We start from the raw sequence: 40805 nt of genomic DNA on the forward strand, positions 1-40805 counted from the left end.
TGCTTTCATTTCCTTAACTGCTTGTTCAACCGCTTCCATAGCAGTTTTCATTGCTTTTTCTTTTGTATCTTTATCAGCTGCACTAGCTTTTTTTCATTCTTCTTCAGCTTTTGTTGCATCTGCAATAGCTTTTGTTACGGCATCAGCTTTTGCTTTTGCTTCTTGAGCAGCTGTTTCTGCAGCAGTTATTAATTTAACAGCGGCAGCGGCATCTGCAACCGCTTTATCTACAGCAGCTTTAACTGTTGCATCTGTAACATCTGCATTTTGAGCAATTTCACCAACTTTAGTTTGTAACTCTTTTGCTTTTGTTGTTTCTGATTTTGCATCAGTAAGGGCTGTTTCGATTGCTTTGATATCAGCAGCAACAATTTCTTCATCCTTTTTACCAGTTACAACTGCTGAAAGTTTCATTGTTCTTGTTCCACCCTTTGCAGTGAATGTTTCAACTTCAATTGTTAAACTACCTGTTGGACCTGCAATTAGTTTATATTTTTTAAATTGAGTTGGATCAGTAATTTTATCGAAGTCAACACCGAATAGTGTTTTTAATTCAGTTTTTTGTTTAGTTAAATCAGTAAGTTTATTGAATGCATCAGCTATTTCAGAAAGTCTTTTACCATTTTGATTAATTAATTTTGCTTTATCTAATTCTACTTGAGCTCCAACATATTCTGTTTGCTCTTTGTCATCAACATTGATAAGTATATTCCTACCATGAGGTTTAGCCATTTCAAGACCTGGTTTGTCTACTTCGTTATCTCCAGGTTTGGCTTTAGTAAGAGAAGTTAATGCTTTTTTAAATTCTCATTTACCATATTGTGGAGTTATTGTTTTCTTATCAGCATTAACAGCATGTATACCATTTGCATCTTTACCTAGCAATGATTTATCAGCACCATCTCATGCTAAGAATGAATTAAAGAATGAGTGTTGAACTTTGACGGGAGTTTTATCTGTTGAAGAAGTATCTTTAAATAAGTCTGCTTTGAAACCTGAGAATATTACTAAATCATCTCTACCACGTTCTTCACCTACATGGAAAGTTAGTTGTAGCTTACCTTTATCATTCACTTTAGCTTGCTTATCTAATTTAGCACTAACGTGTACATCTTCTTTTTCTTGTGTTCAACTAGCTTTATTTCCAGCTGGATCTTTAAGTTCAAACCCAATAAGCTTAGCGATTTCAACGTAGTTTTCATATTTGAATTTATCTTTATTAAGGACGAATTCATATTCTAAATATTTTCCATTATCAGTCATTTTTGATTTATCAACTTCAAGATTAAGTACAGGCATTAGTTTTTGAATTTTCATTCATTTCTCTCCACCTTCAAGCATTGCTGCTGCAAGAGAACTATAGAATGTGTCTGTAGAACCAGAGAATTTGTAAATTGAACCCGCGTTTTTAACGTGGAATGGGAACGCTCTTGTTTGGATTTTAATTTTTGTGATTTCTTCATTAGTTGTTGCATAAGCATTTACACTGTTAGCAACCTTGTTAGAAACATGACCTGCATTCTCTTTAGCGATATCTCTTTGAATCTTTTGCACTTCTTCTTGTGTTGTTGCACCAGTATTCTTGATTCTTTCTTGTGTTTTTTCTTGAATCATTTGTTCATAACTCACAACATTTTGTTGACTTTGTAGATATTTAATTGACTTTGTTTCATTATCTTCTACTGCTTTTGTATTTATAACTGTCATTGCCACTGCTGCAGTTAATGCCGCTGTTGCTGTTGTAGCTATAACAACTTTCTTATTCATTTTTTTCATTTTTCTCCCTAAGCGCCTAAAAGCCCTTTTGGTATTACCTTGAAACAATTTCTATAAAAACATACAGTATATTTTAAGTTTTGTATTTTGTATTTGGCGATACTTTGGCTTTGGCGTTTTAATTTTTTTTATTTGGAATAGTGGTTTTTTGTCCCATTCCTATATATTTCAATAATATCAATACACCTCTATTTTAAAAACTTATTCAATGTTATTTAAAACTTGCATAAATAAAAAGTTTAAAAATGCATAAAAAAAGGAGTGAAAAATAACTTTTTAAAAAATACCGACTTTTGCGATATTTTTGTGTTTTGTAAATTTTTGGTGCTATTAGACGTTATATTTTAAAGATTAAGTGTATATCATCTTTTACTCGTTTATCAATTTCAAATCCACATTTTTTCAATAATCCTTGTGATGCTTCATTTTCTTTATCTACAATGACAATTATACTTTTACCCTTATGTCACCTATAAGTGAAGTTAAGTACTCTAGTTAAAGCCATGGTTCCAATGTCCATTCCTCAATATTCTTTATTAAGTACATAACCCACTTCAACAGTTGTCTCAGTAATATTCATAAATGTTATAGTTCCGATCATTTCGCCATAAGAAACTACAGTAAAGAGTGTATTTATTTAAAAAAAGAGGAAGTTTTAGTTTGTATTCAAAAAATAAAAAAATAACCTATTAAAGTTATTTTTTAATTAAAGCGGTCGTTGTAACTGCACCTAAAGTGATGGCTGATAGTATTGTTACAATTAATAAAAGACTTATATTTTGTTTTTTATTTGTATCTTGATCAACCGCTACATTTTTATTTTCCTTAGGGTTATTCACTCTCTTTGTAGGTTTAGGTTTTTTATTTGCATCTTGATCAACCGCCACATTTTTATTTTCTTTAGGGTTATTCATTTTCTTTGCAGCTTTAGTTTTTTTAGATTCTTTTTCTTCATTGGTGTTTGTGATTTTTCCATTAATAATTGTGCTATTTTTCACATGTGGTGTTTTGACTTCTATACTTAAATCAATACATCCAGTAGTGGAATTTGCTGTTGCTGAAATTGCACCGATAGTTGAGTAATTCATTTCAGGCAACTTGATACCTGTGTATTTCTCTAATGATGCAAGATCTTTAATTTCATTTGCAATATCACTTATAGATTTTGAACCTTGATTTTTGATTTTTACATTTTTAAATGTATTTTGAACAAATTCTTGATTAGCTTTTGCAACATTAGTGAAATCTAGTTTTGTAATTTTACTCCCCACTCCTCGTTGGAATACACTTACATATACTTCTCCATCAACTTCTTTCATTAATAATGCATGGATGTTTGGGAATGCGTTAACAAGTTGTCCATTTTCTAATTTCATTAGTCCATTTTTGAATGTACCTGCATATACGACATCACCAACTTTAGTAATGAATCCAACTTTAATATTAGCTTTACTTACACTTACAAATTTTCCATTTTCTAATTTCATTAGTCCATTACGATTTGTACCCATATATACGACATTGTCAATTTTCTTAATGAACCCGTTGAAAACATTTGTTTTGTCTACACTTACAAATTTTCCATTTTCTAATTTTATTAATCCATTTTTGTATGTACCTACATATATAACACCATCAATTTTCTTAATAAATCCATGTGAAACTTGCAGTGGTTCCATTTTAATTAAACGCCTTACCAAAGGTCAATTTGCTAACTTTACAAGTTTTCCATTTTCTAATTTCATTAATCCTTTATCGAATGTTCCAACATATATAACGTTGTCAATTTTCTCAATAAATCCATATATGACATTTGTTTTGTCTACACTTACAAGTTGTCCATTTTCTAATTTCATTAGTCCATTTGTATGTGTACCCACGTATACAACACCGTCAATTTCCTTCATAAAACCATCACCAACATCCACCGTTTCATGTGCTTGATCTGTAGTTCCGTCAAGATTAATAAGTTGTCCATTCACAAGTTTTTTAAGACCATTCTTCTCTGTCCCTACATATATAACTCCATTTATTTTTTCAATAAATCCAGAGTTAATATTAGCTTTCTCTGAACCTTTTATACTTGTAATTTCTGGTTCAACTTTTGGAGCTATTAAACCACTTGTATAAACATTAAATGCTTGCTCTGAAATAACTTTATTCGAAAATACAGTTTTAGAATTTGAATCAATTCCTTTATTAATATTTGTGTTTGTATTAATCAACATCACACTTACAGGAATTGCTACGGAAGCAACCGCTCCCATTGATAACATAATTTTTTTATTTTTTCTCATTTTAACTCCTTTTTTTAACTTTCAAAAAGAGCTTATACATAAACTAATCAATATTCCATTAAGTAAAATGCGTGCTCTTTTTAATGTAATATTGACCTATTGCTTTTAACAACATGTTTATTAACGGATTAATTCTAACATATTTTATTTTCATTACAAAAAAATCGTGTATCTTAAAAAAATGAATCTTACCCCAATAATTATTTGCTTTTTTGCTTTTTCATATAAATGTATTTATATTATTACTTCATATATTTCGAAGATATATTGAAAGAAATAGAAAAATTGCACTTAATTAAACAAACTTACTAAAAGATTACATTTAGCATGTGTTAAATATATATTTTAAGGGGGATTTTGCCATTTTCCAATGAAAGTCTAATTATTAATAAAATAACCTTTAAAAACTATAAAAATAAACAAAGTGGCAATAACCCCAAAAGAGTCTACACTTGTGCAAACTATATATTCCTATAAATATTTAGTATCCTATTTTACATTCTTAAATGAAGTTTTATTTAAACATAAAAAAACAACCCATTATATTAGAGTTGTTTTTAGTGATTAATTGTTTTTCTTTTTTTCTTATCTTTTAAAAATTCGTATCAACATTAGCTTTATTGGAGTTGCATATGTATCAAATATGTTTCTCGTTTATTTTAGACCAATAGCCACTAATTTTTAATGATGTAATGTAATTCTTTTTTAGTCTGTTTTTCTAATTCGAATCCACATTTTTTAAGCAATCCTTGTGAGGCTTCATTTTCTTTATCTACAATGGCAATTATACTTTTACCCTTATGTCATCTATATGCAAAGTTAAGCGCCCTAGTTAAAGCCATGGTTCCAATACCCATTCCTCAATACTCTTTATTAAGTACATAACCCACTTCAACAGTTGTTTCAGTAATATTCATAAATGTTACAGTTCCGATCATTTTGCCATAAGAAACTACAGCAAACACCTGATCCGAACCCCTTCTTAAAAATTTATTTGAATCTTTAGCTTCCTGCTCAGTTTTATAAGGACCTCACCTTAAGAATTGTGTTGTTTCTGCATCAGATCCATATTCGAACATATCTCTTCAGTCTTTTCTTTTAAGACGTCTCATTTTAAAATGTTGTGCCATTATTACACCTCTTTACTTTTTAATAATTAATTTAACTCTCTTATGGAAAGATGGACGTTCCATAATTATGTAAGTGTTTTCAACTGTTGTTGACTTTAATTTAATATCCAACCCTAATCTTACAACCTCTCATTCAATAGTCTTTGAAGGGTGGGGTTTCTTTAAGGTTATTATTGTCCCTAGTTGGTAATCTTGTGGACTAATCATTTTTCTTTACCTCAAATGCCATAGTGTATTCACCTTTAACATTATTCTTTACTTGGTTGTAAACTTGTTGTACAGTTCCTGCATAAGTTTTTTCATGCATTTTAGTTAGTTCTTTTGCTAAGAAAACCCTTGTTTCAGACCCGTGCACTTCTTCAATATCTAAAAGTGTTGATTCTAATTTATAAGGTGATACATATGTTACGTATGTACCTTCTTGTAAAGCTTTTAATTCATTTTTTCTTTTACCTGTTTTAGGGTTTAAGAAACCAATGAATGAATATTTAGGAGAAAGACCTGAGATTGCAGCAACAGTTGTTTGTGCTGATGGACCGGGAATAACTTCAATTTTAATTTCTGCTACTCTTGCTTGTCTAATTACTTCGAAACCAGGATCAGCAATAACTGGCATACCAGCATCTGAAACAACGGCAATGTTATTACCTTGTTGAACTAATTCAATAATTCCTTTTGCTGAGTTTTTTTCATTTTTATCATGGTAAGCAATTAATTTCTTACCTAAGATTTCATAATGAGAAAGCAATTTCCTTGTTTGTCTTGTATCTTCACAAGCAATGATATCAACCATTTTTAAAGTGTTAATCGCTCTGATTGTAATATCTTCAAGGTTACCTATTGGTGTACCTACAATATAAATTTTTGATTCTTCCATAATTACGCCTCCATTATTCTAAGTATTAATTTTTCTTTTGCTAAATCGAAATTACCATTAAATCCTACAGTTCTTTTGAACTCTTGTAATGACTCAATTACTTCAGCATAATTGAAATTTGATTCCGCATATTTATTAATTATTTTATCTCTTGAGATACAGTATATTTCTTGACCTAATTTAGCCCTTCAAATATCATTTAAAAATACATTCATAATATCAAACATCAATTTATAGTTTGAACGTTTTTTGATTATTTTTTCAAACATAATAGGTGCTTCATTTTTATTTAAAAGCAACTCTTCCATGAATAAAGTAATTTCTTTGAAGTTAGTTATAAACTCTCCTTCAAATGCTTCATATGCATCCTCAGCATTAATGTATATATTTGCTAATACTTTTGCGTATTTTGCAATTACACCTTTTTCAATTATTTGCTCTGCTAGAATATCTATGTTTTTTGGTCTTAGTTTTAGAACTTGCGCTCTTGATTTAATTGTTGTTAAAACATCATTTAATTTATTAGTTGTCATTATAATGAATGTATTTGGTTGAGGTTCTTCAATAAACTTCAATAATGAGTTTAAAGATTGCTTATTAGCATTCTCAATATTCTTTATATAAAGGATCTTTTTACCAGCTGATTCAATAGCTGTTTGAGTTAAGTGCTCTGTCGCCTTTATGATAAATTCTTTTTTGATCATTCCTTTTGTTCCATCAACAATTTCGATATCTGCATATTTGTTATCAACTATTCTTTTACACGGTGAACATTCTCCACATGCCACAACACCTCTTTGTACACAAACAATTGCTCTTAATAAAAGATTCGCTACGGGTGAAGTATCAACTCTTTGTTCTGCGGAAATTAAGTATGCGTGTGCCAATTTATTAAATCTTTTCGCATTTCTAATAGTAGAATATGTGATTGGATTTGTTTTTCTTACTTGGTTTTTCATAAACATATTTAAATTATATGGAAAAAAGAATAGTTTAGATTTTCTTTATAAATATTTTTATAGGGTTTTAGTAAATATTTCACAACTTAAACATATTAATATTGCATATAAAAAAATCGCTCTTGCGATTTTTATATTAGTTTTGCAATTATAGATAAAACATCTTCGAATACTTTTTCAATTGATTGAGTAGCGTCAATTACTCTGAATCTTTCAGGATTATTAGCTATAACCTTTTTATAACCCTTGTATACTTTTTGGTGAAACTCATCACCTGCAAGTTCTAATCTATCCTTAGGAGCTCTGTTTGATGCTCTCTCCATCGCTGCTTCAGGTGTGATATCAAAGAATATAGTTACGTCTGGTCAAGTGTTATCTGTTGCTAGATTATTTAGTTCAGTAACGAATTCAATTCCTAGACCTCTTCCTTCACCTTGGTAAGCTAAAGAAGAATCTATATATCTATCACAAAGAACCATTTTGTTTTCTTTTAATGCTGGTCAAATTGTTTGCTCTAAGTGCAATCTTCTTGCAGCAGCATATAATAATGCTTCAGATTTATCTCCGATAATATTTTCTTTATCAAGGATAATGTTTCTAACTTTTTCAGCAGAAGCATTTTTTGAACCACCAGGTTCTCTTGTGAAAATAAAATCTAAATCATTTCTATTTTTTTGTAGGTATGCAACCAAACTTCTTAAAGCTGTTGTTTTACCTGATCCATCAGGACCTTCGAATGTAATGAATAAAGGTTTATCCATTAGAATGGCATCCCCATACCTGCTTGTTGAGGGGCAATAGCAGCTTGCTCTTCATCAATTTTAGCGTTAGCTGCATTCATAGCTATAATCACCATGTCTTCTAGTGTTTCTACATCGTCTTCATCAACAAGTGCTTCATTGATTTTTACTGACTTGATAGTTCTATCACCTTTAATAACAACAGAAATACCTTGTCTTTCAATAAGAAATTCTTTCTCATTTAATTCAGCTTGTTTTGCTTCCATTTCTGCTTGCATTTTTTTTGCTTGTTGCATCATTGCGTTTATGTTCATAATTTCTCCTTATTTTAAGCTGAGAATAGTTCTCCGAAAAGATCTTCCCCTAACTTGTGTGCTTTTGTTTTTTCTTGTTCCCCTAATGAAGGAACCATAATTTTTTGTGGTTGTGGAAGTGAATTTGATTTCGCTAACACTGTATATCTTTCTTTAACATCTATAAATTGATCTCTCGTAATAGCGAATACATTTTTTGTTTCACCAAATACATGTTTAACTAATTCAACAAATCTTCTCTTGAATTTAACTTCATTAATTCTAGTACATATACTTGCATCCTTTGAAGATACAAGAATGAAATCTTTACCTGATGATATTAATCTTGCAGAATCAAGAAGTGATGCATATTCACTATATCTTGAGTTAGCCGCATAAGAAATAATTGAAGTTCATGATTTCTTAATGTGTGCTTGAACTGCTTTATCAGATTGAACTAATAAGTTAATAATATCTGAAACTGTATTTGTTGGAGGTATTGGCTCTTGAATTTGTGTTGTAGCATCTGATGTAAATAATGATAATAAATCAGCTGGTTCACTCGCTTCATTTGCCATTGGAGTATCTATTGTTTTTGTAATATCTCTACTTGGGTTAATTTGAATTTCTTGAGTTGTAGTAATATCCTCTTCAATTTCTTCAGCATGACTATTTTGTTCTAGCGATGCAGAGATAACTTGTGTTGAAGATTCGATTTCTTCCATATCAATTATAGAATCTTCAGTCGGTACTTTTTCTTTTAACTCTTGTGTGCTAAATAAATCCATAAGTGAATCAGATGATTCTTCAGGAACACTTGGGATTTCATTTGGAATTTCATCAGTTTTCTCGAATTGTATATTCTCACTTGGAGCTGAAGCCATCTCTACTTTTGGAGTTGGAGTTGGTTTAGGTTTGTTTACAACCGGTCTTTCATTAATAAATGGAACATATTTAGGTTGTGTTGGGTCGTTTGTGATTTCTTTCTTTAAGACTGCTTCTAATGTTGGTTCTTCTTCAACAATTGATTCTTCCTCAACAATTGGTTCGGGTTCAATGATTGGTTCTTCTTCAACAATTGATTCTGATTTCATTTGAAGTTCTGAGAATAACTCTTTTTGTGGTTCTTCTTCAACGCTAATCTCAGCAGTGTCACCATTAATTATAGGCGCTTGTAATTCAGGCGTAGGTTCTGGCATAACTATCTCTTCTACCTTTTCTTCCATAACTGGTTGACTAGTTTCGTGAACAGTAGTGAATGCTGGCTCCTTATTTTCTAATACAGGAGAAGAAGTTGGTTTAACGATTACATTCTCTGCTGTTTTAGTTAATTTCAGCATCGCTAATTCAAATACTTGTCTTGGGTATTCTGAACGAGATAATTGTGTAATTAGTTCAACAAGGATATCTAACATGTTGTAAGCAGAATCGACAGTAATTGTTAATTCTTGTGTTTGTTCTTCTGTAAGTACTTCAAGTAATTTTGTTTGTCCTGTTTTATTGAAGATTATGAAGTCTTTAATAATATCAATTAAAGAAGTTGATAATCTAACAAGGTCAACTCCACTATCCACAAATTTATTAATTAATGATAATAAACCATCAACGTTTTTACTTGCGGCGAAGTTAATGATGTTAACTTGTGATTCAAGAGAAACAATTCCGAATACTTGTGAAATTGCTTCAAATGAAATTCCACCATTTGTATATGATGATGCTTGATCAGCGATTGAAAGTGCATCACGTAATCCACCATTAGCAAGTTTTGCAATTAATTTAATAGCGGAGTTGTCATATTTTAAACCTTCTTTATCTAAAACTTCTTTTAAGTGTTCAACCAATACAGAATCCTCAACACGCCTGAAATTAAATCTTTGTGTTCTAGAAAGAATGGTTACAGGAATTTTATGTGGTTCTGTTGTAGCTAAGATAAAAATAGCATGCTTAGGTGGTTCTTCAAGTGTTTTTAACAATGCATTGAAAGCTCCTTTTGAAAGCATGTGAACCTCATCAATAATATATATTTTATATTTTGCATTTGAAGGTGCATATCTTACATTATCTCTAAGCTCTCTAATCTCTGCAACACCATTGTTTGAAGCGGCATCAATTTCAATAATATCCATTGAAGAACCCTTTTTAGCTTCTAAACATAATCCGCATTTTAAGCATGGTTTTAAATCTTCTGAAAGATTCTTACAATTTAAAACATTAGCGAATACTTTAGCCGCTGATGTCTTACCTGTACCTCTTGGTCCTGAAAATAAATATGCATGTGATACTTTTTCAGATTTAATGATGTTTTTTAACGTTGTTGTAATATGGTCTTGACCCTTAATTTCATCAAAATTAACTGGTCTATGTGTTCTGTATAGTGCTTTATAACTCATATAAAAATCATATCATGGAGAACAAAAAATCTCATGGGAAAAATAAAAAAACTTAAGCATCTTTTAGATAAGTTATTTTTTCCTTATATTTTGGGCTAAAAAGTTATTTTATGCCTAATTCATATATAATATAGGCACACAAATAAAGGAGAGAGAAATGGGAAAATTTTCACCAAGAAGAATAATTACAATGATTATTTTAATAATTGCTGCACTTGCAGGAATTATATTAGGAGCAGTTACTTTAACACATAAAGTAGCTAACGGTACTACTGGACAAAGCGAAATACTTGCCAAAGCGTTTGACCCAGAATTTTTAAAGGGATTACCACACAATAACTACTGAGGTAGATGAAACATTGCTTATTACGGTGGTCTAGGAGCTATCGCAGCAGGAGCATTCGCTGCATTACTATTTATCATAGGATTAGTATTAACTCTAATTAAAGGTAAATCATTTGGTTGAATTATGTTATTCATTGGTTTCGGACTAATGGTAATGGCACTTTCAATGGGATTCCTTGCACACGTTGCAGTTAAAGATCTTTCAAGTGTTGAATGATTAATAAATCCTAAAAACCTTCCACATGCACCAATCAAGAAGTAATTAAATAAATAAAAAAACAAGTCACCTTGTTTTTTTATTTACCCTTTCTTCCATTGCTTATAGATTTAATTGGCTTTTTATCTTTCTTTTTGGAAGATACACCACAACATATGGAGGTATATAAATTATTATGTTCCCTATAAATAACCGAATAAAAAAACACCATTCAATAACGGTGTTTTTGTTTTAAAGTTCTGAAATGAATTCTTGAACTTCTTTAATTTCACTCTCTTCTAAATAAGAAGAGTTTTTAGCTTCAATTAATAATTCTTCTAGAGTTACTAGTGACGCATGTTTTACATTCTTGAAATTTGTTTTTAGTTTACTTAATTCATAAGAGAATATTGATACTACTCCAAGAACTTCATATCCTTGATCTTCTAATGATTTAATAGCAGAAAGTGAAGAACCACCAGTAGAGAATAAGTCTTCAATAACTACGATTTTATCGCCAGTTCTAACTAAACCTTCAATTTGATTTTGTTTTCCATGAGCTTTTGCACTTCCCCTTACATAACCCATTGGCATTTCCATTATTTCTGATAAGAATGCAGCATGAGGGATACCCGCTGTTGCTGTACCCATTAGTAAAGTTACTTCAGGGAAAGTTTTTTTGATTAACTTAGCGAATTCTGCTTCAATTTCTTTTCTTGCTTCAGGATAAGACATGATAAGTCTGTTATCTGTATAAATTGGTGATTTAATACCACTTGCTCATGTAAATCTTTCCTTTGTGTTCAATTGAACAGCTTTAATATCTAATAAATGTTTTGCTATTTTATTCATTTTCTTCCTCCGCTTTCTTGATTTGTTTTTCAATTATTTCATATGTTTCGAATGGATTTTTAGATTGTGTAATTGTTCTACCCACCACGATGAAGTCTGAACCATTTTTTATAGCTTCATAAGGTGTTAAAATCCTTTTTTGATCTTGAGTTGCATCCGATTTCAATCTAATTCCTGGTGTTATTGAAAACATACCATGTTTCTTAACCATTGGCGATTCTTGAGCACTTGAAACTGCTCCTCAAATTCCTGCTTCACTTGCTAATCCAAGTAATGTATCAACTTCTTCTTTAACTGGAACATTGATATTAATTGCTTCAATATCTTTTTGACCCATTGAAGTCAGTATTGTTACAGCTAATAATTTTGAATTCGTTCCTTCAACTGAACTTTGCATAGCTTTCATTGCTTCGAAACCATTCAATGCGTGGATTGTAATGAAATCCGGTTTATAAGTCACAATTGACTTTACAGCATTCATTGCAGTATTGGGGATATCATGAACTTTTAAATCGATGAATATATTGTGACCTTGTTCTTTAAGTTCTTTTATGAAATTGAAACCTTCTTTATAAAGTAATTGCATCCCTAGTTTTAGGAAAAGCTTTTTACCTTCTAGTTTTTTAATTAATGAATATAACTCTTCTTTTGAGTTGAAATCACAAGCAATTATAATCCTTGAATTATATTGCATATTAATGTGAGTTTTCTCCTTGAGGTAATACTTGTGTTGGTTTAAATTGGTGTGATCTACCAATGATTTCATTAATGTCTTTTACTCCAAGTTCTTTTAAGATTTCTTCTACTTCTTTATTTATTTTTGTAAAGAATTCAACATCATTATGAGCCCCCGTTACAACTTGACATACTGAAGCTCCAGCAGATAACATGTCGATTACATCTTGACCTTTCATAATTCCACCAACTCCAACAATAGGAATATTTACAACTTTGAAAATTTGGTGTACTGCTCTTGCAGCAACTGGGAAAATACCAGGACCTGAGTAACCACCGTATCCACGTGCCACAACTGGTTTACCAGTCTTAGGATCAACCATGAATCCTAGTAATGTGTTGATTGCAATAATAGCATCCGCTCCACCTTTTTCAGCCGCAATGGCAATTTCAGCGATGTTTGTAACGTTTGGTGTTAATTTTACATAAATAGGTTTTTTAGAAACTGCTTTACATCTTCTAACTACTTCTTCTACAACTTCTACATCTGTACCAAATGTAATTCCACCTTTGTCAACATTTGGACATGATAAGTTAATTTCAACAGCAACAACATCTTGTTCTGAAAGAATTCTTACGTTTTCTGCAAATTCATCAATTGTATCACCTGATGCTGATGCGATTAATGGTTGTTCGATAATTTCATTATATTCTGCAATTCTTTTAACTACACCTTCAATTGGAGGGTTTTGTAGCCCGATTGAGTTCATAATTTGTGAACCTTTTGAGTACATAAGGTTTGATCTTTTCTCTGGTGTTATTTTTGATTTAATTGTTGACGTTTTCAACGTAACAGCTGGTAATCCTTGGAAATCCATTGCTTTCGCGAAAGCAGTTCATTGGTATTCTCCGTATTCAAATGAACCTGACCCATTGTATACTGGTTTGTCAAATTCTAATCCTGGCATTTTAATTTTCATATTCATAATATTCTCCTTTTTAATATGCTTCGTTTACAAGGAATCTCATAAACTCAGTCATTCTTGCTATTGCTCTTCCCAATCTAATTGAGGTAATTACTGGCACACCTGATTTAAGTGCTACCATTCTTATATTTCTTGCATCGTTTATTGACTTATTACCTGATGTTGGTATGTTAACGATGTAAGATATTTTTTCATTTTTAATTAAGTCAATAATGTTATTGCTTCCATCTAATTTTTTAACTTCATTAACTTCAATACCGTTTTCTCTTAAGTATTTTGCAGTTCCTGGTGTTGCGTAAATTTTAATTTTTACTCTTCTTAAGTTTTTAGCTATTTTTAATGCTTGTTCTTTCGCATCATCCGCTACACTCAATATTACTTTTGAGTGTTTTAGAGGATCGAAGTTAGCACCTAGTAATGATTTGTATAAGGCTTTATCTAAGTTGTAATCAATACCGATTGATTCACCTGTTGATTTCATCTCTGGACCTAATATTGTATCTGTTACTTTGTATAACTTGTGGAATGAGAATACTGGTGATTTAACATAGTATTTCTCATTGTCCATTTTGTATTCTCCAACTTGATCTGTGATTTCAGTTATCTTTTTACCATCTAATACTTGAACAGCCATTTCCACAACATTCTTTCTTGTTGATTTTGAGATAAATGGAATTGTTCTTGAAGAACGTAAGTTAACTTCTAGGACATATAATGTATCTTCATATACGATGTATTGAATATTCATTAATCCCTTAACTTTTAATGCTTTCGCAAGTTTTCTCGTTGTTTCTACGATTTCAGCTTTCAATTCATCTTTCAGAGAAACTGTTGGGTATACAGTTGTTGAATCACCAGAGTGAATACCTGATTTTTCAATGTGTTCCATAATTCCTGGTATAAATATTTCTTCACCATCAGAAACACAATCAACTTCAATTTCTTTACCAGCTAAATATTTATCTATTAAGACCATGTTATCAACATAATCAAGTGCATTAAGTTTTAGATAATCTTTTAATTCTTTTTCGTTGTAAACAACTTGCATTCCTTTTCCACCAATAACATATGATGGTCTTATAAGAACTGGATAACCAATTTCTAATGCTAATTTAGGAAGGTCTTCAAGCACTTTTGTTGCTTTTGAATTTGGTTGTGTAATTCCTTCTTTTTTAAGTAACGCTTCGAATTTTTTTCTATCTTCTGAGATATCCATTGATTCTATTTGTGTTCCTAGGATTTCCACACCTGCTTCTCTAAGTTTTTCAGCAACGTTGATTGCTGTTTGTCCACCAAATTGAAGAACTACTCCATCTGGTTTTTCCATATCAATAATTTCTTTAACTTCTTCAAAGTTTATTGGTTCAAAATATAATTTATCAGCGATTGAGAAGTCTGTTGAAACTGTCTCGGGGTTATTATTAATAACAATTGTTTCATAACCTAGTTTTTTAAATGATCATATTGAGTGAACTGTTGAATAATCGAATTCAACTCCTTGACCAATTCTTATTGGACCCGAACCGATGATGATTACTTTTTTCTTCTTAGTAATTCTTGATTCGTTATCAAATCCATTATATGTTGAGTATAAGTAATTTGTTTTTGATTCAAATTCTCCACCACATGTATCAATCATTTTATATACTGGCTTAATGTTTTCTTGTTCTCTTAGCTTATAAACTTCTAATTCGCTTTTATCTCATAATTTGGCCACACCATAATCCGAGAATCCAAATTTCTTAGAGTATTCCAAGGTTTTTATATCACCTTTATTTTCTTTAAGTTCAAATTCAATTTTTATTATGTGTTCGAATTTTCTTAAGAAGAATTTATTTATTTTTGTAGCTTCATAAATTTCTTCTACCGTTGCTCCGACTCTAAATGCATTGAATATTTGTCAAATTCTATATGCAGTAGGATTTTTCATTTCTTCTATTAAAGATTCTTTTGTGAAGTCTTCTTTATCGTCTCATGTGAATTGGAATTCAGCGTCCAATGATCTAATTGATTTTAAGAATGACTCCTCAAATGATTGACCAATTGCCATTGTTTCACCAGTTGCTTGCATATATGTTGATATGTCAGATTTGTTTGATCTGAATTTATCAAATGGGAACCTTGCTAATTTAGTTACAACGTAATCAATTGAAGGTTCAAATGATGCATATGTTGTTTTTGTTATTGGGTTTAGGATTTCATCCAGTCTCATTCCTACAGCAATCATTGCTGAAATTCTAGCGATTGGATATCCAGTTGCTTTAGAAGCTAATGCTGAAGATCTTGAAACCCTTGGATTAATTTCAATAATGTAGAATTGATCCGAATGCTCATCAAGAGCTATTTGAACATTACATCCACCTTGAATTTTGAAACGTTTAATTATTCTTAAAGATACATCTCTTAACATTTGGTATTGTTTGTTTGTAAGTGTTAGCGATGGGGCTACAACCATTGAATCACCAGTATGGATTCCAACCGGGTCAATATTTTCCATATTACATACAACAATTGCTGTATCGTTTGCATCTCTCATTACCTCGTATTCAACTTCTTTAAATCCTGCTATTGATTTTTCAACCATACATTCATTAATTGGAGATAGTCTTATACCTCTTGATAATATTGTTTTTAATTCTTCAATGTTTGTTGCAATTCCTCCACCAGAACCACCCATTGTGTATGATGGTCTAATGATAACTGGGTAACCAATTTTCTCAGCGAATTCCAATCCTTCTTCTAAATTATTTGTAATGATAGATGGAGCCATAGGTATGTCCATTTCTTCCATTACTTCCTTGAATGTGTTCCTATCTTCTGCCCCAATAATTGATTCGATTGGTGGGCCTAGAATTTCAATATTGTATCTATCAAGAATTCCAGCTTCGTGTAGTTCAACACAAAGATTCAATGCAGTTTGTCCTCCAAGGTTAGGAATGATAGCATCCGGTTTTTCGATTGAAGCTATTCATTTAACAAAATCAACTGTTAGTGGTTCCATGTAAACTTTATCAGCGATTTCCTTATCAGTCATGATTGTTGCTGGGTTTGGATTTACAAGTATAACTTCATATCCTAATTCTTTAAGCGCTAAACAAGCTTGTGTTCCTGAATAATCAAATTCCGCTGCAGAACCAATAACAATTGGACCTGAACCTAAAACTAATATTCTTTTTATATCTTTTCTTGCTGGCATTATTTACCTCCCTTTACAAACTCGATAAATAAATCGAAGAATTCACGTGCTTCTGTTGGACCTGGCGCTGCTTCTGGATGGAATTGTGTAGAAATTACTCCATACTTTTCTGATTTAAGCCCTTCTATTGATTCATCATTTAAAGAAGTTAAGAATACTTCAACTCCCTCTGGTAAAGTACCTTTTGTAACTGCATAATTATGGTTTTGTGAAGTGATGTACACTTTTCCAGTTTCAATATTTTTTACTGGGTGATTTGATGCATGGTGTCCGAATTTTAATCTTTCGGTTTTAGCTCCTAATGCTAATGATATTAATTGGTGTCCCAAACAAATACCTGCGATTTTTACTTTGTTATCCATTAAAGTTTTTACTTCTTTAACGATCGGTGTTAATTCAGCTGGATCTCCTGGACCATTTGATAAGAATACAAAATCAGGTTTTAATTCCATTGCTTTTTTAGCTGGTGTATCATGTGGAACTCTTGTTAATTTATAACCTCTACCAACAAGTTCTCTCATAATGTTATTTTTTGCTCCAAAGTCATAAAATACAATATGTTTTTTACCTTCAGGATTAAGTACTTCAATTTCTTTTGGTGATACTGATTGAACATGTTCTTCGAAAGTCATCTTTTCAATTTTCTTAAGAACTTCTTCTTTTGGTTCATTAATATCTACGATTGCTCCAAGCATCGATCCTTTTTCTCTGATTTGTTTAATTAAGAATCTAGTATCGACATTTGTTACACCTTGAACTTTATGTTTATTTAAGAAGTCTTCAATTGAAGTTGTTGCATGGTTGTTAGAAAAGTTTTTTTCAAAACTATTAACTACGAAAGCTGATAAATGAATTTTGTCTGATTCAGAATCCATTTCATTAATTCCGTATATCCCTTGTATTGGGAATGACATTACTAGTATTTCTTTTTTGTATGAAGGGTCAGTTAGTGCTTCTTGGTACCCAACTATTGATGTATTGAATATGAATGGCGCATATACATCTTTTCTGTATCCGAATGATTTACAAGGTATTTCTACCCCATTTGCTAAGACTATTTTGATATCGTGCATTATTTCTCTCCTTCTAATACGATGTGTTCTCCGTTTAAAATAACCGAGTCCACTTTACCTATTAGTTCCATATTTATAAATGGTGTATTTTTTGATTTTGACTTAATATTTTCTTCTTTAAATGTTCATTTTTTATCAACATCAAGAATTGTTAGGTTGGCTACTTTCCCTGCTTCAAGTTTTGTATTTATCCCCATTAACTTACCTGGGTTGATTGACATTGCTTTAATTATTGTTTCCAATGTTATTTCATATTTTCTTGCTAATGTATTTACCACTGCAAAAGATGTTTCTAATCCAATGATTCCATTGACAGCTTTTTCAAAACCTCCAGATTTCTCTTCTTCCGAGTGTGGAGCATGATCTGTGGCAATAATTGTTATAACTTCATCCTTAAGAGCTTTTATTAATATTTGTCTTGTTTCTGGATTTGATAGTGGTGGGTTCATTTTGAATTTACCATCATTAATAATCATTTCATTATCAAGAGCCATATGGTGTGGCGTTAATTCCGCAGTTATATTCATTCCTTGGCTTTGTGCTTCTTTAATTAATTTGATAGAGTCTTTTGATGATATGTGTTGAATATGAATGTTTGCATTTGTTTCTTTGTTTAATTCAATATCTCTTTTAACCATGTTTGATTCATACTCTTCATTAAATGCGGGTATGTTTTCTTGTTCGGATAAAGAACAGTGATACATCTTCCCTTTAATACTTGCATCTTCTTCATGGAGTATTAATGTTGATTCCGTTGCTTTTGCTAATTGAATTGCTTTAAACATTTCTTTTTCATCTTGAACAGGATAACCATCATCCGTAAATAATCTTGTGTGTTTTGACATTTCTTCAATATCCACAACTTTATCTTCTTTAGTTATTCTTCCAGCTTGAATTATGTTGACACGTTTCTCATCTAACATTCCTTGTATTTCTTTTAATGTTTTTACATTATCAGGTTTTGGGTTTGTATTTGATTGAGCTACAGCGTGTGTAAACCCTCCATACAGCATTGCTTTTTCAATATGCTCTAAATCTTCTTTATATTCAAATCCTGGGACTCTAGTGTGTACATGAACATCTACAAATCCAGGTGATACTATCTTGCCCTCTAGATTCACTTCTTCATTAATCTCTTCCAATCCCTCGAATACAATTCTTTTATTTATAATCGCGAAATCTTTTTTGATTAATTCATCTTTATAATAAATAACACCATTTATATATTTCATTTAAACTCCTTAAATTTGCAAAAAAATATAAGGGACGATAGCCCTTATAAATTAAATATAAACAGAAATCAAAAATAGTACATGGTTCTTAGCCATTGATCTATTTTTGGTTTTGTTTCTTTGTAGTTTTTGCATTAATATAATGTTACATAAAAATTAGATTTTGTTTTGATAATAAATTATAACATTGGACAATTAACCCATAAAAAGCTTTATTAACCATATTTTTTTGAATAAAAAAACTCTTTTTTAAGAGTTTTAAATTAATATTTTATGTACTTTTCGATTTCTCATTGGTGTACTGCTTGGTGATATTCATTTCATTCTTTTGACTTATGAGCATAATAATGATCAAATTGACATTCACCCATAACCTCTTTTAAGAATTCTGATTCCCTAAACAATTCTAAAGCTTCACCAAATGATGTTGGAAGGTGTGAAACATTCAATTCTTCAAGTTCTTCTTTAGTTAGTTTGTAAAGGTTTTTATAAACTGGTTTTAAAGGTGTTTCCTTGTTTTCAATACCTTCAATACCCGCTGAGAATAATGCAGCTAACATGATGTATGGGTTAGCTGTTGCATCAACACATCTAACTTCAACACGTGTTCCTGCTCCACGAGAAGCTGGAACTCTAATCATCGCTGATCTATTTGAATCTGATCAAGCGATACAGTTAGGAGCTTCAAATCCAGGTATTAATCTTTTATATGAGTTAACTGACGCATTTGTAATAGCTGTCATTTCTTTTGTTCTTTTAACAATACCAGCAATAAAGTGCATCATTTCATCAGATAATTCATTATCTTTATTACAGAATAGATTTTTACCGTCTTTAAAGATTGAGATGTTTGAATGTAATCCAGAACCACTTTTACCCTCAAAAGGTTTAGGCATAAATGTAGCAATTAATCCGTATTGATCCGCAATTGTTTTAACGATTCATTTGAATGTAATCATTCTGTCAGCTGTTTTAAGTGCTGTATCATATTTGAAGTTAATTTCATGTTGTCCTGGTGCAACCTCTTTGTGTGCTGCTTCAATATCAAATCCATGATTCATTAATTGAACAACCATTTCTCTTTTTAAATCTGAAACAGTGTCACCTGGTGTTGTTCCAAAGTAATCAGCTTTATCAACTGGAACTAATTCACCTTTTTCATTCTTTTCTAATAAGAAGAATTCAGCTTCTAAACCTGCAAATAGTTTGTAATTTGATTTTGCCACTCTTTTTTCTAGTCTTCTTAGTGTTTGTCTTGAACCACCCTCAAACATTGTTCCATCTTTATTCAATACATCACAGATGATTCTAGCAACTGTATATGGTGTATTCATAAACTCAAGAACTAAAAATGTTTCTAAATCTGGTTTAAGGAATAAATCCGAATTATCTATCTTTGTATATCCTTTTATTGATGAACCATCAATCATTGTTTCTGAATTCAACATTATCTCAATATGTGTTGAAGGTATTTCAACACTATGTAATTCCCCGTGTATGTTTATAAATTGCAATTGTATAAATTGAATTTCTTTTGCCTTAATTTGTTCTAATATTTGTTTTTTAGTCATGTTTCTCCTCCGTAATGGTAATTATCATTTTTCTAACTTCAACACCGTTTCTAACTTGGTCTCATATTTTACATCTTTCATCGTTAAGCACATCATCAGTAAGTTCAACGCCTCTATTGAATGGTCCTGGATGCATTATCAATGCATCTTTTTTCATCTTCTTCAATCTATCGGCATTCAACCCAAATTTCTTATTATAATTCTCATCATTATATTCAGTTTCTAATCTTTCCTTTTGAATCCTCAATAGCATCACAACATCATATTGGTCTAATTTTGAATCAAATTCATCAATTCAATTTGGATCATCAATTTTAAATTCCTTAGGTCCTGTAATATCTACATGAGAACCAACTTTTCTTCACACGTCTATATTAGTCTTAGCTACTCTAGAATGTTTTATATCTCCAATAATTAAAATCTTTTGATTTTCTATTTGACCCTTCTCTTTATACACTGTGTACATATCGAGCAATGCTTGTGAAGGGTGTGAACCCGATCCATCACCAGCATTTATAATTGGAACCCTAATGTCTTTAAGTTCATTCCAATATTCTTTAATAGAGCTTCTTATAACAATCCCATCAACACCAAAAGCTTCAAATGTTTTAACAGTATCATAAAAGGACTCGCCTTTGTTTAAGGAAGAAGAACTAGAATTGAAATCTAGAACTTCTCCGCCCAAGTCCTGAACGGCCTTGTTAAACGAATAATGAGTCCTTGTTGAATTCTCGAAGAATAACATTGCATAAGTTTTTTTACGTAGGGAACAAAAGTCACGCTCACTGGTTTTTTTAAAAAAAGTTGTGAGGTTATCCCTTGTTCATGTTTTTGACGTTAAAAACTTCATTAGAATTATTTTATTCCTTTTTTTATTTTTTTAAACAAGAAAAAAGTGAAAAAACACTCACATACAAAAAAATGGCGTAAAAAAACCACCACACACACGCACTTCTCGATGCGGCTGCTCCATTCCTGGCCTGACCGGGTTACAAGGTTACCGTTGTGATGGCATATAAATTATATAATAATTGTTTACTTTTTAGTATTAAATTTACTTTTTAGTAATTTGTAATACTCATCATACATTGGACTTGAAAATGCGTAATTATATGTAGCGATTGTTTCAGAACTTCAATTAGCCTCTTTTTTATTTGATGAACGTTTATCGTAATAATCTTTCATAACCTCATCATATCTATCAGCTTCTTTTTTCATTTCTTGATCATCATATTTTTCATCAAACACAACATTCATTTTAGGTTTTACTTCTTCTTGTTTGTCAATGTGTCCGATTGTTAATCCAACAACTGGAAATACATTACTAGGAAGGTTTAAGTCTTTAATTAATTTATCAGAAGCAGCTCTCATTCCTCCGATGTAACAACTACCCATGTTTAATGCTAAAGCAGCATCAACTACAGCTTGTGCTTTAATAGTTGCATCAATTGTTCCAACTGCATAAAGTTCACTGAAGTTAGCATCATTTAACTCTCAGTCTTTTTTACCTTGTCTTTCGTAAGCATACTTAAGTCTATTCATATCCCCAACGAAAAGAACAAAAAGAGAAGCCTTTCTAATGTGCTCTTGGTTTCAATTGTATTTTGCAACCTTATCAATCATTTCTTTATCTTGAATAAATATTGCAGATGCTCCTTGACCATTAATAGATGTTGCACCTGAGTTGATGGCATCTTTTAATTTTTGAATATCTTCAGCTGAAATTGGTTTATTAATATCCATACCTCTTTCTGCTCTTCTGTTTAATTGTTTCTCTAAAAAATCCATTTTTACCTCTTTCTTTTCCAACTTTTTTTATAATGATATTTAAATATAGCCCATCATTTTTTTTAGCTTGAAAACTTTATAATTTAATTATACAAATATTAGAGGAGATAACATGAAACAATATTTAACATTAATAGAAGAGATATTAGAAACTGGTTCTAAAAAAGATGATAGAACAGGTACTGGTACTATTTCAAAATTCGCCACACAAAGAAGATATGATTTAACAAAAGGTTTCCCGCTTTTGACAACAAAGAAAGTCTTTTGAAAAGCCGTTGTTCACGAATTATTATGATTCATTAATGGGGACACAAATATCAAGTACTTAGTTGATAATGGTGTGAGAATTTGAAATGAATGACCCTATGAAAGTTTCAAAAATAGCGATGAATACAATAATGAGACACAAGCTGAATTTGTTGAAAAGATAAAAACTGATGAAGAATTCGCAAAAAAATATGGAGAGCTAGGTCCAGTTTATGGAAAACAATGAAGAGACTTCGAAGGTGTTGATCAACTTGCAAATGTAATTGAGCAAATTAAGGTTAACCCAGATAGTAGAAGATTAATCGTTTCTTCATGAAACCCACCACACATAGAGAGTATGGCATTGCCACCGTGTCATGCATTCTTCCAATTCTTTGTCAATAATGGCGAGTTATCATTACAACTGTACCAAAGATCAGCCGACGTATTCTTAGGAGTTCCCTTTAATATAGCATCGTATTCATTATTGTTAATGATGGTTGCGCAAGTAACTGGATTAAAAGCAAAAGAATTCATCCACACTACAGGTGATACACATATTTACTCAAATCACATCGAACAGGTGAATGAACAACTTTCTAGAAAACCAAAGGAATTACCTAGAGTTGAACTTAACAAAAACATTAAATCATTATTTGATTTTACGTTTGATGATATCGAGCTTCATGATTACGATCCTCATCCTCTAATTAGAGGTAAGGTAGCGGTTTAATTTAAAAAAACACGAAATCGTGTTTTTTTGTATATTATTTTTTAATTCTTAACCTTCAAGTTCCATCTGCTTTTGTTTTTGTTCAAGAAGATAAATATCACTCTAAATCTTGTAATTTGCCATCTTTTTTTGAACGTTGTTTAAAACTTATTTTTATTTCTTCAGTTTGGTCTTTTAAAGTATTATACTTCCATGTTTTGCGTTTGCTATTTTCTCAATTATAATTCTCGGATATCACAATTATACTTGATGCATCATTAATCATCGGAAGTTCCCCTCTCCCTCAAGTCTTTGTTCAACCTTTTTCAATATCCTCTCCGAGTGTAGCTCCATGAGGGAAGAAGGACTCAATTTCTTTGCTTTCAGAAATATCTAAGTATTTTAAATTAACGCCACTGAAACCGTGTTCTCATAGCACTTTTAATTTTGGAACAATTAATGTATCGAGTTTAGGAAGGTCTTTCTCTTTTTCGTTAGATTTGAAAAGAGGCATCCAAACATCTTCCAAGGATTTCATTTCAACGCTTTCTAGCGTATTTTTATAAATTCTTATAAAATTATGTCAAATCCCATTCCTTGAATTTATTCCATCCCCATTATCAAATCATCTAACTTTATTTGCAATTAAGTGTTTGACTGGATACTTCTCTTTATTTTTCAGTAAAGTGTCCATGTGACTTGATTCTCCTCAAAGACTGTTTCTCTCAAAATCATTTCATTGATAATCAACGATTTGTTTCTCTTTGTTGTATCAAACTTTATCCTCAATCTCCTCAAATCCTTTTGCATTCATCATTTTTTTGTGTTCTTCTTTTTCTCTTTTGATTCTCTCTTCTTCCGCTTTTTCGGCAGCTCATTTTTTTTCTAATTTTTCCATTTCTACATCATTTTTAACATGATTATAAACCTCTAAAGGTGCGGAGTCGGGGTTAGTAGCATCTTTTGTGTGCATAATTACGGTCACAGTTATTCAACCATTTTCATCTCCAACGGCAGTAACTTCAAAGTCTGACTTATAGGGGAAAGGTAACTCACGTTGCCCGACCCTTAATGCAAAGACATGAGCAAGACTTTCGAGGTCTTTTATTTTTTTCGCTAAATCTGATGCCCTATGGAATGGATTTATATTATAATATGGGTCTTCTTTTAACATTTTCTTAATAGCTTCGTAATTTTGAGTTTGTATATTATCTATTTCTTCTTGTGCTTTTCGTCTTTTTTCATCAACTTTTTGCTTTCTTCTTGCTAGTTCTTTTCTTTCCAATTCTTTTGCTTCAGCTTCTCTTCTTTTATTTTCTAATTCTTTGTTTTTGTCGCCACATGAAACGGCGATCATTGGCGTTGCAACTATAACAGCAGCCAGTACTCCCATTGTTATTCTTCTTTTAGTCTTCATCTTTACTCCTCATTGAATATATTTATAATTAAATTATAAATTAAAAAAATGATGAGCTATTAATCGAAATAAAAAAACTTACCTTAGTAAGTTTTAGAATAGTGATAATTGGTTTGTTTCTTCCATACCTTTAAACACACCAAGTTTATTAAGTTTTTCTTTTGATGTCTTATTTAGAGAAGAACGTTTCATAACATCTTCAACAGATGTAAATTCTCTTTCTTGTCTTGCTTTTACAATACTTACTGCAACAGCATCTCCAAGTCCATCAATTGTTGAGAATGGAGGAATTAATGTTCTTCCATTTTCATGTATTTTTCATTCATTAGCTAGTGAGTTATTGATATCAATATTTGAAACGTTAAATCCACGTGCATATAATTCTTCAGAAAGTTCTAATATAGGAATTAGATTTTCTTCTTTATTACTTAGCGCTTCTTCACCACGTTTATACCTTCTAGCTTTGAAGTCAACAAGAACCTCTTTTATTTTTTCTTTACCTTCCATCAATGTTTCAACATCAGAAACATCCGCTCTGGTAGTAAAGTAAGTTGCATAGTAAGCTAGTGGATGGTAAAGTTTAAATCATGCAATTCTTCATGCCATTTTAACATACGCTGTAATCATTCTTCAACACCTGCAGCTTTCATTTTTTCTTCTTGTTCAGCGGTAACTGATTTACCTTTACGAACTTGTTCCATGATAACGAATGACTCTTTTGAATCCATACCTTTATTAATAAGGTATGTCATGATGTCATCACGACAGTGTTGTAGTCACGGATTAAGTCAGCACCATTGTTTGTTCAAACATCTGTACCATGAGATAGACCTGAAATAGATACTAAGTCAGCAAATGTATCAACCTTAACTGATTTAAGCATCCCACGTACGAATTTTGTACCAAATTCAGGAATACCCATGGCTCCAGTTGTTTCTCCAGAAATATCTTGTGGTTCAATACCTAATGCTTTTGGTGAAGAGAATAAAGAAATAATATTTTCATCACAGTTAGGAATTTCTGTAGCAATCACACCTGTTAATCTCTCCAGCATTTTAATAGCGGTGGGATCATCGTGTCCAAGTAAGTCTAATTTAAGAACGTTATCGTGGATGGCGTGGAAGTCGAAGTGGGTTGTTTTTCAAGCGGCGTCAGTATCATTTGCTGGGAAGTTAATTGCCGAGAAGTCTTCAACATCAAATTCTCCAGGAATGATAATGATACCACCAGGGTGTTGACCCGTTGTACGTTTTGTACCTTTAACATTTTTAGCCATAAATTCTGTGAAGGCTCTAGAAATTGTTTTCCCATTTTCCTCTGCTCAAGCACGAACATAACCAAACGCAGTTTTTTCAGCAACGGTAGAAATTGTTCCGGCACGGAAAGCGTGTTTGTCACCAAATATTCTTTTAACTTCTTGGTGAATGATTGGTTGGTAATCACCTGAGAAGTTAAGGTCGATATCAGGAACTTTATCAGCTTCAAAACCAAGGAAAGTTTCGAATGGAATATCATGCCCTTCTTTGTAAAGCATTGTTTCACATTTTGGACAATACTTATCTGGTAAGTCGTATCCACATTTAAATTCTCCTCCACCATGGAATTCAGAGTATTTACAATTCTTACATACATAGTGAGCTGGTAATGGGTTTACTTCTGTAATACCAGAGAAAGTAGCAACAATAGATGAACCAACAGATCCACGAGAACCAACTAAGTACCCATCTTCAAGAGACTTAGCAACACCAAAACCATATTTGATGATATTACCAAGTTCTCTTTCAATTCTATCTGAAACAATTTCCGGCAATTCTTCACCGTATTGTTCTTTTGCAGTTTTTCAAACAAGTTCAGTTAGTAATTCATCTGATTGATCAATCTTAGGAGTGTATAGATCGTCTTTAATAACTTGTATATTGTCATCAATTTGATCTGCAATCATATTTGTATTAGTTACAACGATTTCTTCAATTAAATCTTCTATACCTAATCATGCAAATTCTTCCTTCATCTCATTAGTTGTTAAAAGTGATTGGATTGGGTATTCAGGATTTCTTTCATTATATTTGAATAGATAGTGTCTAACACCACCAAGACCTTTAGCATTGATGTAAACTGAGTGGTAAATTGAATCCATATCATCTACATAACGAGCGTCACCTGTCGCAACAACCGGTTTACCAGCTTTCTTAGCTTCTTCAATTACAAATTTAATTGTATCTTTAACATTTTGTTTAGATATATTTTTTCTTGATATCAAGTGTGAGAAGTTTCTGATTGGTTGCACTTCTATGTAATCATATTTCTTCATGTCCTCAATAATTTGTTTAGTTGTACCAGTAAGTAATAAATCAACAAATTTTGATTTAAGTCCACCTGATCCGATTAATATATTTTCAGATCTTGGAATATCTTCTCAGAATAATCTTGGTGATCTGTAGTATTGTTCTGTCAGTGATTTTGAAACTAACTTAAACACCTCTTTTAAACCTTGGTTATTCTTAGCAATTACTGAAACTTCTTTCGCAAATGATGTTTTGTAAACAGTGTCATTGATTTCTGATGCTAATCCATTTAATGTTGTAATACCTTTACGTTTAAATCTCGCGATCATTGTTAATCAAGTGTTAGCAAGAACTTCGGCGTCGTAATCAGCACGGTGAGCAACTGTTGAATCATAGGTATGACCATTCTTAAGAGCAACATTTTCAAGTCTAAATCTTTTTTGATCTGGATCAAGAACCTTCGCAGCTGGCAATGTATCCACAACTACAGCATTTAATGGTTCTAAATTATATTTCTCTAATTTTTCATCGATGAATCCCATATCGAAAGCAGCATTATGAGCTACCAATACATAACCATCAATGTATTCACGGATATCTTTCATACCTTGTTCTTCATTTACAGCATCTTCACACATCTCTTGTGTAATTCCTGTTAATTCTTGGATGAAATCAGGAATTGGTTTAGAAGGTTTAATGAAGAATTGTTTACGGTCAACCATTTGTCCGCCAACAACTTTTGTAGCACCGAATTCAATGATGTCTTCGAAACGAGGAGAAAGCCCAGTTGTTTCAAGGTCGAATACGATATATTTAGCATCTGATAAGCCTTGATCAGTTGGATTAATAACTGAGTTGGCTTCTCTATTAATCATATTAAAGGAACACCCATAAATGGCTTTTATACCTTTTGAAGAGTTATAAAATTCCGGGAATGATTGAACTGATTCAGAATCAAGAATAGCAATAGCACTATGTCCTCATTCTTTAGCTCTTGATACATAATCACTAGCAGAAGCAATACCATCCATTGTAGACATAATTGTTTTTGTATTTAGTTCTACACGTTTTTTAGTTGCGTTATCTTGTCTATTAGATTTTTTAGGTTTGATTGGAGCAATCTTATTAACTTTAATCTCGTGTTGGCTACCTTTATAAGTATTTAATGTCATTTGACCAGAAACACTTACTCAACCACCAACTTTATATTGGCTATACTTTGCAGCTTCTTCTTCACCTTTACCTGCAAAGATAGAAAGATAAACAGCATCTTTATAATCCGTAATAGCAAGTTCAATTATGTTTCATCCAGTTTTGGTAACTTTTGCTTCTCTAGCAAAGATTTCACCTTCAACAGTTACACGTTCATTTTGCAATTCTTTTGCTTCAGGAATTGAAAGTTGAATAGCTTTTGAATTGTATTTTTTAACTTTTTGGTGTTCAACTGGTGCAGCTGATTGTTGAGAATCAATTTTTGGTAATTCCCTTTTTAATATCTCTTCTTTTTCCTTAGCTGCCATTTCTAAAAGATTTCACTCAGGTTCTTTGAAAACAAGATCCAATTCTAAGTTACCAAATCCGAGCATTTTCATTCCTCTAATAATATCTTTGGTTAACTCTTCGATCTTTTCTAATTGTTTTCTTGTTTTGAATTCAATCTTCATTTTACCGCCTTCAAAAGAAAATTGTTCTTTTGATAATTGCATTGCAACATGAGGCATATTTATGAATGATTTAATAACATACTGGATATATCCAGCAACAACCTCTTCTTCTTGACTAACTTCTTCTATTTTGAAATTTAATTTTGCTCTAAATTCAAAATTTTCATTAATAGCTGCTATGAACTCTGCCATAGTATCAACTGAAGGAGTAGATTCGAACCTAAAGTATAGTTCAAACACATCCTTTTCTAGTAATTTAGCACCGTAAATCTGTGCTTCTGATAGTTCTGGGTTGATTTCATATTTAATTTTTTCTGCGAATTTTATAAACTTTTGTTTCATAGTTATTAAATTATATAGTAAGGTTGATACTTGCACTGAAAAAACACATTAAAAATAACACTTGTGTGGAGAATTGATTTTTAAAGAAAAAAATCTTCCATAACTTTACTTCAATACCTCTATTTTTTATTGGGTTTTTGTATGTTTTCCTTAATTATTTAGTTTGAAAAAATGGCGAAATAAAAAAACCTAATTATTAAGGTTTTTTATTATCATACTAACATTTCAAAAATCATTGAAAATGTTATTACTATAAATATTCAAGAATCTATTCTATCTAGTAGTCCACCATGACCTGGCATAATTTTTCCATAATCTTTAATTCCCATTTCTCTTTTGAATGAAGAGAATACAAGATCACCGACGGGAGATACAATAGGTAAGGCTAACGCTAACATAACAAATAGAGTTACATAACGACCTTTTAAAATTAATGAATTGTCAACTATATAATTACCATTATCGAATTTAAATATACCTGTAAAGTGGATATAAAGAACAATGTACAGAACTGCAAATAAATATCCAGTTATAAATCCAACTCAAGTCTTTTTAGGTGAAATTTTAGGTGCTAACTTCTTAGGGAATTTTTTACCCAATAATGAACCACCAATATATGCAAAAGTATCAGAGATGATTGCCACAGGAACTAATAGCATTACAATTTTTCAATCTATAACAGTAATTGAGAAAAGGACTCTAAAGAATATCCCAACTGCAACAGTTATGAATAATGTATAGATGTATGTTCTAAGTCTATTTCCATCTGCAGTTGCAACAGGGTCGAAAAGAACTAATGTCAATACAATTGCAGGAATAAGTATTGTTGAGAACCCAATCATATGAGTTAAATACATCCTACCTTCGCCAAAGACAGCTCCTCTCCCAAATCCATCTGCGACAATATCAATCATCACAAAATCTTTTTCAACTAAAAAGACTGAGATTGTTAAAAACGGTATTAGTATTTTTGAAACGGTGTGAAGCTTCATATGTTTAATGAATTCATAAGAACCATACATGGCTCCAACAATCATGAAGATAGAACCGAAGATTCTTCCTCCTTTGCCTCCTAGTATAATACAAATGAATACAGGGATTATAAGCAAGATAGCAATGATTGCTGATGGATATCTTGGGTTAACTTTTTTTAGGTAATTTTTCATATATATAATTATAGTAGAAAAAAACTAGGTTTAACCTAGATTGTCATTAGTTCTTGTGTTTTTTCTTTTGTCATCGCATCTATTTTTGCAGTGAATGAGTTTGTTAATTTTTGAATTTCATCTAAGTATGCTCTTACGTCATCTTCAGATAGTTCATCATCTTTTTTAATCATTTTGTTTGCATCTTGTCTAGCTGCACGAACACCGATTTTAGCTTGTTCAGTAAATTCGCTTAAGTTTTTAACAAGTTGTCTTCTACGATCTGTAGTAAGTTCTGGGAAAGTGATACGTGCTTGATGTCCTTCATCAACCGCATTCAATCCAAGCGAAGCAGAATTAATTACTGCTACGATGTCTTTATTGATATTTTGTTCAAAGGGTTTAATCAATAATTGTCTTGGTTCTGGAACAGAAATTGAAGCCAATTGGTTAATTGGTGTTGGTGTTCCATAGTAATCCATTTTAACTGAATTTAAAATCATCGGGTTTGCTCTACCAGCTGAAATTCTTGAAATGTTAATTCCGTAATTTTCAACCGCTGTTGACATTCCTTCTTCAGCTTCCATTAAGTATAAATCTAATTCCATAATTATTTAACCACCTTAGTATGTTTAATGTTTCCTTTAATCGCTTTTACTAATGAGTCTTTTTCGTTAATGTTAAATACCATTAAGCTAACTCCATTATCTCTAGCCATTGCAGCGGCTGTTGAGTCCATAACTGCAAGTCCTCTTTCTAATAATTCATCATATGTAATTACATCAATGTGTTCAGCTGAAGAATCTACTTTGGGATCAGCTGTATAAATTCCATCAATTCCATTTTTACCCATAAGGATAATATCAGCTCCAATTTCTGAAGCAACAAGTGTAGAAGTTGTATCTGTTGTAAAGAATGGTCTACCTGTTCCACCAGCAAAGATAACTAATTCACCATGTGAAAGATAGTTAACTGCTTTTTCTTTAATGTAATATTCAGCTACTCTTTGGTCGATGTTAACTGCTGATTGAACTCTTGTTTTAATTCCGCAACCTTCAAATCCTGATTGAAGTGCTAATGAATTCATGATTGTTGCAAGCATTCCAATGTAATCTGCTCTTGATCTTGGAATACCATTTTTCTCTGCAGAAGCACCTCTTCAGAAGTTACCTCCACCAACAACAACACCAACTTCAACACCTTCTTCTTGAATTTGTTTTATTTGTTCAGCAATTAATTTAACTTTTTTAAAATCAATTGATAAACTATCTTCTTTATTCGCTAAACCTTCACCTGAAAGCTTGATAATAATTCTCTTATATTTCATATAAACCCCTTTTAATTTCTTTAAAAATTATACATCAATTTAAAATACTCTTGTAATTTTGTTGAATTACATCAATTATTTAAAAGGTATATTTTAAGAAAATAAAAAAGAACTAATTCTAGTTCTTTTGGTTTATTCACCATTCATCTTTTTATTAATTTTGTCCAGTTTTTTCTTACCTTTATTAATAGCATCATGTATCGCACTTCTTGTTGTAGCGACTACTTCTGATGCTTCGGCTAATGATAAGTCTTCTATTCAACATAATTGAATTGCTTGTTTTTGGGTTTGAGTTAGGAATGCACTGTACTTATCAAAAAGTTCTAAGTAGTACTCTCTTTCTTCTAACTTATTCATCTTCCATTAATCCTTTTGTCATTCCATAAATAAATGCATCCAGATCAAATTCTTGTAAATCATCAAGTGATTCACCAAGACCCATGTATTTAACGGCAAGTTCTAATTTGTCTTTAATAGTTAGAACGATACCACCTTTTGAAGTTCCGTCCATTTTTGTAAGGATGATTCCTGATAATGGTGTAACCTCTTTGAATGATGTGGCTTGAGAAACACCATTTTGACCAGTTGTAGCATCAATAACAAGTAATGATTCATGTGGTGCGTCAGGAATTTCTTTTTGAATAATTTTATTCATCTTAGCTAATTCGTTCATTAGGTTAACTTTATTTTGAAGTCTTCCAGCTGTATCGATAATTAATACATCATATTCTTCAGCTTTAGCTTTAGCGACTGCATCATACACAACAGAAGCAGGGTCAATACCTTCTTTAATGGGCTTAACAATTTCACAACCTATTCTTTCGGCTCAAACACCAAGTTGTTCTACTGCTCCAGCACGGAATGTATCTCCTGCTGCAATTAGAACTTTCTTACCTTCTTCTTTTAACATGTTTGCAAGTTTAGCGATTGATGTTGTTTTACCAGCACCATTAACTCCAACCATAAGAATTACATTGATTCTTCCTTCTTCAATATTTAGTGAAGTATCAATATTTGATTTGTTTGTATAGATAACAAACATTTTTTCCGCGATAATTTCATTAACAAGTGAAATGTCAGTAACGTTTTCAATCTTAACTTCTTTACGAACTTCGTCAACGATATCCATAACTAGTTCAACTGAAATGTCAGACATTATTAAAGCCTCTTCAAGATCTTCAAGATAATCTTCATCAACAACGTTGTGACGAGTTTGAAGTTCTTTTAGACGTCTAGAGAATGAAGATCCAGTTTTATCTAGACCAGCAACATACTTATCAAGTTTCTTTTCTTTTTTCTTCTTCTTAAGCTTTTCTTTCTTAAGTTTCTTGGCAATTTTCTTTTCTTTTTGAATTACTTCTTCTGTTTTAACTTCAACAGTATCATCTAATGTAAAAGAATCAAATCTCTTAGCCCCTTGGAACTCAGACTCGAATGTCTTGTGCTCCATATCCATGTGGTCTAAATTAACTTGTGTTGTTTCTCCGTCGTGCTCTTTATTTTTTTTACTTTTCTTCTCTTCTCCGTGTGGGTCTAGAGTAAAAAGTCTCTTTTTTAATTTTTCAAAAAATCTCATACATATATTATATAGACTAGGAAAATTATGTGAAGAAAATAATAAAAAAAATCGCATTATTGCGATTTGATTAAGTTTATTTCTTCGAAATGGTTTTTTTCGGAATTGTTTTTTCGCCATAGTGTGTTTTATAGAACACGACATTAACTATAAGTCCAACATATATAAAATATGAAATTTGGAACATAGAAGCTGCAATGGTCATAAACATACCTAAAATACCATATGCTTCATATCTGAAGAATACCTTAGTTAACAATGTAAATAAGATAATGAAACCAGCTGTGGGAATTGTTGTCGCAAGAGCACCAGGGTGCACTTGTCTTCAAGTTTGTTTAAATCTAGGGGTTAGTGTAAACAACAATACAACCCCAATATAGATACCTGCAAATGCTCCACCAGAAAGAATTATGTAGTAAAGCACTGAGTATCATGTTGAGTCCATATCTAATCCCATTTTTGTAATTATTCATGGAATTGTTGAAAGGAATATAAGACCTATAGCTGCATAGATCGTTACACAACCAACGATAAACATTCCCCTGAATTTATTCATTCAGTATCCACCAACTTTATCATGTTCATAAACATAAGATTCTGTATAAACGAATTTAGAGAATCCACCAGAAGCAATTCACAATGAAAGTAAAATCATTACTACCAATGTAGAAATAGCACCTGCAGTTTTAACATGCTTTAGGATACTTGTAAATGTTGATGCGTTACCACCTGTAAATGCATTCAATGTCGATTCAACGAACGAAAAGACTTGAGGAACATTAGACACTATTAATAGTGTTAACAGAATGATGGGCATAAACGCCATAATAAGATAAAACGCAAAGGCCGGCGGAATGAATAAGAAGTCAGGGGCCATAATACGTTTATAAGCCCTATCAATAATCTGATAGTTCTTCCTATCATCCTTTCAATGCTTAGGACGGATGGCAAGTCTTAACGCCACCCAAATTATGGATTTAACAATTCTTTCAGCTACGGAAATTTTCTTAGGACGAATAATTACGTTTTGAACTAATCTTTTTGAAGATTTTTGGAATTTGAAACTCTTAATCTTTGTTCAAAGAGATGTTCTTTTACGTTTCTTCTGTCATCCTACTTTAATTTTCCCTTTATGTTTTTCTTTATTTTTATTAAAGAAATTTTTAAACATTTTTTATAATGCCTCCAATTTTTCGACAACTAATTTATTTGAAACAATTGGGTTCGCTTGACCACGTGTTTGTTTCATCAGTGTTCCAAGAATAAATTTAGTAACACGTTCTGGTCTTGAACCATATTCAGCAACTAGTTTTTCATTCTCTAATATAATTTTATCAATAATAGGGAATAAAATTGAAGAATCAGAAATTTGCTTCATGCCTTTCTCTTCGATAATTTTATCTACTGTTTCTTTTTTATCGATTAGAAGTGGCAGTATTTTTTTCAAGTGCTTACCTGAAATATCACCTTTATCTGTTAGTGTGATTGCTCTTGCTATTTCAGCAGGATCAATATTCAATTCAGTTACAGGAATTGATTTAGAATTTGATAATTGAACAATTTCTGAGAAGAATACTTTTGCAAGTTTTTCTTTATCTTCATAAGGAATTGAATCAAAATATTTAGCCATTGATAAATCAGCAACAAGAGAATTAACATATTCTTGGTTTAGACCTAATTTTTCAAATCTAGCTGTTGTTTCTCAAGGAAGCTCAGGAAGTTGAACTGAATCAATCATTTCTTGAGGAATTGTGATTACAGGAATGTTTGGTTCTGGGAAGTATTTATAATCAGTTGCACCAGTTTTTGTACGCATTGTAATTGTTGCGCTATTCTCTGCATCAAAACGTTTTGTATCCATTGTTATAACTTGGTTAGTTAATAGTTTTTTAGTTTGTAAAGCAATTTCGAATTCGATAGCTTTTTGAGCATTTGAAATTGAGTTCATGTTTTTAATCTCAACCTTAACACCAAATTCTTTTTGACCATATGGTCTTAAAGAAATATTGACATCGGCACGCAATGAACCTTCTTCCATTTTTGCATCTGATATATTTAATGCTTTAGCAGTTTTTCTAATGGCATCAATATAAGCTGCAGCTTCTTTACCTGATCTAATAACAGGATCTGTAACAATTTCTAATAATGGAACACCAGCACGGTTGTAGTTAAGTTGTGATGTTTCACCTGAGTGAATTTGTTTTGCAGTATCTTCTTCTAAATGGATTCTTTCAAGAGAAATTTCTTTTGTGATTCCATCAACAGTAATAGGAATTGAACCATTAGCCCCAATAGGTCTTCTTTGTTGAGTGATTTGGTACCCTTTTGGTAAATCTGGGTAGTAGTAATTCTTTCTATCGAAGTGTAACTCATTGTCAATATCCATTTTTAGAGCTTTTCCAAGCATTATTCCATGAAGTACAGCTTGTTTATTAACTGTAGGAAGAGAACCCGGGAAACCAAGGTCTATTGAGTTAACATTTGTATTTGGTTGAGCTTCGTAATTATTTGCAGAAGCTGAGAACATTTTTGTTTTTGTATTTAATTCTAAGTGGATTTCTATCCCGATAACAACTTCAAAATTATTCATGTGAACCTCCTATAATTTTTTCTACTCATAATGCATATCCAAGTAATTTTTCATCTTCGTATAATGATTTTTCTAATTGGATACCAAATGGCATACCTTCATGTTTTGCTCATGGAAGTGTGATTGATGGGAAACCTGATAAGTTTGAAGAAGTTAAAATTCCACTCATAAAGTTATCAATTCTTTCTTCATCAAATCTATTTGCTACCTCACCTGTTGAAGGGTAGATCACAAGATCATTATTCTTGTGTCATTCTTTTTGCATTTCAACAATTAATCTTCTGATTTTTTGAGCTCTCTCAAAATATTCAACTTGATTATTTTTATCTAAGTAGAAAGAACCAAGTGTAAATCTTCTTTGAACCATTGAACCAAACCCATGTGAACGAGTTTTCATCATAGTGTCTTCTCAGTTTTCACCTTCGATTCTTGAACCAAATGCTACACCTGTTAAGTTTGAATAGTTTGAAGAAGCTTCAGAATATGAAATTAATCTATAAACTGGAGTTACGGCATTTAATAAATGTTCTTCGACATCAATCATTTCTACTTCAACACCTTCTGCTTTAAATTTTTCAATTAAGTTTGTATATTCTTTTGATGCATATTCTTTACATCATTTACCAACATTTAAGAAACCAACTTTTTTAGGTTTATTAATTTCAGTATTTTGAATGGAAACTGATTTAGAAGTCATATCTTTTTCGTCAACACCATACATTACTTGTGCAGCATCAATTGCAGTAGCAACGTCGTGTGTTAGTCATCCGACAGTATCTAATGAAGATGAATAAGCAAACAATCCAAATCTAGAAACGGCACCATATGAAGGTTTAAATCCTACTTTACCAACAAATGAAGCTGGAATACGAACAGAGTCACCAGTATCAGAACCAATAGCAATGGCAATATTATCTGTTAAAGTTGCAGCTGCACCAGAAGAAGAACCACCAATGTGTCTTTCTGAATCTAGAGGGTTTTTAATAACACCAAAAGCTGAATAAGTACCCGTTCCACCAAGTGCCAATTCATCAAGGTGAGTTTTACCGATGATTGCTCCACCAGATTGTCTTAACTTCCCTACGATTGTTGCATCATATTGTGGTTCAAAACCTTCAAGAATTTTTGAAGAAGATTGAGTAGGTGCATCATGTGTTGCAAAAGCATCTTTGATTGTTATTGTTTTACCATTTAATGGTCCTTCAGAAAATTGTGGGTTTTCATAAGTAAAAGCAACGGCGTTATTTGCATCATTTTTAAATTCAGCAACAGCTTGTTCAATATTGTATTTTTTCATTATTTCACCACCCTTTTCATTGTTATGAATGTTTCATCTTTTGTAGGAGCATTATGTAGCACTTGTTCTTTTGAGAAACCGTCTACAGGTTTATCCTCTCTCAAGAATGTTGTAGGTGTTTCATCTACACGATACATAGGTGCAACGTTATCTACATCAATCTTTTTTAATTCTTCGAAAGAAGCTTTGATTTTTTCGAAATCTCTTTCTAATCCATTTAAAACTTCTTCTGTTGGTTCAAGTTTTAATGATTTTACAATTTGTCTTAATGATTCTTTTGTCATGTTATTCTCCTTTTAACTTTTCTATTAATTCTTCTTCGTTCAATACTTTAACTCCCAATGAGTTTGCTTTAGTAAGTTTTGATCCAGCTTTTTCTCCTGCTAATAAATAATCAGTTCTTGATGAAATGGCACTCGATACATTTCCACCATTAGACTCAATCAAGTCTTTGAAATGTTTTCTTGGTTTTGTTAGAGAACCAGTAATTACAAAAGTTTTACCTTCTAGAATATTTGATTCTGCTCCAGCTAGCTCTTTTGGTTTTACTCCAACTTTACAAAACTCTTCAATAATTTGTTGATTTTCTTTGAAGTATTCAATTACATTTTCTTGGACTTTAGGACCAATTTCTCTTATTTGTATTAATTGTTCTTCTGTAGCATTAGCAATGTTTTCGAAAGTTCCAAATCTTTTCGCAAGTATCTTTGCATACTTAGAACCGACATGTCTAATCCCTAGACCAAAGATAAATCTATCTAAATCTTGTGTTTTTGACTTCTCAATAGATTCTAATAATTTGGTTACTGATTTTTCTTGGAATCCTTCGAGGTTAATAAGATCTTCATATTTAATTGAGTAAATACTTATAATTGAATTTATTATTTTTTCTTCAATTAACTTCTCAACAATCTTATCTCCAAATCCTTCGATATCCATAGCTGTTCTCGAAACAAAGTGTTGGATTGATGCTTTTAAAATTGCTGGACACTCTAAGTTGATACAATATTGATCAACTTCTCCAAGTACCCTATGTAATGGGTGGTTACAAATTGGACAGTCTTTTTCTTCAGATCACATTTGTGTCTCTTTTGTTCCAACAACTCCAACTACTTTAGGAATAATTTCCCCGGCCTTCTTAACCTTAACGACGTCACCAACGTCAAGCATTAACTCTCTAACGTAATCCGCATTATGCAATGTCGCAGCGGCAACAACTGTACCCGCTAATCTAACAGGAGATAATTTGGCATTGTATGTTATTCTTCCTGTTCTACCAACAGTTGGGAAAATATCCTCCAATGTTGTCGTTGCAATCTCTTCTGGGAACTTGTAAGCAATCATGTATTTAGGTGCTTTCGCAGTATAACCGATATCTTCATGCAGTCTATTGTCATCAACTTTGATTACAATACCATCTACTTCATAGCCAAGAGCATCTCTCTTGTTTGTTAATTCTTCAACAAGTTTAATTACTTCCATTATGTTTTTAGCAAACCTTGTTTCTTTATTTGTTTTAAATCTTTTCTTCGCAAGGAAGTTTAACACTTCGTTGTGAGTATTTAAGTCATGTTCCAACGGATTAGGAACCATATAAAGAAATGCGTCTAAATTTCTAGAAGCTGCTATCTTTGAATCTAATTGTCTTAATGTACCTGAGGCAGCATTACGAGGGTTAGCAAAATTAAACCCTTGCTTATTCAACTCTTCAAATACATTATCTGGCATAAATACCTCACCACGTATTTCTAAATCGTTTTTATAATTGATAGAAAGCGGAATAGATTTAATTGTTTTAACATTGTGAGTTACATCTTCACCAACTAAACCATTACCCCTTGTTACAGCTTTTTCTAAAAAACCATCTTTATAATGTAATGAAATTGACAGACCATCAATTTTTAATTCACATACATATCCAATTTCACCTTGATGATGTAATTCTCTTTTGATTTGATCATCAAACTTAATTAAGTCTTCGCTATTAAAAGCATTAGATAAAGAAAGCATAGGAATTTTATGTTCTACTTTTGTAAATTTATCAAGAACATATCCCCCAACTTTTTGAGTTGGCGAGTCTTTAGTTACTAACTCTGGATTTTCAGCTTCCAATTGTTTCAATAATTCCATAGAACCATCATATTGAGCATCCGAAACAGTAGGATTATCTAGTGTGTAATATTGGTATCCTCATTCAGTTAATTCTTTTTTTAATTTATTAATTTGTTCTAGTGTCTTATTCATGTAAGAATTATATAAAAAAAATAGTATAGTATATACTATTTGTTTTGTTTCTTTTGTTGTTTCTTTTGTAACTTAAGTTGTTTCTTGTGTGGTTTCTTCATAAAAGGAACCTTAAACACCATATGAGAAACGGTTTTAGCCATATATTTAATAATTCTAAATGATGTTAAGTAAGATTCACCTGTTTCTCTTTCCCTAACAATAACTTGAACCTCTTCAAATTTATACTTATCTTTAATTAAGTAGGCAATTGTATCTGGTTCTGGGTGTAATTTCGAATCATTAGCGAATCTTTCGATTAATTCAGTACCATATAGTCTCATTCCATTTGTAGGATCTTTGATTTTCTTTCCAAGTGTTAGTAGCATAAAGAATCCAATAACTCTTGAACCGAACATTCTTGCAGTATGTGGTTTTTTAGCTTCCATGAATCTTGAACCTTGAACAAAATCTAAATCTTTTTCTTTTCAAATACGTACAACTTTTTCAATTTCTGATGGATCATGTTGTCCGTCTCCGTCAACTTGAATAACAGCTTCGAAATTATTTTCAAGAGCATATTTAAATCCAGTTGTCATTGTTCCAAATAATCCTTTATTTTTCTCATGTGTTAAGTGTTTTATTTTGTTTTTAGTTAGTATTTCCTCTGTCTTATCAGTTGAACAGTCGTTAATAACGATGTAGTTAACGTCAGGACATTTTTCTTCCATTTCTTTAACTACTCCAAGGATTGCTCCCTCTTCGTTATAAGCAGGAATTACAACTAAAACTTTGTTTAATATTTTTTTCATAGTATATCAATTTTAACAAATAATAATTAGTTAAGAACCATTATCATTTTGGCTTACAAACAAACTTTCTGTCATTTAGGTATTTTAATTCACCTTCTAAGCCACTTAACGTTGTAGAGAATGAATGTAAGAATACTCTATATTCTTGTCTTCCGCCATATTTAATGTCCCCATAAATTGGGAAACCTAATTTAGCCAATGAAACTCTAATTTGGTGTTTTCTACCAGTAAAAATTTGAGCATATTGTTTATTTTTTTCTTTTCAGAATTTAGTTTTTGCTACATTACCTTTTGGGTGAATACACATTCTTTGTTTTCTTTCATCATGTCCAATTAAGTATTCAGTTTCTAAATCTTGATCTAGATCTGATTGGAATCTATAAATTTTTTCAAATGAACCTTGATTCATTTTTAATTGTCTTAGTGCTTCGTATGTTTTACCGTAAATCACTAATCCTGATGTTACTTTATCAATTCTCCCTACGTGTGATGGCGTGAAAGAATCTGTATTTTCTCAATTTAAGTATGTCAACACTTGATCGTCTAAACATCTCTTTTCTGAGTGAATTGCCACATCAACTGGTTTATTAACCACTAAGATGTTTTCATCCTCAAAAATCACCTCAAAATTAGGTTTTGCAAACTTTGGTTGCTTAACCCCTTCTGTCTCAATACCGTAAACTACTACTTCATCCCCTTCTTGGATTTCATAGTTCTTTTTAAGTGATCTTTTACCATTCACTTTTATATCTTTTTTTCTAAAAAGTTTTTCTATTCTTGCTGCAGGAACGTC

36 protein-coding genes and 1 other RNA gene are annotated in these 40805 nt (G+C 31.6%); 2 read left to right on the forward strand and 35 right to left on the reverse strand.

What is annotated here, in order from left to right; genetic code table 4:
• The 10 genes from C4B25_RS01595 to dnaX form a co-directional block, all read right to left on the reverse strand.
• On the reverse strand, positions 1-1776 hold a 1776-nt coding region (locus C4B25_RS01595; RefSeq protein ID WP_210725163.1), incomplete at its 3' end, for a hypothetical protein.
• A gap of 337 nt (positions 1777-2113) precedes the next feature.
• The gene (locus tag C4B25_RS01600) at positions 2114-2377 is read right to left on the reverse strand and encodes a GNAT family N-acetyltransferase (RefSeq protein WP_131613318.1); all 264 of its coding nucleotides are present in this window, start codon (positions 2375-2377) and stop codon (positions 2114-2116) included.
• 94 nt (positions 2378-2471) lie between these two features.
• Complete coding sequence (locus C4B25_RS01605) at positions 2472-4073, reverse strand: hypothetical protein (protein WP_131613319.1); 1602 nt, start codon at positions 4071-4073, stop codon at positions 2472-2474.
• A gap of 674 nt (positions 4074-4747) precedes the next feature.
• A complete protein-coding gene (locus C4B25_RS01610) occupies positions 4748-5203 on the reverse strand; it encodes a GNAT family N-acetyltransferase (protein WP_131613320.1) in 456 nt (151 codons plus the stop codon).
• Between the two features lie 12 nt (positions 5204-5215).
• Positions 5216-5410: a DUF951 domain-containing protein gene (locus tag C4B25_RS01615; RefSeq protein ID WP_131613321.1), complete on the reverse strand. Its 195-nt coding sequence runs from the start codon at positions 5408-5410 to the stop codon at positions 5216-5218.
• Positions 5403-6080, reverse strand: coding sequence for a 16S rRNA (cytidine(1402)-2'-O)-methyltransferase (rsmI, locus tag C4B25_RS01620; protein WP_131613322.1), 678 nt, complete (start codon positions 6078-6080; stop codon positions 5403-5405). Before rsmI ends, C4B25_RS01615 begins: the two co-directional genes overlap by 8 nt.
• 2 nt (positions 6081-6082) lie before the next feature.
• Positions 6083-7039, reverse strand: a complete 957-nt coding sequence (locus C4B25_RS01625) for a DNA polymerase III subunit (RefSeq protein ID WP_168380669.1) — start codon at positions 7037-7039, stop codon at positions 6083-6085.
• Between the two features lie 131 nt (positions 7040-7170).
• Positions 7171-7800 carry a dTMP kinase gene (gene tmk / locus C4B25_RS01630; RefSeq protein ID WP_335904852.1) on the reverse strand — a complete coding sequence of 210 codons (630 nt, stop codon included), beginning with the start codon at positions 7798-7800 and terminating at the stop codon, positions 7171-7173.
• Positions 7800-8093 carry a YbaB/EbfC family nucleoid-associated protein gene (locus C4B25_RS01635; RefSeq protein ID WP_131613324.1) on the reverse strand — a complete coding sequence of 98 codons (294 nt, stop codon included), beginning with the start codon at positions 8091-8093 and terminating at the stop codon, positions 7800-7802. Before C4B25_RS01635 ends, tmk begins: the two co-directional genes overlap by 1 nt.
• Positions 8094-8107: 14 nt before the next feature.
• A complete protein-coding gene (gene dnaX / locus C4B25_RS01640; RefSeq protein WP_131613325.1) occupies positions 8108-10462 on the reverse strand; it encodes a DNA polymerase III subunit gamma/tau in 2355 nt (784 codons plus the stop codon).
• Between the two features lie 157 nt (positions 10463-10619).
• On the opposite strand from dnaX, the gene C4B25_RS01645 reads away from it, so the two are divergent.
• The gene (locus C4B25_RS01645) at positions 10620-11069 is read left to right on the forward strand and encodes a hypothetical protein (RefSeq protein WP_131613326.1); all 450 of its coding nucleotides are present in this window, start codon (positions 10620-10622) and stop codon (positions 11067-11069) included.
• A gap of 186 nt (positions 11070-11255) precedes the next feature.
• Here the strand turns inward: C4B25_RS01645 and pyrE are convergent, their stop codons facing one another.
• The 10 genes from pyrE to C4B25_RS01695 form a co-directional block, all read right to left on the reverse strand.
• Positions 11256-11855 (reverse strand): orotate phosphoribosyltransferase, encoded by a 600-nt coding sequence (gene pyrE / locus C4B25_RS01650; protein WP_131613327.1) that lies wholly within the window; start codon positions 11853-11855, stop codon positions 11256-11258.
• The gene (pyrF, locus tag C4B25_RS01655; RefSeq protein ID WP_168380670.1) at positions 11848-12549 is read right to left on the reverse strand and encodes an orotidine-5'-phosphate decarboxylase; all 702 of its coding nucleotides are present in this window, start codon (positions 12547-12549) and stop codon (positions 11848-11850) included. The genes pyrE and pyrF overlap by 8 nt, the downstream gene beginning before the upstream one ends.
• A 1-nt stretch (position 12550) precedes the next feature.
• Entirely contained in the window at positions 12551-13510 is a 960-nt protein-coding gene (locus C4B25_RS01660; protein ID WP_168380671.1) for a dihydroorotate dehydrogenase, read from the reverse strand.
• A 19-nt stretch (positions 13511-13529) separates the two neighbouring features.
• Complete coding sequence (carB, locus tag C4B25_RS01665; protein WP_131613330.1) at positions 13530-16712, reverse strand: carbamoyl-phosphate synthase large subunit; 3183 nt, start codon at positions 16710-16712, stop codon at positions 13530-13532.
• Positions 16712-17785 (reverse strand): glutamine-hydrolyzing carbamoyl-phosphate synthase small subunit, encoded by a 1074-nt coding sequence (gene carA / locus C4B25_RS01670; protein ID WP_131613331.1) that lies wholly within the window; start codon positions 17783-17785, stop codon positions 16712-16714. Before carA ends, carB begins: the two co-directional genes overlap by 1 nt.
• Positions 17785-19017 carry a dihydroorotase gene (locus C4B25_RS01675; RefSeq protein ID WP_131613332.1) on the reverse strand — a complete coding sequence of 411 codons (1233 nt, stop codon included), beginning with the start codon at positions 19015-19017 and terminating at the stop codon, positions 17785-17787. Before C4B25_RS01675 ends, carA begins: the two co-directional genes overlap by 1 nt.
• Positions 19018-19280: 263 nt before the next feature.
• Positions 19281-20588: a type I glutamate--ammonia ligase gene (gene glnA / locus C4B25_RS01680; RefSeq protein ID WP_131613333.1), complete on the reverse strand. Its 1308-nt coding sequence runs from the start codon at positions 20586-20588 to the stop codon at positions 19281-19283.
• On the reverse strand, positions 20581-21438 hold the full coding sequence (locus tag C4B25_RS01685) for an aspartate carbamoyltransferase catalytic subunit (RefSeq protein WP_131613334.1): 858 nt from the start codon (positions 21436-21438) through the stop codon (positions 20581-20583). Before C4B25_RS01685 ends, glnA begins: the two co-directional genes overlap by 8 nt.
• Positions 21439-21517: 79 nt before the next feature.
• Positions 21518-21603: signal recognition particle sRNA small type (ffs, locus tag C4B25_RS01690), an RNA gene on the reverse strand.
• 20 nt (positions 21604-21623) lie between these two features.
• Complete coding sequence (locus C4B25_RS01695; RefSeq protein WP_131613335.1) at positions 21624-22376, reverse strand: nitroreductase family protein; 753 nt, start codon at positions 22374-22376, stop codon at positions 21624-21626.
• A gap of 112 nt (positions 22377-22488) precedes the next feature.
• Between C4B25_RS01695 and C4B25_RS01700 the strand changes: the two genes are divergently transcribed.
• Positions 22489-23355 (forward strand): thymidylate synthase, encoded by an 867-nt coding sequence (locus tag C4B25_RS01700; protein WP_131613336.1) that lies wholly within the window; start codon positions 22489-22491, stop codon positions 23353-23355.
• Positions 23356-23389: 34 nt separating this feature from the next.
• Here the strand turns inward: C4B25_RS01700 and C4B25_RS01705 are convergent, their stop codons facing one another.
• The 15 genes from C4B25_RS01705 to C4B25_RS01775 all read right to left on the reverse strand — a co-directional run.
• A complete protein-coding gene (locus C4B25_RS01705; RefSeq protein WP_131613337.1) occupies positions 23390-24751 on the reverse strand; it encodes a hypothetical protein in 1362 nt (453 codons plus the stop codon).
• Between the two features lie 93 nt (positions 24752-24844).
• Positions 24845-25378 carry a helix-hairpin-helix domain-containing protein gene (locus C4B25_RS01710; protein ID WP_131613338.1) on the reverse strand — a complete coding sequence of 178 codons (534 nt, stop codon included), beginning with the start codon at positions 25376-25378 and terminating at the stop codon, positions 24845-24847.
• Positions 25359-29042 (reverse strand): PolC-type DNA polymerase III, encoded by a 3684-nt coding sequence (locus tag C4B25_RS01715; protein ID WP_131613339.1) that lies wholly within the window; start codon positions 29040-29042, stop codon positions 25359-25361. The genes C4B25_RS01710 and C4B25_RS01715 overlap by 20 nt, the downstream gene beginning before the upstream one ends.
• A gap of 209 nt (positions 29043-29251) precedes the next feature.
• A complete protein-coding gene (locus tag C4B25_RS01720; protein WP_131613340.1) occupies positions 29252-30208 on the reverse strand; it encodes a phosphatidate cytidylyltransferase in 957 nt (318 codons plus the stop codon).
• 35 nt (positions 30209-30243) lie between these two features.
• Positions 30244-30795, reverse strand: a complete 552-nt coding sequence (gene frr, locus C4B25_RS01725; RefSeq protein WP_131613341.1) for a ribosome recycling factor — start codon at positions 30793-30795, stop codon at positions 30244-30246.
• 2 nt (positions 30796-30797) lie between these two features.
• Positions 30798-31514 carry a UMP kinase gene (pyrH, locus tag C4B25_RS01730; protein WP_131613342.1) on the reverse strand — a complete coding sequence of 239 codons (717 nt, stop codon included), beginning with the start codon at positions 31512-31514 and terminating at the stop codon, positions 30798-30800.
• A gap of 132 nt (positions 31515-31646) precedes the next feature.
• On the reverse strand, positions 31647-31871 hold the full coding sequence (locus C4B25_RS01735) for a sigma factor-like helix-turn-helix DNA-binding protein (protein ID WP_131613343.1): 225 nt from the start codon (positions 31869-31871) through the stop codon (positions 31647-31649).
• The gene (gene ftsY, locus C4B25_RS01740; protein ID WP_131613344.1) at positions 31864-33090 is read right to left on the reverse strand and encodes a signal recognition particle-docking protein FtsY; all 1227 of its coding nucleotides are present in this window, start codon (positions 33088-33090) and stop codon (positions 31864-31866) included. The genes C4B25_RS01735 and ftsY overlap by 8 nt, the downstream gene beginning before the upstream one ends.
• A 76-nt stretch (positions 33091-33166) precedes the next feature.
• Complete coding sequence (locus C4B25_RS01745; protein ID WP_131613345.1) at positions 33167-34261, reverse strand: YihY/virulence factor BrkB family protein; 1095 nt, start codon at positions 34259-34261, stop codon at positions 33167-33169.
• 3 nt (positions 34262-34264) lie between these two features.
• Complete coding sequence (gene gatB / locus C4B25_RS01750) at positions 34265-35680, reverse strand: Asp-tRNA(Asn)/Glu-tRNA(Gln) amidotransferase subunit GatB (protein ID WP_131613346.1); 1416 nt, start codon at positions 35678-35680, stop codon at positions 34265-34267.
• The gene (locus C4B25_RS01755) at positions 35673-36977 is read right to left on the reverse strand and encodes an amidase family protein (protein WP_131613347.1); all 1305 of its coding nucleotides are present in this window, start codon (positions 36975-36977) and stop codon (positions 35673-35675) included. Before C4B25_RS01755 ends, gatB begins: the two co-directional genes overlap by 8 nt.
• Positions 36977-37261, reverse strand: a complete 285-nt coding sequence (gene gatC, locus C4B25_RS01760) for an Asp-tRNA(Asn)/Glu-tRNA(Gln) amidotransferase subunit GatC (protein WP_131613348.1) — start codon at positions 37259-37261, stop codon at positions 36977-36979. Before gatC ends, C4B25_RS01755 begins: the two co-directional genes overlap by 1 nt.
• Before the next feature lies 1 nt (position 37262).
• Positions 37263-39221, reverse strand: coding sequence for an NAD-dependent DNA ligase LigA (gene ligA, locus C4B25_RS01765; RefSeq protein ID WP_131613349.1), 1959 nt, complete (start codon positions 39219-39221; stop codon positions 37263-37265).
• A 35-nt stretch (positions 39222-39256) separates the two neighbouring features.
• Complete coding sequence (locus tag C4B25_RS01770; RefSeq protein WP_131613350.1) at positions 39257-40012, reverse strand: glycosyltransferase family 2 protein; 756 nt, start codon at positions 40010-40012, stop codon at positions 39257-39259.
• Positions 40013-40052: 40 nt separating this feature from the next.
• On the reverse strand, positions 40053-40805 hold a 753-nt coding region (locus C4B25_RS01775), incomplete at its 5' end, for an RluA family pseudouridine synthase (RefSeq protein ID WP_131613351.1).

Source organism: Mycoplasma todarodis, assembly GCF_004335995.1.
Lineage (GTDB): Bacteria > Bacillota_I > Bacilli_A > Mycoplasmatales > Metamycoplasmataceae > Mycoplasma_K > Mycoplasma_K todarodis.